At 67.5% G+C, this 48,311-nt stretch carries 48 protein-coding genes and 2 pseudogenes (1 of these 50 only partly in view); 30 read left to right on the forward strand and 20 right to left on the reverse strand.

All coding sequences use genetic code 11. The features are described 5' to 3' along the window. On the forward strand, positions 1 to 83 hold the final stretch of the coding sequence (locus QGG75_07640; protein MDP6067108.1) for a PLP-dependent aspartate aminotransferase family protein. The gene continues 1,060 nt to the left of window position 1, outside the view; 83 of the gene's 1,143 nt are visible here — the last part of the coding sequence; the start codon falls outside the window, past its left edge; the stop codon is at positions 81 to 83. A 19-nt stretch (positions 84 to 102) separates the two neighbouring features. Here QGG75_07640 and QGG75_07645 read toward each other — a convergent pair whose 3' ends face one another. From QGG75_07645 to petA, 5 genes are all read right to left on the reverse strand, one after another. Next, the gene (locus QGG75_07645; GenBank protein MDP6067109.1) at positions 103 to 630 is read right to left on the reverse strand and encodes an adenine phosphoribosyltransferase; all 528 of its coding nucleotides are present in this window, start codon (positions 628 to 630) and stop codon (positions 103 to 105) included. A 20-nt stretch (positions 631 to 650) separates the two neighbouring features. Beyond that, positions 651 to 1,538, reverse strand: a complete 888-nt coding sequence (locus QGG75_07650) for an S-methyl-5'-thioadenosine phosphorylase (protein MDP6067110.1) — start codon at positions 1,536 to 1,538, stop codon at positions 651 to 653. A 74-nt stretch (positions 1,539 to 1,612) separates the two neighbouring features. Further along, entirely contained in the window at positions 1,613 to 2,386 is a 774-nt protein-coding gene (locus QGG75_07655) for a cytochrome c1 (protein ID MDP6067111.1), read from the reverse strand. Further along, positions 2,383 to 3,636, reverse strand: coding sequence for a cytochrome b N-terminal domain-containing protein (locus tag QGG75_07660; GenBank protein MDP6067112.1), 1,254 nt, complete (start codon positions 3,634 to 3,636; stop codon positions 2,383 to 2,385). The genes QGG75_07655 and QGG75_07660 overlap by 4 nt, the downstream gene beginning before the upstream one ends. Before the next feature lie 9 nt (positions 3,637 to 3,645). Continuing rightward, positions 3,646 to 4,194 (reverse strand): ubiquinol-cytochrome c reductase iron-sulfur subunit, encoded by a 549-nt coding sequence (gene petA, locus QGG75_07665; GenBank protein ID MDP6067113.1) that lies wholly within the window; start codon positions 4,192 to 4,194, stop codon positions 3,646 to 3,648. 543 nt (positions 4,195 to 4,737) lie between these two features. Between petA and QGG75_07670 the strand changes: the two genes are divergently transcribed. Then, positions 4,738 to 5,181 (forward strand): hypothetical protein, encoded by a 444-nt coding sequence (locus tag QGG75_07670; protein MDP6067114.1) that lies wholly within the window; start codon positions 4,738 to 4,740, stop codon positions 5,179 to 5,181. A 39-nt stretch (positions 5,182 to 5,220) separates the two neighbouring features. Here QGG75_07670 and QGG75_07675 read toward each other — a convergent pair whose 3' ends face one another. The 4 genes from QGG75_07675 to QGG75_07690 all read right to left on the reverse strand — a co-directional run bounded on the left by QGG75_07675 (position 5,221) and on the right by QGG75_07690 (position 7,859). Then, the gene (locus QGG75_07675; protein MDP6067115.1) at positions 5,221 to 6,462 is read right to left on the reverse strand and encodes a CCA tRNA nucleotidyltransferase; all 1,242 of its coding nucleotides are present in this window, start codon (positions 6,460 to 6,462) and stop codon (positions 5,221 to 5,223) included. An 8-nt stretch (positions 6,463 to 6,470) separates the two neighbouring features. Continuing rightward, entirely contained in the window at positions 6,471 to 6,737 is a 267-nt protein-coding gene (locus QGG75_07680; GenBank protein MDP6067116.1) for a DUF6111 family protein, read from the reverse strand. Then, positions 6,734 to 7,240 (reverse strand): CoA pyrophosphatase, encoded by a 507-nt coding sequence (locus tag QGG75_07685; GenBank protein MDP6067117.1) that lies wholly within the window; start codon positions 7,238 to 7,240, stop codon positions 6,734 to 6,736. Before QGG75_07685 ends, QGG75_07680 begins: the two co-directional genes overlap by 4 nt. A 139-nt stretch (positions 7,241 to 7,379) precedes the next feature. Continuing rightward, positions 7,380 to 7,859 (reverse strand): DUF1285 domain-containing protein, encoded by a 480-nt coding sequence (locus QGG75_07690; GenBank protein ID MDP6067118.1) that lies wholly within the window; start codon positions 7,857 to 7,859, stop codon positions 7,380 to 7,382. Positions 7,860 to 8,076: 217 nt separating this feature from the next. On the opposite strand from QGG75_07690, the gene QGG75_07695 reads away from it, so the two are divergent. The 11 genes from QGG75_07695 (at position 8,077) to QGG75_07745 (ending at position 20,915) form a co-directional block, all read left to right on the forward strand. Then, the gene (locus QGG75_07695; protein MDP6067119.1) at positions 8,077 to 9,063 is read left to right on the forward strand and encodes a MoxR family ATPase; all 987 of its coding nucleotides are present in this window, start codon (positions 8,077 to 8,079) and stop codon (positions 9,061 to 9,063) included. A gap of 19 nt (positions 9,064 to 9,082) precedes the next feature. Further along, complete coding sequence (locus tag QGG75_07700; protein MDP6067120.1) at positions 9,083 to 9,949, forward strand: DUF58 domain-containing protein; 867 nt, start codon at positions 9,083 to 9,085, stop codon at positions 9,947 to 9,949. 6 nt (positions 9,950 to 9,955) lie between these two features. After that, positions 9,956 to 12,727, forward strand: coding sequence for a DUF4159 domain-containing protein (locus QGG75_07705; protein ID MDP6067121.1), 2,772 nt, complete (start codon positions 9,956 to 9,958; stop codon positions 12,725 to 12,727). Further along, the gene (locus QGG75_07710) at positions 12,724 to 14,832 is read left to right on the forward strand and encodes a hypothetical protein (GenBank protein ID MDP6067122.1); all 2,109 of its coding nucleotides are present in this window, start codon (positions 12,724 to 12,726) and stop codon (positions 14,830 to 14,832) included. Before QGG75_07705 ends, QGG75_07710 begins: the two co-directional genes overlap by 4 nt. A gap of 12 nt (positions 14,833 to 14,844) precedes the next feature. Beyond that, positions 14,845 to 15,750 (forward strand): fumarylacetoacetate hydrolase family protein, encoded by a 906-nt coding sequence (locus tag QGG75_07715; protein ID MDP6067123.1) that lies wholly within the window; start codon positions 14,845 to 14,847, stop codon positions 15,748 to 15,750. Positions 15,751 to 15,872: 122 nt separating this feature from the next. Further along, complete coding sequence (locus QGG75_07720; protein MDP6067124.1) at positions 15,873 to 16,382, forward strand: hypothetical protein; 510 nt, start codon at positions 15,873 to 15,875, stop codon at positions 16,380 to 16,382. A gap of 99 nt (positions 16,383 to 16,481) precedes the next feature. Next, positions 16,482 to 17,096 (forward strand): flavin reductase family protein, encoded by a 615-nt coding sequence (locus QGG75_07725; protein MDP6067125.1) that lies wholly within the window; start codon positions 16,482 to 16,484, stop codon positions 17,094 to 17,096. 10 nt (positions 17,097 to 17,106) lie between these two features. Beyond that, positions 17,107 to 18,300, forward strand: a complete 1,194-nt coding sequence (locus QGG75_07730; protein ID MDP6067126.1) for an MFS transporter — start codon at positions 17,107 to 17,109, stop codon at positions 18,298 to 18,300. A gap of 51 nt (positions 18,301 to 18,351) precedes the next feature. Then, a complete protein-coding gene (locus QGG75_07735) occupies positions 18,352 to 19,329 on the forward strand; it encodes a glutathione S-transferase family protein (protein ID MDP6067127.1) in 978 nt (325 codons plus the stop codon). 407 nt (positions 19,330 to 19,736) lie between these two features. Further along, positions 19,737 to 20,435, forward strand: coding sequence for a glutathione S-transferase N-terminal domain-containing protein (locus tag QGG75_07740; GenBank protein MDP6067128.1), 699 nt, complete (start codon positions 19,737 to 19,739; stop codon positions 20,433 to 20,435). Between the two features lie 12 nt (positions 20,436 to 20,447). Continuing rightward, positions 20,448 to 20,915: a VOC family protein gene (locus QGG75_07745; protein MDP6067129.1), complete on the forward strand. Its 468-nt coding sequence runs from the start codon at positions 20,448 to 20,450 to the stop codon at positions 20,913 to 20,915. A 12-nt stretch (positions 20,916 to 20,927) separates the two neighbouring features. Here the strand turns inward: QGG75_07745 and QGG75_07750 are convergent, their stop codons facing one another. Together QGG75_07750 and QGG75_07755 are read right to left on the reverse strand one after the other, a co-directional pair. Further along, positions 20,928 to 21,452, reverse strand: coding sequence for a response regulator (locus tag QGG75_07750; GenBank protein ID MDP6067130.1), 525 nt, complete (start codon positions 21,450 to 21,452; stop codon positions 20,928 to 20,930). 164 nt (positions 21,453 to 21,616) lie between these two features. Continuing rightward, positions 21,617 to 22,579 carry a cyclase family protein gene (locus QGG75_07755; protein MDP6067131.1) on the reverse strand — a complete coding sequence of 321 codons (963 nt, stop codon included), beginning with the start codon at positions 22,577 to 22,579 and terminating at the stop codon, positions 21,617 to 21,619. Between the two features lie 180 nt (positions 22,580 to 22,759). Between QGG75_07755 and QGG75_07760 the strand changes: the two genes are divergently transcribed. The 8 genes and pseudogenes from QGG75_07760 (at position 22,760) to msrP (ending at position 31,019) form a co-directional block, all read left to right on the forward strand. Beyond that, a complete protein-coding gene (locus QGG75_07760) occupies positions 22,760 to 23,542 on the forward strand; it encodes a glucose 1-dehydrogenase (protein MDP6067132.1) in 783 nt (260 codons plus the stop codon). A 20-nt stretch (positions 23,543 to 23,562) separates the two neighbouring features. Continuing rightward, complete coding sequence (locus QGG75_07765; protein MDP6067133.1) at positions 23,563 to 25,077, forward strand: AMP-binding protein; 1,515 nt, start codon at positions 23,563 to 23,565, stop codon at positions 25,075 to 25,077. A gap of 202 nt (positions 25,078 to 25,279) precedes the next feature. Then, complete coding sequence (locus tag QGG75_07770) at positions 25,280 to 25,537, forward strand: type II toxin-antitoxin system RelB/DinJ family antitoxin (protein MDP6067134.1); 258 nt, start codon at positions 25,280 to 25,282, stop codon at positions 25,535 to 25,537. Next, positions 25,524 to 25,805, forward strand: a pseudogene (locus QGG75_07775) (type II toxin-antitoxin system YafQ family toxin). Before QGG75_07770 ends, QGG75_07775 begins: the two are co-directional and overlap by 14 nt. 131 nt (positions 25,806 to 25,936) lie before the next feature. Then, positions 25,937 to 27,958 (forward strand): elongation factor G, encoded by a 2,022-nt coding sequence (locus tag QGG75_07780; protein MDP6067135.1) that lies wholly within the window; start codon positions 25,937 to 25,939, stop codon positions 27,956 to 27,958. Continuing rightward, complete coding sequence (locus QGG75_07785) at positions 27,959 to 28,756, forward strand: fumarylacetoacetate hydrolase family protein (protein ID MDP6067136.1); 798 nt, start codon at positions 27,959 to 27,961, stop codon at positions 28,754 to 28,756. It begins immediately after the preceding gene. Between the two features lie 42 nt (positions 28,757 to 28,798). After that, positions 28,799 to 30,022 carry an MFS transporter gene (locus QGG75_07790; GenBank protein ID MDP6067137.1) on the forward strand — a complete coding sequence of 408 codons (1,224 nt, stop codon included), beginning with the start codon at positions 28,799 to 28,801 and terminating at the stop codon, positions 30,020 to 30,022. A gap of 34 nt (positions 30,023 to 30,056) precedes the next feature. After that, positions 30,057 to 31,019 (forward strand): protein-methionine-sulfoxide reductase catalytic subunit MsrP, encoded by a 963-nt coding sequence (msrP, locus tag QGG75_07795; protein MDP6067138.1) that lies wholly within the window; start codon positions 30,057 to 30,059, stop codon positions 31,017 to 31,019. Positions 31,020 to 31,075: 56 nt separating this feature from the next. Here the strand turns inward: msrP and QGG75_07800 are convergent, their stop codons facing one another. Continuing rightward, on the reverse strand, positions 31,076 to 32,131 hold the full coding sequence (locus QGG75_07800; protein MDP6067139.1) for a tetratricopeptide repeat protein: 1,056 nt from the start codon (positions 32,129 to 32,131) through the stop codon (positions 31,076 to 31,078). Here QGG75_07800 and QGG75_07805 point away from each other — a divergent pair. Beyond that, complete coding sequence (locus QGG75_07805; GenBank protein MDP6067140.1) at positions 32,130 to 32,807, forward strand: HAD family hydrolase; 678 nt, start codon at positions 32,130 to 32,132, stop codon at positions 32,805 to 32,807. The two genes, QGG75_07800 and QGG75_07805, sit on opposite strands and share 2 nt — an antisense overlap. Here QGG75_07805 and QGG75_07810 read toward each other — a convergent pair. Continuing rightward, complete coding sequence (locus tag QGG75_07810) at positions 32,767 to 33,054, reverse strand: hypothetical protein (GenBank protein MDP6067141.1); 288 nt, start codon at positions 33,052 to 33,054, stop codon at positions 32,767 to 32,769. The two genes, QGG75_07805 and QGG75_07810, sit on opposite strands and share 41 nt — an antisense overlap. On the opposite strand from QGG75_07810, the gene QGG75_07815 reads away from it, so the two are divergent. The 5 genes from QGG75_07815 (at position 33,053) to QGG75_07835 (ending at position 38,719) form a co-directional block, all read left to right on the forward strand. Continuing rightward, complete coding sequence (locus QGG75_07815) at positions 33,053 to 34,579, forward strand: class I adenylate-forming enzyme family protein (protein MDP6067142.1); 1,527 nt, start codon at positions 33,053 to 33,055, stop codon at positions 34,577 to 34,579. The two genes, QGG75_07810 and QGG75_07815, sit on opposite strands and share 2 nt — an antisense overlap. 210 nt (positions 34,580 to 34,789) lie before the next feature. Further along, a complete protein-coding gene (locus QGG75_07820; protein MDP6067143.1) occupies positions 34,790 to 35,056 on the forward strand; it encodes a hypothetical protein in 267 nt (88 codons plus the stop codon). 131 nt (positions 35,057 to 35,187) lie between these two features. Continuing rightward, positions 35,188 to 35,547, forward strand: a complete 360-nt coding sequence (locus tag QGG75_07825; GenBank protein ID MDP6067144.1) for a hypothetical protein — start codon at positions 35,188 to 35,190, stop codon at positions 35,545 to 35,547. A 57-nt stretch (positions 35,548 to 35,604) separates the two neighbouring features. Beyond that, positions 35,605 to 36,693 (forward strand): S-methyl-5-thioribose-1-phosphate isomerase, encoded by a 1,089-nt coding sequence (gene mtnA, locus QGG75_07830; protein ID MDP6067145.1) that lies wholly within the window; start codon positions 35,605 to 35,607, stop codon positions 36,691 to 36,693. Positions 36,694 to 36,697: 4 nt separating this feature from the next. Continuing rightward, positions 36,698 to 38,719, forward strand: coding sequence for a bifunctional aldolase/short-chain dehydrogenase (locus QGG75_07835; GenBank protein MDP6067146.1), 2,022 nt, complete (start codon positions 36,698 to 36,700; stop codon positions 38,717 to 38,719). Between the two features lie 2 nt (positions 38,720 to 38,721). On the opposite strand, the gene QGG75_07840 is transcribed toward QGG75_07835, so the two are convergent. The 4 genes from QGG75_07840 to QGG75_07855 form a co-directional block, all read right to left on the reverse strand. Next, on the reverse strand, positions 38,722 to 39,498 hold the full coding sequence (locus QGG75_07840; GenBank protein ID MDP6067147.1) for an enoyl-CoA hydratase: 777 nt from the start codon (positions 39,496 to 39,498) through the stop codon (positions 38,722 to 38,724). Between the two features lie 263 nt (positions 39,499 to 39,761). Continuing rightward, entirely contained in the window at positions 39,762 to 41,186 is a 1,425-nt protein-coding gene (locus tag QGG75_07845) for an enolase C-terminal domain-like protein (GenBank protein ID MDP6067148.1), read from the reverse strand. Next, positions 41,174 to 42,013 carry a sugar phosphate isomerase/epimerase family protein gene (locus QGG75_07850; protein MDP6067149.1) on the reverse strand — a complete coding sequence of 280 codons (840 nt, stop codon included), beginning with the start codon at positions 42,011 to 42,013 and terminating at the stop codon, positions 41,174 to 41,176. The genes QGG75_07845 and QGG75_07850 overlap by 13 nt, the downstream gene beginning before the upstream one ends. A gap of 7 nt (positions 42,014 to 42,020) precedes the next feature. Then, entirely contained in the window at positions 42,021 to 42,431 is a 411-nt protein-coding gene (locus tag QGG75_07855; protein ID MDP6067150.1) for a VOC family protein, read from the reverse strand. 68 nt (positions 42,432 to 42,499) lie between these two features. Between QGG75_07855 and QGG75_07860 the strand changes: the two genes are divergently transcribed. Further along, complete coding sequence (locus QGG75_07860) at positions 42,500 to 43,345, forward strand: class I SAM-dependent methyltransferase (GenBank protein MDP6067151.1); 846 nt, start codon at positions 42,500 to 42,502, stop codon at positions 43,343 to 43,345. Here QGG75_07860 and QGG75_07865 read toward each other — a convergent pair. From QGG75_07865 to QGG75_07875, 3 genes are read right to left on the reverse strand one after another with little or no spacing between them, the layout of a single operon-like run. Continuing rightward, positions 43,266 to 44,990: a thiamine pyrophosphate-binding protein gene (locus tag QGG75_07865; protein MDP6067152.1), complete on the reverse strand. Its 1,725-nt coding sequence runs from the start codon at positions 44,988 to 44,990 to the stop codon at positions 43,266 to 43,268. The two genes, QGG75_07860 and QGG75_07865, sit on opposite strands and share 80 nt — an antisense overlap. 3 nt (positions 44,991 to 44,993) lie before the next feature. Continuing rightward, positions 44,994 to 45,968 carry an alpha-ketoacid dehydrogenase subunit beta gene (locus QGG75_07870; protein ID MDP6067153.1) on the reverse strand — a complete coding sequence of 325 codons (975 nt, stop codon included), beginning with the start codon at positions 45,966 to 45,968 and terminating at the stop codon, positions 44,994 to 44,996. After that, positions 45,968 to 46,909 (reverse strand): thiamine pyrophosphate-dependent dehydrogenase E1 component subunit alpha, encoded by a 942-nt coding sequence (locus QGG75_07875; protein ID MDP6067154.1) that lies wholly within the window; start codon positions 46,907 to 46,909, stop codon positions 45,968 to 45,970. Before QGG75_07875 ends, QGG75_07870 begins: the two co-directional genes overlap by 1 nt. A gap of 276 nt (positions 46,910 to 47,185) precedes the next feature. Between QGG75_07875 and QGG75_07880 the strand changes: the two genes are divergently transcribed. Further along, positions 47,186 to 47,965 (forward strand): IclR family transcriptional regulator, encoded by a 780-nt coding sequence (locus QGG75_07880; GenBank protein ID MDP6067155.1) that lies wholly within the window; start codon positions 47,186 to 47,188, stop codon positions 47,963 to 47,965. A gap of 260 nt (positions 47,966 to 48,225) precedes the next feature. Continuing rightward, positions 48,226 to 48,311 (forward strand): annotated as a pseudogene (locus QGG75_07885) (hypothetical protein).

Raw genomic sequence — 48,311 nt, forward strand, 5'->3', positions numbered from 1 at the left:
ACGGCCTGGTGCGCTTGAGCGTCGGCATCGAAGACGCCGACGACATCATCGCCGATCTCGATCAGGCCCTGGCGGTGGCTTAAGCCGCGGGGGCGGCGCCCCTTATTCGCCCTCGAATTCGCACAGCGTCATCACCTTGACGTCGAGCGCTTCGAGCCGTTGGCGGCCGCCGATGTCGGGCAGGTCGACGACGAAGCAACACCCCACCACCTCGCCGCCGGCCTGGCGGATCAGCTTGACGGCGGCCTCGGCGGTGCCGCCGGTGGCGATCAGGTCGTCGACCAGCAGCACCTGATCGCCGCGGCGCACCGCGTCCTGGTGCATCTCGACCTCGTCGGTGCCGTACTCCAGCTCGTACTCCTCGGAGAAGGTCTTGTGCGGCAGCTTGCCTTTCTTGCGCACCGGCACGAAGCCGACGCTCAATTGATGGGCCACGGCGCCGCCCAGGATGAAGCCCCGGGCCTCGATGCCGGCGACCACGTCGATGCGCTGGCCGGCATAGGGCTGGACCAGCTCGTCGACCACCTTGCGGAAGCCGAAGGGGTCCTGGAGCAGCGTCGTGATGTCGCGGAACATGATCCCGTCCTGGGGGTAGTTCGGGATGGTGCGGATACGGGATTTGATCGGCATGGTCGCCTCCGGGCCGGCCTTCAGGCGCCCAGCACGCGGCCGGCGACGGCGTCGAGCTTTGCCGCCAGGGCCGGATCGCGCGCCTCGGGCTGGGTGATGATGGCGAATTCGAGCGCCCTGTCGCAGCCCGCCGGGCAGGCCTCGGGGCGGCTTGCCAGGGCCGGTGCGACTTCCGCGACCAGGCTGCGGGCGTGCTCGGCGTTGGCCAGCAGCACGCGGATGATGTCGGCCACCTCGACGTTGTCGTGGTCGGGGTGCCAGCAGTCGTAGTCGGTGACCATGGCCACGGTGGCATAGCAGATCTCGGCTTCGCGGGCGAGTTTGGCCTCGGGCATGTTGGTCATGCCGATGACGTCGCAGTTCCATGAGCGGTAGAGGTTGGATTCGGCCAGGCTGGAGAACTGCGGCCCCTCCATGGCGAGGTAGGTGCCGCCGCGCACCATGTCTACGTCGCAGGCCTTGGCGGCGGCCTCCAGGGCATCGCCGAGCCGGCTGCAGACCGGGTGGGCCATCGAGACGTGGGCCACCAGGCCGGAGCCGAAAAAGCTTTTTTCGCGGGCGAAAGTGCGGTCGATGAACTGGTCCGCCAGCACGAAGCGGCCCGGCGGCAGATCCTCGCGAAACGAGCCGCAGGCCGACACCGAGACGATGTCGGTGACGCCGGCGCGCTTCAGGGCGTCGATGTTGGCGCGGTAATTGACCTCGCTGGGCGGGATTTTGTGGCCGCGGCCGTGACGCGGCAGGAAGACCAACTCGGCATCGCCCAGCCGGCCTTGCAAGAGGGCGTCAGAGGGCTGGCCGAAGGAGCTTTCGACGCTGACCCATTCGGCCCCAACGAGTCCCTCGATGTCGTAGACCCCGGAGCCTCCGATGACGCCGATTCGTGCTTTCGTGCCTTGATCGCCCATTCTGCCGCCCTATTGATTGCCGATTGCCAAACCCGGGCGGCAGATTAGCGGGGAAAACCCAGCCCGACTATGCCCTAATGCACGTCGGCCCAGACCCGGCGCTTGGTCAGGTAGAAGAGCCCGGTCAGGATGATGAGAAAGATCATCACCTTGAAGCCCAGCCGCTTGCGCGCCTCGAGGGTGGGCTCGGCCGCCCACATCAGGAAGTGGACCACGTCGTGGGACTGCTGCGCCACGGTCGCCTTGGTGCCGTCGGCGTATTCCACGCCCTCGTCGAAGATGGGCTCGGGCATGGCGATCTGGTGCCCCGGGAAATAGGGGTTGTAGGCCATGCCCTCGGCCAATTCCACGCCCTCCGGGGCTTCGCGGTAGCCCGAGAGCAGCGAATAGATGTAGTCGTGAAAGCCCGGTCGGGCCTTGACGATGAGCGAAAGGTCCGGCGGCAGGGCGCCGTTGTTGGCCGACCGGGCGGCGTTGGCGTTGGGGTAGGGATCGAGGAAATAGTCCGAAAGCCGGGCCGGCCGGTCGAACATCTCGCCCTCGTCGTTGGGCCCGTCCTGGACCTCGAACTCGGCGGCAAAGGCCTTGGCCTGGTCCTGGCTCAGCCCGATCTCGGTGAGATTCCGAAAGGCGATGTATTCCAGGCCGTGGCAGCCGGCGCAGACCTCCTGGTAGACCTGCAGCCCGCGCTGCAGCGCCGCCCGGTCGAAAGTGCCGAAGAAGCCTTCGAAGGTCCAGCCCGGCGATTTGGGTTTTTCGACCACGCCCGAGGCCTGGGCCGGGGCGGCGGAAAGCGCCAGGGCGGCCAGAGCCGCCAGCAGCGTGGCCTTCATGCCGAGCGCCTTCATGGCCCCGCCTCCGCTTTGGCGGCGTCCGGTTTTCGCGCCTTGTCGAGCACCGCCTGGGCGATCGAATCGGGCAACGGCTTGGGCGTTTCGAGCCAGCCCACCAGCGGCATGACGAGGAGGAAATGGGCGAAATAGTAGGCCGTGGCGATGCGTCCGATGAGCACGTAGTAGCCCTCGGCCGGGTTGGCGCCGATCCAGCCCAGCACGATGCAGTCGATCACCAGGATCCAGAAAAACTGCTTGTAGATGGGCCTGAAGGTGGACGAGCGCACGCGCGAGGTGTCGAGCCAGGGAATGACGAACAGCACCGCCACCGCGGCAAACATCAAGATCACGCCGCCCAGCTTGTCAGGCAAAGCGCGCAAAATGGCGTAGAAGGGCAGGAAATACCATTCCGGCACGATATGCGCCGGCGTGGCCATGGGATTGGCCGGAATGTAGTTGTCGGGATGGCCCATGTAGTTGGGCCGGTAGAAGACGAAATAGGCCAGCACCAGCAGGAAGACGCCCAGCCCCACCAGATCCTTGGTGGTGTAGTAGGGATGGAAGGGCAGGGTGTCCTGTGGGCCCTTGATCTCGATGCCGAGCGGATTGTTCGACTTGTGTACGTGCAGCGCCCAGATGTGCACGATGACCACGGCGGCGATGACGAAGGGCAGCAGGTAATGCAGGCTGTAGAAGCGTTTGAGCGTCGAGTTGTCGACGGCGAAGGCGCCCCACAGCCAGATCACGATGTCCTCGCCGACCAGCGGCACGGCGGAAAACAGGTTGGTGATGACGGTGGCGGCCCAGAAGCTCATCTGGCCCCAGGGCAGCACGTAGCCCATGAAGGCCGTAGTCATCATCAGCAGCAGCAGGATGACGCCCAGCCCCCAAAGCAGCTCACGGGGATACTTGTAGGAGCCGTAATAGAGGCCGCGGAAGATGTGCACGTACATGCAGAAGAAAAACAGCGCACTGGCGTTGGCGTGGATGTAGCGGATCAGCCAGCCATAGTTGACGTTGCGCATGATGTGCTCGACGCTGCCGAAGGCGAGGTCGGAGTGCGGCACGTAGTGCATGGCCAGCACGACGCCGCTGACGATCTGGATGACCAGGGCGATGCCGGCCAATGATCCGAAATTCCACCAGTAGCTCATGTTCTTCGGCGAGGGATAGTTGGTGCCGACCGAATCGTTGATGAAGGTGAAGATCGGCAGCCGGTACTCGATCCAGTTGACGACCGCTTGTGTGATACCGCGGGATGCCATGATCCGCCCCTAACCCAGCTTGACGGTGGTGTCGTCGAGGAACTCATATTTCGGCACCTCGAGGTTGGTCGGTGCCGGCCCCAGGCGGATGCGGCCCGAGGTGTCGTAGTGCGAGCCGTGGCAGGGACAGAACCAGCCCCCGAATTTGCCCTTGGGCTCGGTGTCCTTCTGGCCCAGCGGCACGCAGCCGAGATGGGTGCAGACGCCGACCATGACCAGCCACTGGGGTTTCTGCACGCGCTCGGCATCGCTTTCGGGATGCGGCAGCTCGGCGCCGTCGTCGGCCCGGGCCTGGGCGATTTCCTTCTCCGTGCGGTAGCGCACGAAAGCCGGCTTGCCGCGCCACTTGACGGTGATGGCCTGGCCCGGCTCGAGGGGCGAGAGATCGACCTCGATCGAGGCCAGCGCCAAGACGTCGGCGGTGGGATTCATCTGGTCGATGAAGGGCCAGGTGGCCAGGGCGGTGCCGACGGCGGTGAAGGCGCCGGTCGCTATATAGAGGAAATCACGCCGGGTGGTGCCCTCGGCGGGATCGGAATCGGGTGTTGTGGTCGACATCAACTAACCATCCAATGGCGGGCCATTCAGCCCCGGGGCTGGAGTTGGGCGCCCTTTTTTCATGAATCCGGCGCCATGTCCAGAGTCCCAGGCCGTGGCGGGTGGCGGCCTTTGAAGCCTGTCCCCACTCGGCGATTGTTCTAAAGTGCAGGTCCTGCCCGAGGAGATGCCATGGCCACGGCAAAAGGCGACAAACAACGCCTCCAGGCTCGGACCCGGTTCTAGAGCATGTCGAGGACGAATTCAGCGCTTGCCCCCTGCCGCCCGGCGCAAAATGGCCCTGAGGCCGCGCCGATATGTCCCTGTGGCGCCCCTCCCCGTCCCGGGCACGGCGGAACATATTTCCGGGCGTCTGGGCAAGGCTTGGCCGAAGGGTCGGTTCTTGCCCTCGGCAGAATTTTCAAGACGTTGATTTTAAATGATTTTTTGCTGGCACGGGGCTTGCTAAATAGGTAGCGGGCAGTGGGCTTATTCGAGCCGCAAACGGTCCACGGCCCAGGGAAGACCCATCAGAGGTCATCGCACCAAGATAGGGAAAGACCCATGACATCCACCCCAGCCAACGCCGAATGGGCGTATCAGGCGTCAGCGCGCAGGATCCCGACCGACTATGTCGCGACGGTCCAGCCGATGGCGTCAGCGGCTCCCGAACCTGAACCGGGCAACCGGTATCAGGGCATCGTCTCGCGCTACAATGTGGGCACGATGACCGGGACCGAAGCAGTGCGGTTCGCCAACGACCTCATTGCGACGGGCGTGGAAGAAACCGATGCCCTTGCCGTCACGCTGCCCATCACCAGCCGCAACCTGTTGCTGTCGGTGGGTAAGGCCAGCACGGCTCCCAAGACCGAGAACTGGAACGACGTGGTGCGCCATCATCAGGCCCAGCACGAACTGGCGCAACGACGCGCCAGCAAGAATTACGCGTATCAGCTCGAGCGGCTGATCACGCTGGCTCAGGACCTGCAGGAGGCTGAAGCAGCCTGAGCCACCTTGCCGCCTCCCCAGACGGATACCAAGGGCCGGCTAAACGCCGGCCTTTCCTTTTGCGGCTGCCAGCTGCACCAGCTTCTCCAGGCAGGCTTCCCGCCCGGCCTGAAAGTCACCGTCGAGCCACCAGTCCTCGGCGGCGGCCAACAGGCAACCGACCTGGGGGCCAGGGCTGATGCCAAGCGCCAGCACATCGTCACCGTCGACGGGCAGAACCGGCACCGTCCAGTCGTTGGCCAGGGCCAGATGCGCCGCCCAGCGCCCGTCTTCGGGACGTTCGGCCCAGCGCAGGTAGGCGGCATCGGCAAAACCCTCGGCCCCCAGACCATAGACGGCCCGGCGCGCACCTGCCGGGTCGAGGTCGGTCTCCAGCGTGGCCTCGGCCAGGGCCCGGAGCCGCTCGCCCTGGGCCCGCGAGAGCTTGAGGCGGCGGGCCAGGCTTTGCGCTCCAGCGCCGTCGACGGCCAACAGCGCGCCCAGGCGGCGCAGCGGGTCGGGATCGTCGCCATCCAGCCCTACCAGCCCGGCCAGGCGCCGCAGCCTGCGCGCCTCGGGCACTATCTCGGCCAGGATGTCGCAGTCCGCCATGACATTCAGCGCCGGCCCCGGATCCCGGGCCGCCAGCAGCTTCAAAAGCTCGGCCGCCACCCGTTCCGCCGACAGCCTCGACAAGCCAGCCCGGGCCTGACGGCAGGCGGCCAGGGCCGCGGCATCGATGGGCGGCCGGCCGAAATGGGCGTAGAAGCGGAAAAAGCGCAGGATGCGCAGATAATCCTCCTTGATGCGCTGTTCGGCCTGGCCGACAAAGCGCACCCGGCCGGCCTCGAGGTCGGCGCGGCCCTGGCAAGGGTCGTAGAGCGTGCCGTCGGCATCGAGGTATAGCGCGTTCATGGTGAAGTCGCGGCGCCCGGCGTCGGTCAGCCAGTCGCCCTCGAAGGCCACCTGGGCGTGGCGTCCGTCGCTTTCGACGTCGCGCCTGAGCGTCGTGATCTCGAAGTGGCGCCGGCCGCTGACGGCGGTGACGGTGCCGTGCTCGAGACCGCTGGGCAGGGCCTTGAGGCCGGCCGCCGTCAGCCGTTCCATGACGCGCTCGGGCGGCTCCGGGGTGGCCAGGTCGATATCGCCGTCAGCCGGCACCGGCCTTCCCAGCACGGTGTCGCGCACGGCGCCGCCGACGTAGCGCACCGGGGCGCCGCCGGCCGTCAGCGCCGCCATCACTGCCGTGCTCTCGGCCGCCAGCATCCAGGGCGCGGGCGCCAGGCGGTCGACCGGCTGCATGGGGCTCACTACTTCCTGCTGCCCGGGACGATGCGGCCATCCTCGAGCCGGGCCGGCGTGTAGTCGCCCTCGATACTGTCGACGGTGGTGAAGCGGACGATGAAAAGCGAGGCGATCAACAACACCACGCCGACGATGGTCAGCCACATCCAGGGTGCTTCGCGCCAGCCCTGTTGCTGGCCGTGGCGGCGCAGCCGGCCCAGCCCTATCCACAGCCCGTAGGCCAGGAAGGGCAGCAGGAAGGGAATGGCGTACTTGAGGATTTTCCAGATCATGGCGCCGCCACTTTGCCGTGGAGTTTGCCGTAGAGGTTGACCAGCATGCCCGCCGTGGCCCCCCAGATGAAGCGTTTTTGGTAGTTGATGACATAAAACTGCCGGCGCTGGCCCTGCCAGATCTGGCTGCGGCGTTCGTGGTTGGCCGGGTCGAAGACGAAAGCCAGCGGCACCTCGAAAACCTCCGCCACTTCGAAATCGTCGAGCTCGAGGGTATAGCCGGAATCGACGAAGCCCACCACCGGCGTGATGCGAAAGCCGGTGCCGGTTTCGTAGGTGTCAAGGAACCCCAGAATTTCCACCAGATCGGGCTGGATACCGATCTCCTCGTCGGTCTCGCGCAATGCCGCGGCCACGGCGTCGGCGTCGACGCTCTCGATGCTGCCGCCGGGGAAGCTGATTTGGCCGGCGTGGTCGTTGAGATGTTCGGTGCGCTGGGTCAGCAGGACCGAGGTGCCGTCCCGGCGCTCGACCAGCGGCACCAGCACGGCGGCCGGCTTCATGGCGCGGCCGTCGAGGCTTGAGCGATAATCGGGATTGAGATCGAAATCGCCGCGCAGATCGCCGCTGCCGCTGCCGCTGTCCGCGTCGTCGAGGGGATGGAGGCTGCTCTCCAGGCGCACACGTAGATCCCGCATAGGGCTAGTCATCGAGCCGGCCCAGGTCGAACCAGGTGCCGGCGCTCCGCACCGCCAGCACCGGTCCCTGGGCGCCCGGGCGCTCGATGCCATGGTCGACCAGTTGGTAATAGACCGCCCGCCCGATCAGGGCCTCGAGGCCGTCGCGCACCAGCACGTAGGGTGCCGGCCCGCCGCTCACGGCTTCGTGATCGACGCGGATGGGATGGCGGGCATCGGCCGTGACCTCGTCGTCCAGGTTGGTGCGGAAGGTCAGGCGCTGGCCCTGGCCCTGGCCCGTGACATTGAGTTCCACCGCCACGAAGGGCGCGTCGTCGACCTGGATGCGGCCCTTCTCATAGGGCGTCTCTAGGTAGTAGTGACCGTCGTTTTCACGCTTCAGCACGCTGGCGAACAGCTTGACCAGTGGTTTGCGGCGGATCGGCGAAGCGTGATAAAACCAAGTTCCATCGCGGCCGATGCGAATGTCGATGTCAGCCCACATTGGCTCCCCGGGGGGAGCGGCAGTAGGCCGACGTCCACCGCTTGCTGCGGGGCCCATTTGATCCCCGTGCAAAAAAGCCGCCCAGGCGGCGGCATCGCTGGGTGTTTTCGACATGGCCGTCATTTTCGTGGCGAATTCGGAGGTAACGGTGAGTATACCCGACCAGACCGAGACGGCCAGCGCCCCGGCCGCGGCCCCGGCGCCGGCCTCCTCGACGATGGCCACCGGCGCCGATCTGGCGGCCGAGATCGAACGCCTGGGCGAGCGCCTGAAAGCGGTGCGGGCAAGCATCGGCCGGGTCATCTTCGGCCAGGTCGAGGTCGTCGATGAGACCCTGATCACCCTGCTGGCCGGCGGCCATGCCTTGCTGATCGGCGTGCCCGGCCTGGCCAAAACGCGACTGGTGGAGACCCTGGGCACGGTGCTGGGGCTGAGCGAGAAGCGGGTGCAGTTCACGCCCGATTTGATGCCGGCCGACATCATCGGCTCCGAGGTGCTGGAGGAGAGCGAGAGCGGCCGGCGCTCGTTCCGTTTCATCTCCGGGCCGGTGTTCTGCCAGTTGCTGATGGCCGACGAGATCAATCGCGCCAGCCCGCGCACCCAATCGGCGCTGTTACAGGCCATGCAGGAGAAGCAGGTCTCGGTGGCCGGGCAGCGCCACGACCTGCCGCAGCCTTTCCACGTCCTGGCGACCCAGAACCCGCTCGAGCAGGAGGGCACCTACCCGCTGCCCGAGGCCCAGCTCGACCGCTTTCTCATGCAGGTCGACGTGGGCTATCCCGACCTGGCGGCCGAGCGCGAGATGTTGATCGTCACCACCGGCATGGCCGAACAGACGCCCGTCGAGGTGATGAGCGCGGAAGACCTGATGGCGGCCCAAAGCCTGGTGCGCCGGGTGCCGGTGGGGGCGGCGGTGGTCGAGGCCATCCTGACCCTGGTGCGGGCCGGCCGGCCCGATCAGAGCGAGCTCGACGAGGTGCGGCGCCACGTCGCCTGGGGCCCCGGCCCCAGGGCCAGCCAGGCGCTGATGCTGGCGGTCAGGGCGCGGGCCATTCTCGATGGCCGCCTGGCGCCCTCGCTCGATGACGTCGTGACGCTGGCGCCGCCGACCTTGAGGCACCGCATGGCCGTCAACTTCGCCGCCCGGGCCGAGGGCGTCAGCGTCTCCTCGGTCATCGAGCGGCTGATCGATCCTTTCCGTTAAGCGGGTGGGGGGCAGCGCCATGCCAACGGGCATGCGCCAGCAAGCCGAGCAGCTTGCCGCCACCTTGCCGCCGCTGCTGGTGGCGGCCGAACGCGTTGCCGCCACCGTGGCCCAGGGCGTCCATGGGCGCCGCCGCGTCGGCCAGGGCGAAAGCTTTTGGCAGTTCCGCCAGTACCAGCCCGGCGACGAGGTGCGGGCCATCGATTGGCGCGCCACGGCCAAGTCGGAACGCGTCTTCGTGCGCGAACACGAATGGGAGGCGGCCCAGAGCGTCTGGCTGTGGCCCGACGCCTCGCCCTCGATGCACTATGCCTCGGCCGGCGCCCCCGTCGCCAAGGTCGAGCGGGCGACGCTGCTCACGCTGGCGCTGGCGGCGCTGCTGCTGCGGAGCGGCGAGTTCGTCGGACTGTTGGGCGTCGACCGGGTGCCGACCTCGGGCCGGGCGGCGCTGGCCCGCCTGGCCGCCAGCCTGCACGCCCGGGCCGGCGCAGGCCCCAGCCTGCCGCCCGCCGAGCCCCTGCCGCGCTATGCCCGGGTGGTGCTGATCGGTGATTTCCTGTCACCGGTCGCGGACATCGAAGAGTGCGTGCGCCACTTTGCCGCCAACGCCGTCGACGGCCACCTGCTGCAGCTGCTGGACCCGGCCGAGGAGGATCTGCCGTTCACCGGCCGCACCCGCTTCGAGGGACTGGAGGGCGAGCCGAGCTACCTGGTCAGCCGGGCCGAGACGCTGCGCCAGGCCTACGGTGCCCGCCTGGCGGCGCACCACGAGGACCTGCTGACGCTGAGCCGGGGCGTCGGCTGGACGCTGGCCCGCCACCGCACCGATCGGGCGCCGGAAACGGCGCTGCTGGCGCTCTACCAGGCGCTGGCCGGCAAGGAATAGGTAGCCGTGCTCAGCCTCGGAACCCTGGCCTTCGCCACGCCCTGGATGCTGCTGGCCCTGACGGCGCTGCCGCTGCTTTGGTGGCTTTTGCGCCTGACGCCGCCGGCGCCGCGCCGCGTTGTCTTTCCCGCCATCCAACTGCTGCGCGGGCTGGTGGCGCCGCAGGAGACGCCGCATAGCACGCCCTGGTGGCTGTTGCTGCTGAGGTTGCTCATCGCCGTGCTGATCATCGCCGCCCTGGCCCAGCCCCTGCTCAACCCCGGCAGCCGCCTGGGCCCGCGGGGTGCCGTGCTGCTGGTGGTCGACGACGGCTGGGCGGCGGCGGCGGACTGGCCGCGCCGCCGTGCCAGCCTCGACAAGCTGTTGGCCGAGGCCGAGCGCAAGGGCCGCCCGGTGCTGTTGCTGACCACGGCGCCGCCGGCCGGCGGCGGCGCCTTACAGGTCTCCGAGGTGATGCCGGCGGGCGCCGCCCGCGAGCTGGTGGCGGCGCTCGAGCCCAAGCCCTGGCCGGTCGACCGTGCCGCCGCCCGCCGGGCCATCGCCGAGCTTGACCTGGGCGGCCCGGCCGACGTGGTTTGGCTCAGCGACGGCTTGCAGGCCATGCCCGGTGGCGACGCCGCCATTCTGCTGGCCGAGCGCCTGCAGCGCTTGGGACCGGTGCAACTGGTGGCACCACGGCCGGCAGCCCTGGCCAAGGTGCTGCTGCCGCCAGAGGCCGTCGGCACGCTGCTCTCGCTGCGAGCCTGGCGGGCGCCGACGGCGGCGGCCGAAACGGTCTGGCTGCGGGCGCTGGGCCAACGTGGCCAAGTGCTGGCGCGCCAGCGCCTCGAGTTCGCCGCCGCTTCCCAACATGCCGAACAGGTGCTGGAGTTGCCGGCCGAGATGCGCAACCGGCTGGCCCGGCTGGAGCTCGAGAACGCCGGCACGGCGGCCGGCGTGGTGCTGCTCGACGAGCGCTGGCGGCGCCGCCCGGTGGGTCTTGTTTCGGGCAGCGCGAGCGGCCCCGACCAGCCGCTCTTGTCGAGCCTCTATTACCTCGAGCGCGCGCTGGCGCCTTTCGCCGAGATCCGCCAGGGCAAGGTGGCCAAACTGCTGGCCCGGCGGCTGGCCTTGCTGGTGCTGGCCGATGTCGGCCAGGTCGTCGGCCCCGACCGGGCCCGCATCGAGGATTGGCTTGACCGGGGCGGCGTGCTGGTGCGTTTCGCCGGTCCGCGCCTGGCCGAGCAGGCCGACGATCTGGTGCCGGTACCGCTGCGCGTCGGTGGGCGCAACCTGGGCGGCGCGCTGACCTGGACCCAGCCGGTGCGGCTGGCGCCCTTCGCCGCCACCAGCCCCTTCGGCGGCCTGGTGCCGCCGGACGACGTGCTGGTATGGCGCCAGGTGTTGGCTCAGCCCTCGCTGCAACTGGGCTCGCGCACCTGGGCTCGCCTGGCCGACGGCACGCCGCTGATCACCGCCGAGCGCCGCGGCCGGGGCTGGATCGTGCTCTTTCACACCAGTGCCGACACCAGTTGGTCCAACCTCTCGCTCAGCGGCCTCTTTGTCGCCATGCTGCAGCGCATCGTGGCCCTGGCCGAGGGCGTGCCGGGTGCCGCCACGACGGCCTTGCCGGCGCTCAGCGTGCTCGATGGCTTCGGCCGGGCAGAGGCCCCGCCGGCCACCGCCCGTCCCATCGCCGTCAGCGAATTGCAGGAAGCCGGGCTCGACGGCGTGGCGGTCGGGCCGGTTCATCCGCCGGGTCTTTACGGCAGCGCCCAGGCCCGCCATGCCCTTAACCTGGGCCCCTCGGTGGGCCATCCGGCGGCCCTGGCCGGTCTGCCCCAGGGCATCACGGTGTCGGGCTTCGCGGCCAGTCGCGAGGTTGATCTCAAGCCCTGGCTGTTGGCCGCGGCGGTGCTGCTGACGCTGATCGAATTTCTCCTCAGCCTGGGGCTGAGGGGCCTGTTGCAGAGCCCGCTCGGCCGCCGCGCCACGATACTGGGCGCCATCACGCTGGTGCTCCTGGCCCAGCCCCAGGCGGCCCGCGCCCAGGCCACCGACGACGAGTTCGCCCTGGCCGCCACGCTCGAGACCCGGCTGGCCTACGTCATCACCGATTTCGCCGAGATCGACGAAATGAGCCGGGCCGGCCTGAGCGGGCTGACGCGTCTTCTCGATCGGCGCACGGCGGTCGAGGGCGGCGAGCCGCTGGGCGTCGACCTGGAGCTCGACGAGTTGGTCTTCTTCCCGCTGCTCTATTGGCCCGTGCTGCCCGAACAGCGCCAACTCAGCCCGGCCGCCCTGGCCAAGGTCGACGCCTTCATGAAGAACGGCGGCACCATCCTCTTCGATACCCGCGACGAGCAGATGCTGGTGTCCCAGCCCGGTTTTGGCCGCCTGGGGGCCGGCAGCCCGGCCCGGCAGCGCCTCAGGCAACTTCTCAACCGGCTCGACGTGCCGCCGCTGGTGCCGGTGCCGCAGCAGCATATCCTGACCAAGGCCTTCTACCTGCTGCAACAGTTCCCGGGACGCTGGAGCGGCGGCCCGGTGTGGGTCGAGCGCCATGCCGGCGGTGTCAACGACGGTGTTTCGGCGCTGGTCATCGGCAGCCACGATTGGGCCGCGGCCTGGGCCGTGGACGACCAGGGCCGGCCTCTGGCGGCGGTGGTGCCGGGCGGCGAACGCCAGCGCGAAACGGCCTTTCGCTTCGGCATCAACCTGGTGATGTACACGCTGACCGGCAACTACAAAAGCGACCAGGTGCACGTGCCGGCCATCCTGGAAAGGCTGGGGCAATGAACGGCGCCGTGGATGGCTCTGTAGCCTCTGTGGTCACCGGCTTCAGCGGCTTGATCTGGGCGCCGTTGCTGCCCTGGTCGTTGCTCGCCGGCCTCGGCGCCGGGGCGCTGATCATCGTCGGATATGCCGCGCTGCGGCGCGCCGGCGGCACGCTGTGGCGCCTGCTGGCCCTGTTTGTGGCCTTGTTGGCGCTGGTCAATCCCAAGCTGATCGAGGAACAGCGCCAGCCGTTGAGCGACGTCGTGGCCCTGGTGGTCGACCGCTCGGATAGCCAGGACATCGGCCAACGCCGGCAGGCGACGCACCAGGCCACCGCGGCCTTGCGTGCGAAACTAGAGGGCTTCAAAGGCCTCGAGATACGCGAGGTGGCCGCCGGCGGCCGCCACAGCCGGCTTTTCGCGGCCCGCGACGAGGCCCTTTCCGATGTTCCCCCCAACCGCCGGGCCGGCACCATCATGATCAGCGACGGCCAGGTCGACGACGTACCCCAGGCGGCCGCCGGCGAGGCCCCGGGTGGGCCGCTGCACGTGCTGTTGTCGGGCCGGCGCGATGAACGCGACCGGCGCCTGGTGGTGGTCGAGGTGCCGAGCTACGGCATGGTCGGCGATCCGCTGGCCATGACGCTGCGCATCGAGGATCGGGGTGGGCCGGCGGCGGCAGGGCGAGCTTCCGCTCGTGCCCTGGTGACGATCCGCCGCGACGGCGGAGCGGCGCTGAAGAGAAGCCTGGGGATCGGCCAGGACGTTCGCCTGCCCTTCGTGCTCGAGCACGCCGGGCGCTCCATCATCGAGATCGAGGTCGAGGCCGGCCCGGACGAGCTCAGCTTGCGCAACAACCGCGCGGCGCTGCTGCTTAACGGCGTGCGCGACCGCCTGCGGGTGCTGCTGGTCTCGGGCGAGCCGCACGCCGGCGAACGCACCTGGCGCAACCTCTTGAAGGCCGATCCTTCGGTCGATCTGGTGCATTTCACCATCCTGCGTCCGCCCGAGAAACAGGACGGTACGCCGGTCAACGAGCTCTCGCTGATCGCCTTTCCCATCCGCGAGCTGTTTGAGATCAAGCTGGCCGAGTTCGACCTCATCATCCTCGACCGCTACCGCCGCCGCGGCGTGCTGCCGCACGGCTATTTCCTCAACATCGCCAATTATGTCGAGGCCGGCGGGGCGCTGCTGGAGGCGGTCGGCCCCTCGTTCGCCGGCGCCATGTCGCTGTTTCGCACACCGCTGGCCAACGTCCTGCCGGGCCGGCCGACGGGCCAGATCCACCGCCAGGGCTTCAAGCCCCGGTTGGCCGCCAGCGGCTTGCGCCATCCCGTCATCGCCGACCTGACGCCCGGCGGCGACGGCGGCGACGGCGGCGAGCCGGATTGGGGCCGCTGGTTCCGCATGATCGACGCCGATGCCGAGAGCGGCGAGGTGCTGATGCGCGGCGTCGCCGAGCGGCCCTTGCTCATCCTCGACCGCGTCGGTGAGGGCCGGGTGGCACTGCTGCTCTCCGACCACGGCTGGCTCTGGGCCCGGGGCTTCGAGGGCGGCGGCCCCCAGGCCGAGTTGCTGCGCCGGCTGGCGCACTGGCTGATGAAGGAGCCCGAGCTGGAAGAAGAGGACCTGCGTGCGACGGCGGCAGGAAACAAGATCGACATCGTGCGGCGCAGCCTGAAGCCCGGCGCTGCTCCGGTGACGGTGACACCACCCGGCGGCGAGGCTTTCGAGGTGGATCTCGACGAGGGTCCCGGTGGTCGCGCCAGCGCCCGCATCGAGGTGACGCGTGACGGCATCTATGCCGTGACCGACGGTCGCCACAAGACGGTGGTGCCGGTGGGCGATCCCAATGCCCGTGAACTGATCGACGTGCGCGCCACGTCAGAGCTGTTGCGGCCGGCCACCCGGGCGCAGGGCAGCATCCGCTGGCTCGAGGACGGCCTGCCGCGCTTGCGCCGCGTGCGGCCCGGGCGCGACGTTGCCGGCAGCGACTGGATCGCCATCCACGACAACCAGGCCTACACCGTCGGCGGCGTCGAAGAGATGCCGCTGCTGCCGCCGCTGGCCGTGCTGATTCTGCTGCTGGGCGGCCTGATGGCGGCCTGGTATCGTGAGGGTCGGTAGCAGGAGATCGCCATGTCATTTTCCCTCGTCACCCTCGACCTCGATGGCGCCACCGGCTGTCTCGAATTGGACGGCCGTTGCTGGCCGCTGCGTGCCACCGCCGAGCGGCTGGGCTTCGAGCTGCCCAACGCCCTGATCGAGCTTTTCGCCGACTGGCCGGGTAGCCAGATCCGCTTGCAGAACCTAGCCGACCGGGCACCTCAAGACGCTCCCGAGCTGGCCCTGGAGACGGCCGGGGCGCAGCTGTTGGCGCCGCTCAGATACCCCGGCAAGGTGCTGTGCGCTGGGGCCAACTATTACGACCATCTGGCCGAGATGGGCAGCGAGGACACGCGCAAGGAAGCCCAGCGGCTCTTTTTCTTCTTCAAGCCGGCCCGGACCGCCGTGGTCGGACCCGGCGCCACGGTGAAAAAGCCCGGGCGGACCGAGATGTTCGATTGGGAGATCGAACTGGCGGCGGTGATCGGCAAGACAGTGAAAGACGTGGCCGAGGAAGATGCCATGGCGGCCGTGGCGGCCTATACCGTGGCCATCGATTTCTCCGCCCGCGACCTCAATTTCGCCCCCGAGACCTTCTACAAGCTGGATTGGGTGGCGGGTAAGGGCCAGGACACCTGCTGCCCCACCGGCCCGCGCCTGGTGCCGGCCGAGGCCATAAAGGATCCCCAGGACTTAGGGCTCAGGCTGGCCGTCAACGGCCAGACCAAGCAGGATTCGCGAACCTCGCAGATGATCTTCTCGATCGCCGAGCAGATCGCCGAGCTCTCGTCGATCATGACGCTGGAGCCCGGCGACCTCTTGCTCACCGGCACCCCGGCCGGCGTCGGATTCCCCCAGAAAACCTTCTTGGAGGTGGGCGACCGGGTGACCGCCGAGATCGAGGGCATCGGGGCATTGGAAGTCGAGATCACGGCGTAGCGGCGAAGACACCTCCCGGGCACCACGGTGCCGGTAAGGCGAGCCAGGGCGCCGGGCACCAGTTCACGGGCCAGTAGGCGGTCGGCCGCTTCGCCCGGCAACGCGATGTCGCCCGCCAGGCGGTGCGAGAATCCGAAACGCCGGTAGTAGCCCAAGTCACCGGTCAGCAGCACGGCGGCGTGGCCGGCGGCCTGGGCCGCCGCCAGGCCGCTGCGCACCAGGGCGCTGCCGAGACCGGCACCGGCGAATTCCGGGGCCACGGCCAGAGGGCCCAGGATCAGCACCTCGATCAGCTGGCCCGAGCGGTATTCGCGCACCGCGGCGGGCCAGAAGCGCAGACTGCCAGTGACCGTGTCACCGGCCAGCGCCACGCGGCCGAGCTCGGTCAGCGCTGCCCGGCCGGCGCGCAGCCGTTCGATGGGTTTCAAATCGGGCGAGGGAAAGGCCTGGGCCAGCAGGCGGGCGATGGCGGCGGCGTGCTCGGGCCGCTCGGGGGATATGCTGAACATGACGGGCTCCGACAAAAAAGGGTGCAAACGCACCCCTGTCGCGAAAGCCGGGTGCGCGCTAGGAGGCTGGACCGCCTCGTCGTCGCAGTGTGGTGCGCCGGATCGTCATGGCGGCGCATGTAGCATGGACGGGTCGCCGCCGCCAACCCCTTTTTGCCGCTCTGGACCGGCCGAACGAATCCCGCTAGCGTCCGGCAGCCCGCAAACCAACGCAGATAAGAAATGTTCTATGAACCCAAGGACGGCCACGGCCTGCCCCACAATCCCTTCAAGAGCCTGATCGTGCCGCGGCCCATCGGCTGGATTTCGACCATCAGCGCCGACGGCATCGCCAATCTGGCGCCTTTCAGCTTCTTCAACGGCGTTTCCGAGGCGCCGCCGGCGGTGATGTTCGCGGCCAACGGCAAGCTCGACCGGGGCCGCCTCAAGGACACCCTGACCAACGTCGAGGAGACCGGGGAATTCGTCGTCAACCTGGTCACCGAGGTGCTGACGGACGAGATGAACGCCACTTCGGCCCACGTCGATCCCGAGGTCGACGAGTTCGCCCTGGCCGGCCTGACGGCGACGCCTTCGCAACTCGTCAAGCCGCCCCGGGTGGCCCAGTCGCCGGCCCAGATGGAATGCCGCTACCTGCAGACCGTGGCGCTCGCCAGCTCCGATGCCGAGTGGCAGAACGCCGTGGTGCTGGGCGAGGTGATCGGCATCCACATCGCCGACGAGGCGCTGACGGCCGAGGGCAAGGTCGACGTCGCCCTGCTCAGACCGCTGGCGCGCCTGGGTTACATGGAATACACCGTCGTCGAGAAGGTCTTCAGCCTCGACCGGCCGGCCTGATCGAGGCGATATGACGGCTGAAGCGCCGCCCCAACGCGAGGGCGAGACACGTTTTTTACTGGCCAGCTTTTCGCTCGGCCACATGGCCAACGACTGGGCCCCGGGCGCGGTCTGGCTGATCGCCCCGGCCATCGCTTTCGACCTCGGCCTCTCGCCTTCCGAGCTTGGCTTGCTCATCACCATTTCGGCCATCGGCGCCTCGCTGGCCTACTTCCCGGCCGGCCTGCTGGCCGATCACGTGGCCCATCGTGGGCGCCTGCTGGCGCTCACCTTCTGGTGGGTGGCCATCGGCTTCTTCGCGGCCTCGTTCGCCACCTCGTTCTGGTCCATCGCCATCCTGCTGGCCCTGGCCGGGCTGGGCGACGCGGCCTGGCACCCCATCGCCACCGGCGTCTTGGCCAAGCGCTGGCCCGCCCGCCGCGGCGAGGCGCTGGGCGTGCATGCCATCGGCGGCAGCCTGGCGGTGGTGCTGGCACCGCTGGCGGTGGGGTATCTGTTGGCCGTGCTCGACTGGCGCGAGGCGCTGAGGATCTCGGTGCTGCCGGCCCTGATCATGGCCCTGGTCTTTACCGTCTTCATCGCCCGCCGGGTGCCGCCGTCCGACGACAGCGGCACCACGCGCGGCGACGTGGGCGCCTTCTTTGCCGTCTGGTTGCGACCGCTCGGCCTGGCCTTCCTGACCATGGTCGTCGCCTATCACATGTCCTTCACGGCGGTGATGAGCATGACGCCGCTCTATTTGCAGACCACGCACGGCTACAGCCCGGCCCAGGCCGGCACGCTGTTTGCCGTCGGCCTGCTGGCCGGCACCGTCGTGCTGCCCTGGCTGGGGCGGGTCTCGGACCGCATCGGCCGCAAGCGGGTGGTCGTGGTGATGACGTTTTTTGGCGGCCTGCTGGCCGCCGGTATCGCCTTCGCCGGCCCCGGCCCCGCCCTGCTGCTCACGGTGGTGGGCGCCATCGGCATGCTGGTCGGCGTGCGCGCCGTGATCCTCGCCCTGGCCGTCGATTTCGCGGCCAAGCGCGAAGGCACGACGCTGGGATTCGTTTTCGGCCTGATGGATGGGGTGGGAGCATTGGGGGCGGTTCTGGCCGGGCTGGTGGGCGAGGTCGATCTCAGCCGAGCCTTCCTGCTGGGCGGCGGCCTGGCGCTGGCCTCGGCGCTGCTGGCCTTGCTGTTGCCGCTACGCCGGGCGAGCGGTTGAACCTACGTCCGCAGGGCGCCAGAATGTTGCTGTCGGATCCAGGAGGAAAGAATGGGCCTATTGGTCGAAGGTCGTTGGCAGGCCGGCGGCAGGGACGCGCGCCAGACCGGGGGCCGATTCGTGCGCCAGGATGCGCAGTTCCGCGACTGGATCTCGGCCGATGGGTCGAGTGGCTTCGCGGCCCAGCCCGGGCGCTATCACCTTTATGTCTCTTTTGCCTGTCCCTGGGCCCACCGCACCCTGATCTTCCGCACCCTCAAAGGCCTGAAGGCCGCCATCGAGGTCTCGGTGGTGCATCCCTTCATGGGCGACGATGGCTGGAGTTTCGCGGCCGGCCAGGGCGTCGTGCCCGACCCCCTCAACGGCGCCGAGTTCATGCGCGACGTTTACCTGGCGGCGGCGCCTCGTTACAGCGGCCGTTGTTCGGTGCCGGTGCTCTGGGACAAAGAGCGGCAAACCATCGTCAGCAATGAATCTTCCGAGATCATCCGCATGTTCAACAGCGCCTTCGATGCCCTGATCCCGGCGGCTGAGGCGGCACTCGATTTCTATCCCGAGGAAATGCGGGGCGAAATCGATAGGATCAACACCGAGGTCTACGACAACCTCAACAACGGCGTCTACAAGTGCGGCTTCGCCACCACCCAGGAAGCCTATGAGGAGGCCCTTACGGCGCTATTCGGCACCCTGGAGAGGCTGGAAGAAGTCCTCGGCCGCCAGCGTTATTTGGCTGGCGGGCGAATAACGGAAGCCGACTGGCGGCTCTTTGCTACGCTCGTGCGCTTCGACGCCGTCTACGTCGGCCACTTCAAATGCAACCTCAAGCGTATCGAGGACTACCCCAACCTGAGCCACTATCTGCGTGAACTCTACCAGCTGCCCGGTGTGGCGCCGACCGTCAACCTCGACCACATCAAGCGCCACTATTACCAGAGCCACGCCACCGTCAATCCCACCGGCATCGTGCCGGCGGGGCCCGAGCTCGACTTCAGCCGCCCCCACGACCGCGGCCGTTTGGCGGCAGCCTGAGGCCCCACGAGGTTTCGTTACGTTCGGTGATGAAATGCGGGTTAAGCCGCGTCGCGTCCGGATTCGCTGTCCGCGGCTTCGTTGGCGGCTGTCGCCAACGCTGCCGGAGCCTCGCCTTGCTGTTCCGGCGTAGGCTGGTGCAGCTTCCCCGAATTAAGCGCCCAAAGAAAAAACACGACGCCAATGCCGCCAATCACCAGGATCAAAGACAGAATGATAAGCGCACTCGATGCCACGGTCCCAACCCCTCGTTGCTGCCGCCAATGTTACTTTTGGCGGCGGCGGATTTGTAGGTGAATCGTGTCCAAAATGAACAAGACCACGGAGCGCCGTCATTGCTCTGGCAAAATCGCGCGGCATCGTTCATGACTGGTTCAGCATCTCGAGTCTCTAGGAGTACCCCAAGAATGATCGACGCCCACTATTGGCCGACGCCGAACGGCTGGAAGCTGTCCATCGCCCTCGAGGAAATGGAGCTCGAATACCGCGTCGTGCCGGTGAACATCGGTGCCGGCGACCAGTTCGAGGCCGAATTCCTGGTCATCAGCCCCAACAACCGCATGCCGGCCATCGTCGACCACGACCCGCCCGGCGGCGGCGAGCCGGTCTCGGTGTTCGAAAGCGGCGCCATCCTGATCTATCTGGCCGAGAAGTGTGGCCGCTTCCTGCCCAGCGACCTGCGCGGCCGCACGCAAGTGCTGCAATGGCTGATGTGGCAGATGGGCGGTGTCGGCCCGATGTTCGGCCAGGCCGGGCATTTCCGCTTCTATGCCCCGGTGGCAGAGCCCTATGCCCAGGAACGCTACCGCAACGAAATGCTCAGGCTATACGGCGTGCTCGACCGGCGCCTGGAAGGGCGCGAGTTCGTCGCCGGCGATTATTCCATCGCCGACATGGCGATCTGGCCTTGGGTCATCACCTACAAGCGCCAGGAAGTGGATCTCGAGCAATTCGCCAACGTGCGGCGCTGGTACAAGGCCCTGCAAACCCGCCCGGCGCTACGCCGCGGCTACGACGTGGGCAAGGAATTCGGCAAGCCCGACGGCAATTGGGACGACGAGGCGCGCAAGCACCTGATGGCCCAGGCCAATCCCGGCAAGCAGTAAAGGGAGAGTGCGATGATCGAAGTCAACGGCATGGCCCACGTCATTCTCACCGTCAGCCAGTTCGAGGCGTCACGTGAGTTCTATTGCGAACTGCTGCCCTACCTGGGCATGCAGAAGGTCTTCGACGGCGACAACTTCGTCTATCACGTGGGCGGCCGCACGGCGCTGGGCATCCAGCGCTGTGCCGAAGAACACGAAGGCGAGCGCTTCGTCCAGAACCGCGTCGGTCTGCACCACGTCTGCCTGCGCGCACGTTCGCGCGATGATGTCGACAAGGCGGCGGAAAAGCTGCGCCAGATGGGTGCCTACATCGACCGCGGGCCGATGCAGCGCCAATGGGCGGAGGGGTACTACTTTTTCGTTTTCGAGGACCCGGACGGGATTCGTCTGGAGATCAACCACATCCCCGGCAAGGGGTTGTTGGAGGGCGACCGGCCGGCCAGCCCCAGCCAGGACCCGAACTGGGACCAGAACGCCTGAAGCGAGTCGGGATCAAGCGCTCGCTGCCGCACCCTCCGGGTCGTGGCGCCGCTCGTCGCCGGCGTAGGGGTCATAGAACTGCGCCGGCAGGCGGCGGCGACAGGGGCCGACATAGCTGCCGATTTCGATTTTCTCGGGCGGCTGGGCGATCAGGTTGCGGATCGTTGCCTCCAATTCGGCGGGAGATATGGGCTTGACCAGGATGTGGTCGGCGCCGGCCTTGATGGCTGCCGTGATGTGATTTCTGTGATGATCGTCGGTGGTCATGATGACCGGCAGGTGCGCTACCGGCGTGGTTTTGGGATCGCGCAGGTAGCGCAACACAACGAATCCCTTGCCGTCTTCGAGGGTGCGGTCGAGCAGCACGTAGTCGAGCGGCGCTTCATCTATCTCGGCCCGCGCCTCGACGGCATCGCCGGCCAGACGGACCTGGGAGATGCCGATGCGGCGCAACATGCTGGTCATCAGACGGCGGTAGCTCTGATCGTCATCGACGACGAGAAAGCGGAGCTCTTGCAGGTCAATTCGCTCGTCCATGTTCGGCGGCCTCGGCAAAGCGGTTTACCCAACCATTCACCTATCGTGAGAATCACTAAACCACGGAAATCGTTGATAATTCCTCAAGATTGTGCGGTCGACCCTGGTGGAAAGAAAAGGGCGCGCCGCGGCGCACCCCTTCCCCGGTAGCAAATTTCCCGGCGCTACCACATGGCGACGGGGTTGATGATCATCTGCACCGTGCCCTTGATGCGGGCCTGGCCCAGCACGAACATGAACTCGTGCACGCCTTCACGGGCCAGGCGGCCGGTGTTCATGGTCTCGAGGATGTAAATGCCGCCATTCTTGAGCATATGGACATGGCCGTAGAAGACCTTGTCGCCCTTTGGCGGGGGCACCACGTCGACGCCCCAGGTATCGGCACCGACGGCCATCGGGTTGAGCGAGGCCACGTAGGCCATGGCCTCGTTGTTGAGGCCGGGCTCGGACGAGACCCAGGCCTTAGGATCCGAGGCCAGCTTGCCGTCGGTCCAGCCGGTGTGGAACAGCACCACGTCGCCCTGGCGGATGCTGACGCCCTGGGCCTTGGCGGCGGCCTTGATGTCGGCCGAGCCGATGGCCTGGCCGCCCTTCATGGTGGCGACGCCGAAATGCTTGGCCATATCGATCATGACGCCGCGTCCCACCAGCGGCGGGATGTTATGGACGGCGAGCTTCTTCAGGCCGGTGATGTGGACGAAATCGGCGGCGGCGTTGCAGTTGTAATAGAGGTTGTCCTCGCCCAGGTGCCCCAGCCCGTCGATCTGCGGTCCGGTGCCGAACCAGAGCTGTGCCAGGTCGTCGTTGTAGACGATGGGCCAGCCGAAGTCCTGGGCCAGGCTGCGGCCGTTGTGCTGTCCCGGCGACACTATCTGCAACGAGGTCGAGCGTGGCGGAAAGGCCGGCATCTTGGGATCGACGACGATGCCCAGAGGATGGCTCTCGCCCTTCTTGACCAGCTTGACGGCGGCCAGAACCTGGGCCGGTGTGACGTAGTTGGCGGCGCCGATCTCGTCCTTGGCACCCCATTTCGAGGTCTTGCAGGCGGCGGCCTGGGCGGTGCCGGCGGCCATTGCCAGGGCCCCCGCGGCCACGGCGGTAAGGCATAAGGTACGCAAGTTTCGCATCTTTCTCTCCCTGCTATGATGTCTTTTTTTGTAAGCGTTCAACATTCACTACTACGGCGTGAATGATCCCCAATTCGTCACCCAGATCAAATCTTATCGCTGGGCCCCGAGGCGACAGCGGGCCGAGTCGGGGCTACACTCGGCGCCGAAAATTCCAGGCAGCGCAGGCGGGAGTGCGATATGACGGATGGTGGCAGACTGGCGGGAAAGGTGGCGCTGATCAGCGGCGCGGCTTCGGGCATCGGGGCCGAAACGGCGCGCCTGTTTGCCCGCGAAGGCGCCGCCGTGGCGCTCTCCGACGTCAACGACAACCTGGGCCGCCAGGTGGCCGACGAGATCACCGCCGAGGGCGGCCGGGCGCATTATTTGCACCTCGATACCTCCGACGAAGGCGAATGGCGGGACGCCGTGGCCGCCACGCTGGAGGAATTCTCCGCGCTCCACATACTGGCCAACGTGGCCGGGGTTTCCGGCCGCCGCCCGGGCGGCAAGGCCACGAATAAGATCGACGCCACCGAGCTCGACGACTGGAACGCCGTGATGGCCGTCAACGCCACCGGCGTCTTCCTCGGCACCAAGCACGTCATTGCCGCCATGCGCCAGGCCGGCGGCGGCTCGATCATCAATATCTCGTCGATCTACGGCATTGCCGGCTCGCCCCAGAGCGCGCCCTACCACGCCTCCAAGGGCGCCGTGCGCACACTCTCGAAGTCAGCCGCCATCCAGTTTGCCCCCGACAACATCCGGGTCAATTCGATCCACCCCGGCTTCGTCGACACGGCCATGACCGAGTTCATCCACGACGATCCCAAGATCGCCAAGTGGCGCCTCGACCAGACGCCGCTACGCCGCTTCGGCCAGCCCCGCGACATCGCCATGGGCTGTCTCTACCTGGCCTCCGACGAGGCCGAATGGGTGACCGGAACCGAGTTGATCATCGACGGCGGCTATCTGGCCCAGTAGGGCGCCGGGCACCGTCTGCCATGCCCGATTTTTCTACCATGGTCGAGATGTTCGACCATGTCGCCGGGCGCTGGCCCGAACGCACGGCCATGATCTCGGGCGAGGCGCGCCTGAGCTACCGCGCCTACCGCCATGGCGCCGGGGTGCTGGCGGAACGCTTGTGGAGCCTGGGGGTGGAACGCGGCGGCCGGGTCGCGGTCTTCAAGGGGAACTCGATCGAGCTCTCCATCGCGGCCCAGGCCATCTGGGCCGCCGGGGCCCAATTGGTCCTGCTCAACCCGCTCTATACGGCCCGGGAACTCGGTCCCCTTTTGCTTGACGCGGCACCGGCGGTGCTGCTCTGCGACGACGATCTGATGGCGCTGGCGGCGCCGCTGGCGGCCGAGGCCGGGATCGCGGTTCTGGCCTTCCAGGCAGACGGGTTGACTGACGAACGCGGCGACGAATCGGCCGACCGGCCCTTGCCCGGCCCGCCGCCGGGCCCCGGCGAACCCGCCTCGCTGGTCTATACCGGCGGCACCACCGGCCTGCCGAAAGCCGCCTTCCACAGCCACGCCACCACCATGGCCCACATCCGCATGCACGATGCCACCTGGCGGCTCGGCGAGTCCGGCCAGACGGTGCTCAACGTGGCTCCGCAAAGCCACGTCTGGGGCCTGGCCATGACCTTGCAGTCGCCCCTGCTGGGCGGCGCCACCATCGTCAACGTGCCGCGCTTTCAGCCCGCCGAGGTGCTTGAGGCCCTGGTGCGCCACCGTGTCACCGTCTTCACCGGCGGCCCTTCAACGGTCTACAATGCCCTGATGGGCCTGCCCGAGATCGCCACGGCCGATCTCGGTGCGCTGGAGCGCTGCTTCGGCGGCGGCGCGCCCTTCGCCGAGGAAACCGTTCGCGCCTGGCAGGGCCTCACCGGCAACCCCATCCTCGAGGGCTATGGCATGAGCGAGGCCGGGCCGATCTGCGGCAATCCCCTGGACCGGCCCCGCCCCGGCAGCGTCGGCCTGGCCATGCCCGGCATGGAGCTCGAAGTGGTGGATGTCGAAAGCGCCACCCAGGTGCTGGCGCCGGACGAGGCCGGCGAGATCCGGGTGCGCGGTCCCAACGTCTGCTCGCACTACTGGCAGCGCCCCGAGGAAAGCGCCCAGGCCATCCGCGGGGGCTGGCTCTATACCGGCGACATCGGCCTGGTTGATGCCGAGGGTTACGTCTGCATCGTCGAGCGCAAGAAGGACATGGCCATCACCGGCGGCTACAACGTCTACCCGCGCGAGATCGACGAGGTGCTGTTCGCCCATCCGGCCGTGCAAGAGGCCGCCGCCGTGGCCGTGCCCGATGCCCACTGGGGCGAGGTGCTGTGGGCCTACGCGGTGTTGTCGCCGGGCCAGACGGCGGACGCGGACGAGCTCATGGACTGGTGCCGCGAGCGCCTGGCCAAATACAAGATCCCGGCGCGGATCGAGCTGGCCGAGGGGCTTCCCAAGACGCCGGCCAACAAGATCGACAAGCGGGCCTTGCGCGAGTTGGCGCGAAAATAGAGGTTTGAGGCGAAGATTCTGGACACAACTTATTTTCCCGCGCTTCCTCAGACGGATCATGCCAATACGCAAACCGCCAGACGGAACCTGGGGGGCTGCCGGGGTGAGCTGGTTCAGCAGCCGGCGTGCGTTCTATTGCGCTCGGCCGGAAGAGTCCTTATTTTTGAGCTACGTTGTAGCCCAGACGTGGGAGATTGATATCGTGAGTACCGTCGTTCGTGCGCGCATCGACGAAAGGGTCAAGGACGAAGCGGCCGCCGTACTGGCGTCGATCGGCCTGACCGTATCCGATGCCTTCCGTCTCATGTTGGTGCGCGTCGCCGCCGAGAAGAAACTGCCCTTTGAGCCGCTGGTGCCGAACGAAGAGACCGTCGAGGTCATGCGCGCGGCCCGCAGGGGCGACATTGTCGAGGTCGGCAAACTGGACGATCTGCTGGCGGATCTGAATGCGGACGATTAGCCGCACCACAGCCTTCAAACGCGATTACAGACGGGAAAAAAGGGGCCGGCATCGCGACGTCCTCGACAACGAGTTGCTGTCGGCTCTGCGCCTGCTGGTCGCCGACTAGCCGCTGCCGCCGCGTTATCACGACCATTCCCTGGTCGGGGAATGGAAGGACCATCGTGATTGCCACATCAAGCCGGATCTGGTGCTGATTTACCGCAAACCCGACGACGGAACCCTCGATCTCGTGCGCCTGGGCTCGCATAATGAGCTTGGGCTGTGATCTTTGCCTGAATCCGCTTGCCAGAAGGCGCTACGCTTGAAAACATAGCGCTCAAAGCACAACACAAACAGCGCCGCCGCGCGGCCCCGGTGGGAGGGGCCCGAACGAGGCGGCATTTCGGGGCATTGATCATGAACTCAGGCAGAGAAACCGGGCCTCACAACGTGGCACTTGTGGGGCCGTACCTATCGGGCAAGACGACGCTCTTGGAAAACCTTCTGTTCGTCTCCGGCGGCGTCCACCGCAAGGGCAACATGCGCGACGGCAACACGGTCGGCGATTCCTCGGCCGAGGCGCGCGATCGCGGCATGAGCGTCGAGGTCAACGTCGCCACCACCAGCTTCATGGACGACCAGTTCACCTTCCTCGACTGCCCCGGCTCGATCGAGTTCAGCCAGGAGATGGCCTTCGCCCTCAAGGGCGCCGACTGCGCCGTGGTGGTTTGCGAGCCCGAGGCCGACAAGGCCCTGGCGCTGGCGCCCATTCTCAAGCAGCTCGACGACCTGGATCTGCCGCGCTTCATCTTCGTCAACAAGATGGACCGGGCGGTGACGCCGGTGGCCGATCTGGTGGCGGCACTCGACGATATCTCCTCCAAGCCCGTGGTGCTGCGCCACGTGCCCATCCGCCAGGACGAGGAGGTCACGGGCTACGTCGACCTGGCCAGCGAAAAAACCTACCACTGGGAGGAGGGCGCCGCTTCATCGGCCTCGGAGCCGCCGGCCGAGATGGCCGACGAGCTGGCCGACGCCCGTTTCGCCATGCTGGAGAAGCTCTCCGACTTCAACGACGAGCTGATGGAGAAGCTGCTGGAAGACGAGATGCCGCCGATGGCCGACGTCTACGGCCATCTCACCGAATGCACGCGCTCGGGCGACATCGTGCCGGTGCTGCTCGGTGCCGCCGAGCACGAACACGGCGTGCGCCGGCTGTTGAAGGCTTTGCGCCACGAAACCCCGGCGGCCGCCGTCACGGCCGAGCGCCTGGGCGTCAACGGCAGCGACACCGTGGCCCAGGTGCTCAAGACCTACCATACGGCGCATGGCGGCAAGCTCTCGGTGGCCCGGATCTGGTCGGGGGCGCTGAAGGACGGCATGACGATGAACGGCGAGCGTGTCTCGGGCATTTTTCACCTCAGCGGCCTGGCCACCGAAAAGGCCGCCGAGGCCAAGGCCGGCGAGATCGTGGCGCTGGGCCGCATGGAAAGCGTGGCCACCAACGACACCCTGATCGAGGGCAAGGAGAGTGGCGATCTGGCCCGGGCCGAGGTGCCGCAGGCGGTCTATGCGATGAAATTGAAGGCCGCCGACCGCAACGACGAGGTCAAGCTCTCCGGTGCCATGAACAAGCTTTTGGAGGAGGACCCCTCGCTCACCTTCGAGCACGAACACGATACCAACGAGTGGATCCTGGCGGGCCAGGGCGAGATGCACCTGCGCGTCGCGGTGCAGCGCCTGGAAAACAAGTACGGCCTCAAGGTCGAAGGCACCCGCCCCAAGGTGCCCTACAAGGAAGCCATCCGCAAATCGGTCGAACAGCACGCCCGCTTCAAGCGCCAGACCGGCGGCCACGGGCAGTTCGGCGACGTCCACGTCGAGATCAAGCCGCTGCCCCGCGGCACCGGCTTCCAGTTCGAGGACAAGATCGTCGGCGGCTCCATCCCGCGCCAGTTCATCCCCGCCGTCGAGGCCGGCATCGTCGAATACCTGAGCAAGGGGCCGCTGGGTTTTCCCGTGGTCGACCTGGCCGTCAGGCTTTACGATGGCCAGTTCCACGCCGTCGACTCATCGGAACTGGCCTTCAAGACGGCCGGCCGCATGGCCATGTCGGAGGGCCTGCCGAAGTGCGATCCGGTGTTGCTGGAGCCCATCTTGCAGGTCGATATCTATGTCCCCAACGAGGCCACGCCCAAGGCCAATGCCCTGGTCTCCAGCCGGCGCGGCCAGATCATGGGCTTCGATGCCCGCGAGGGCTGGTTGGGCTGGGACGTGGTGCAGGCGCAACTGCCGCAATCGGAAATCCACGACCTGATCATCGAGCTGCGCTCGATCTCGTCGGGCGTTGGCAGCTACGGCTGGAAGTACCATCACCTGCAGGAGCTCAGCGGGTCGTTGGCCGACAAGGTCATCGCGGCCTACGCCGAAGAGGAGTAGATGGATCCAGCCTTGGACCCCGCCATCGCCAAGGCCGCGGCGGCCCTGGCGGCGGCGCGCCGGCGCCGGCGGCGGCTGCCCGGCCTGGGCGAATACATCGAGCTCGACAGCCTGCTCGATGCCTATGCCATCCAGCACAGGCTGGTGCAGTCCTGGGGCGGGCGCGTGGCGGGCTGGAAGGTGGGCTGCACCAACGCGATAGCGCAAAAGCAGCTCGGCGTGGACGAGCCCTTCCGCGGCCAGGTGCTGGCTTCGGCCATGCACGAAAGCCCGGCGACGGTGCCCGGTGGCGATTTTTCCATGCGCGTCATCGAGCCCGAGTTCGCCTTCCGCCTGGCCCGCGACCTGCCGGCCCGCGAGGCGCCCTATGACCAGGACGGCGTGGCGGCGGCGGTGGGCGAGCTGATCCCGGTCATCGAGATCGTCGATACCGCCTACCAGGATTGGCTCAGCGTCGGCGCGCCTTCGCTGATCGCCGACAACGGCTGCTTCGCCGCCCTGGTGCTGGGCCGGGCGGTCGGCGACTGGCAGCGCTTGGACCTCGGCGGCCACAGCGTGCGCGGCTTTCTCAACGGCCGGCAGGTGGTCGAAGGCAGCGGCGCCAACGTCTTGGGCCATCCCCTGAATTCGCTGGCCTGGCTGGCCAACGACCTGGCCAGCGTCGGGCTTTCCCTGACGGCCGGCGAGATCGTCAGCACAGGCGTTTGCAGCGGCTTCTTCACGGCCGAGCCGGGCGACAGCGCCAGCGCCGACTTCGGCGAGCTGGGCGAGGTCACGGTGGCCTTTTCGGCCGATTGAGGTAGGCTCCGGCGGCCCCGTTCCTGCCCGGCGCCCTGAACCATGGCCGGATATCTCGACTTCGTTCTGTCGCACCGCCGGTTTCTCGCCTTCGGCTTCTTTTTGTCTTTCGCTTCGGCTTCCGGCCAGACCTTTGTCATCGCCCTTTTCGGCGGCGAAATCCGGGCCGAGTTCGGGCTCGGCCACGGCGCCTTCGGCACCGTCTATTCGTTGGCCACGCTGGCCAGCGGCGTGCTGCTGGTGTGGACCGGGCGACTCATAGACCGGCTCGATCTGAGGCTGATCACGGCGTTTTCCTTTCTCGGCTTCGCCGCGGCCTGCATGGGTTTGGCGCTGGTCCCGGGCGTGGTGCTGCTGGGCGTCGCCATTTTCGGCCTGCGCTTTTGCGGCCAGGGCCTGATCTCGCTGATCGCCACCACCAGCATGGCGCGCTACTTCGAAGCCGGCCGGGGCAAGGCCATGACCGTGGCGGCGCTGGGTTTCCAGGCCGCCCAGGCGGTCTACCCCGTCGGCCTGGTGGCCCTGACGGCGTTGCTGGGCTGGCGTCAGGTTTGGCTGGTGATGGCGGCGGGTTTGCTGGTGCTGGCTCTGCCGGCGGCGCTCTGGATGCTGCGCGGGCATGGCTTGCGCCATCGCCGCCTGTTGGCCCGCAGCAGCGATCCCGGCCCGGGCTCGCGCCAGTGGTCGCGCCGCGAGGCCCTTGGTGATCGCCGCTTCTGGCTGCTGGCCCCGGCGGTGATGGCGCCATCCTATGTTTACACGGGCCTCTTTTTCCACCAGGTCCACTTGGTCACCGTCAAGGGCTGGTCGTTGGCCTGGTTCGCCAGCGGGTTCCTGGTCTTTTCCGCCGCCTCGGTGCTCACGGCGCTGGTCTGCGGCAGCCTGATCGACCGCTTCGGGGCACGCCGTCTGGCCGGCTGGTACATTCTGCCCATGTCGCTCTCGCTGGTGCTGCTGCTGGCCTTCGACCATGCCGCCGTGGTGCCCCTCTTCATGGTTAGCGCCGGCGTCACATCGGGCGCCGCCATGACGGTGGTCGGCGCGCTGTGGGCGGAGCTCTACGGTGTGCGCAACCTGGGCGCCATCCGCTCGCTGGTCTGGGCCATGATGGTGGTGGCCTCGGCGCTGGCGCCCTTTTCCATGGGGTTGTTGATCGATGCCGGCACGGGCATCACCGCCATCATCGCCGGCTGCCTGGCCTTCACTCTCATCGGCGGCGCCTTGATGCCTGCCGCCTTGACTGAGGCGGCCGGCGCGCAACATTAGGTAAGTAGCGTCAAGCGCAGAGCGGGGGAGCGGCATGCTGATCAAACGGCAAAAAGGCTGGGAGCTGCCCGAGGCGGCAGCCAGCGACGAGCGCCATTTCCTCGACCGGCGCCGCTTGATGCAGGGGCTGGCGGCGGGATCGATCCTGGCGGCGGCGTCGCCGCTGGTCTCGGCGGCACGGGCCGCGGGCGATCCTTCGGGCCAGCTTTATCCCGCGGCCGGCAGTTCGAAATACCCGGCCGGCCGCGAGGTGACGGCCGAGAAGTTCGCCGCCACCTACAACAACTTCTACGAATTCGGCTCGCACAAGGAGATCGCCCGGGCGGCCCAGAACCTGAAGATCCGGCCCTGGCAAATCCGCATCGACGGCCTGGTGGAAAAGCCCTTCAGCATCGCCATCGACGAGCTGCTGGCCCGGGTGGCGCTGGAGGAACGCGTCTACCGCCAGCGCTGCGTCGAGGCCTGGTCGATGGTGGTGCCCTGGACCGGCTTTCCCCTGCGCGCTCTGTTGGACCTGGCGCGGCCGCTGGGCAGCGCCAAATACCTGGTCATGCAGACCTTCAAGGATGCGGGCCAGGCGCCCGGCCAGAAGCAGTTCTGGTATCCCTGGCCCTATACGGAGTGCCTTACCATGGCCGAGGCGGCCCACGATCTGGCCTTTCTGGTCAGCGGCGCCTATGGCAAGCCGGCGGCCAAGCAGTTCGGCGCGCCGCTGCGCCTGGCCGTGCCCTGGAAATACGGCTTCAAGTCGGTCAAGTCGATCAACCGCTTCAGTTTCGTCGAGCGCCGCCCCAAGACCTTCTGGGAGGAGATCCAGCCCCGCGAATACGGCTTCTGGGCCAACGTCAATCCCCAAGTCGACCACCCCCGCTGGAGCCAGGCCAGCGAACGCGTGCTGGGCGGCAGCCACCGCATCCCCACCGTCATCTACAACGGCTACGGCGAATGGGTGGCGGAGCTTTATGCCGGCCAAAAAGGCAAGAAACTCTTCATGTGAGCCGCAGGGCTCGGCCGCATTTTCGTTAGGCTGGAGCTGAGTAGATGGATTCCGCTCTAACGATCGACAGTTGGCTCTGAGGCTGGGCGCGGGGCCGGTTTGGGCTCGCTGGGCCGTAACCGGGCGAGTTCGTAGCGCGCCGCGGCATGGTCGCAGACGTCGCTGGCACGGATCTCCAGCAATCGTTCCAGAATTTGCGCCGCGGCCTTGGGCCGGTTGCGAAGCAGGAGGTATTGGGCGACGAAAAACAGCGCCTGGCAGCGCTCCGCCGGGGGCGCCCGCTGGTCGTCGGCACCGGCCCGGGTCAGCACCGCCGGGGCCGTGGTGTTGCCCAGGAACAAGGCATACAAGGGCCCCGGCCAGGCATCGGGGGGCCAGCGCCGGGCGGCGGCGGCCAGCATGCTCCGCCGCCCGCCGCGCCGGGCCGCGGTGTGGGCCCATAAGGGCCACAAGGGCTCCCCCGGGGTCAGGCGGGCGGCCCGGGCGAAATCCTCCGCCGCCCGGGCAAAACCGCCCAGTCCGAAGAAAACCAGTCCGCGCCCGCCATGGGCCGGGCCCAGCGCCCCCCGGGCCTTGATGACGGATTCGTAGTCGGCCCGGGCCCGGGCCAGGCGGCCGGCTCGATACTGCACGTAGGCGCGGTTCAAAAGCGCCGGCAGGAAACCCGGGCGCAACTCGAGGGCCCGGCTGTAGTCGCGCAAGGCATCGTCGTAGCGCCCGAGCTGACGGAACGCCATGCCGCGGTTGATGTGGGCTTCGACCAGGCGGGGGCGCAGCAGGATGGCTTGGGTGCAATCGGGCAGGGCCCGGCCCGGGCGGCCCAGCAGCACCAGCGCCAGGCAGCGGTTGGCATGGGCGGCGGCGCGGTTGGGCGCGGCCAGCTGGCGGCTGGAGATGGCCCGGCCGAGCAGCCGTAGCGCCTCCTCCAGGCGCCCCTGGCGGGTGGCCTTGATGCCGGCGCTTAGGTCTTCGAGGGGGCCGGACATAGCCGCCGCCGTCGACAGGAAAAGGGCTGTGGCGGCAAACGCTATCAGGCGCATGGTGGTTTCCCGGATCCCCTCGACCTCGGCCTTGACCTTGGCCTTGCGGCCCCCGAGTGTAGCGCCCGACATGCCTCCTGCCAAAACAGAGCTGGTGATCTTCGATTGCGACGGCGTGCTGGTCGACAGCGAGCCCATCGCCAACCGCACCCTGGCCGCCGCCCTGGTGGCCCAGGGCCTGGAAATTTCCGAGGCCGAGGTGACGCGGGTCACCACGGGGCTTTCGCTGACCTCGGTGCTCGACTGGCTGGCGGCGGATTTCGGTTTGAGGCTCGGCGACGGCTTCCTGGCGGCGCTGCAGGACGTCACCTTCGCCGCCTTCCGTAACGACTTGCAGGCCTTGCCCGGCGCCCCCGGGGCGGTGGCGGCGATCCAGCAAAGCGGCCTCTTGAGCTGCGTCGCGTCGTCGGGTGAAATCGCCAAGATGACCCTGACGCTGACGCTAACCGGTCTCTACGAAGCCTTCGCCGGGCGCCTTTTCAGCGCCACCTGGGTGGCGGCCGGCAAACCGGCACCCGATGTTTTTCTCTATGCCGCCCGCGAGATGGGCGTGGCGCCGGAGCGTTGCCTGGTGGTCGAGGACAGCCTGCCCGGCATCGCCGCCGCCCGGGCGGCCGGCATGACGGTGCTGGGTTACGGCGGGGACGACTTGGCCGCCGCCGGGGCGAAGACGTTTGCCGATATGAGCGAGTTGCCGGAATTGATCTCTAACGTGATTGGCCAACCGGAAGCTGGTCCAGGCCGCTGAAGCTGTCGCCTTCGAAGAGGCCGGTGGCGATTAAGGAGCCCGGCAAACGCCCAAGAGTAGCGAACTGCAAGTAGGCAAATCCGGAGATGAAATCGAAGTACCAGCTGGCGGTCTTTGGCGCTGTTTTCATGATGATCTCGGGCGCCCAGCGGATAAAATCGGCGCCAGCCTCTGGAGGGAATTGTGGCATGAGATTATTTACGGCCCCTGTGCCCGATGTCGAGCCCGGCCAAAGCGTCTCGGCCATGGTCGCGAAGCACGCCAGCGAGCGCCCCGACGGCCTGGCCCTGGTGTGCGACGATCTGCGCCTGAGCTGGCGCGACTTCGAGGACCGCGTCAACAGCGTGGCCAACGCGCTTAACGCCATGGGCATCGGGCCCGGCGACAAGGTCAGCCTGCTGGCCCGCAACTCGGCCCAATACGTCGAGGTCTTCATCGGCACCATCCGGGCCGGCGCCTGCATCGTGCCGCTCTCGACCATGGCGGCGGCGGACGCGCTGGAACGCATGGTGGTGGATTCGGGCTCGAAGGCGTTTTTTCTCTCCGACGACATGCGCGCCCTGGCGGCGCCTTTCGTCGACCGCCTCGACGGCCTGGTGGCAGGGGGGCGCGTGGCGCTCGATTTCGCGGCCCAGGGCTGGCAGGATTTTGCCGCCTGGCGCGACGGGGCGGCCAGTGACAACCCCGGCCACGTCATCGCCATCGACGATCATTTCAACCTGATCTATTCCTCGGGCACCACCGGCGAGCCCAAGGGCATCATGCACACCAACGGCGTGCGCACCCAGCTTTGCCAGGTCAGCCAGGCCTTCGGCTACGGCCCGGACGCCGTCACCATCCTGTCGACGCCCTTGTATTCCAACACCACCATCGTGGCGCTGTTGCCGACGCTGGCCTGGGGCGGCACCGTGGTGGTCATGCGCAAGTTCGACGCCGCCGAATATTTGGCCCTGGTCGAGCGCGAACGCTGCAGCCACACCATGCTGGTGCCGGTGCAATACAAGCGCATCATGGATCTGGCCAACTTCGCCGACTTCGACCTCTCCTCCATGCAGGTCAAGCTCTCGACCAGCGCGCCCTTGAGGGCCGCCATCAAGCGCGACATCGTGGCCCGCTTCCCGGGCCTGATGATCGAGATCTACGGCGCCACCGAACAGGGCGGTGCCACCATGCTCAACTGCAACGAATTTCCCGACAAGCTGGCCTCGGTGGGCCAGCCCGGCCTGGGTGCTGACATGCGCGTTGTCGGCGACGACGGAGCCGAGCTGCCCCAGGGCGGCATCGGCGAGATCGTCGGTCGTTCGCCCAACATGATGGAGGGCTACTTCGGCCGCGACGACCTGACCGAGAAGCTGCTGTGGCGCGGTCCCGAGGGCAACGTTTTCTTTCGTTCCGGCGACAGCGGCTATTTCGACGAGGACGGGTTCCTGTTCCTCTCCGACCGCCTCAAGGACATGATCATCTCCGGCGGCCTCAACATCTACGCCAACGACCTGGAGCTGGTGCTGCTGGACCACCCGGCCGTCGACGACGCCGCCGTCATCGCCGTCCCCAGCGAACAGTGGGGCGAGACGCCGCTCGGCATCGTGGTGCCGCGCGCGGGGATCGAGACATCGCCCGAGGAGATTTGTGACTGGGCGAACCAGCGCCTGGGCAAGGGCCAGCGGCTTTCCCAAGTGGTCTTCCAGGGTGAGCTGCCGCGCAGCTCCATCGGCAAGATCCTCAAGCGCGAGCTGCGTGAGCCCTATTGGCGGGAGGGTGGTGCGGAATAGCGGCAAAAAAATCGGCGAATATTTACGTCAAAACAGTCCCAACTAGTTCAAAATAAACGAAAAATATCGGCATTAAGATCGGCAAAGCGAACCTCGATTGAGCGCATCTGGGGATTCCCGCTCAAAACCTTTCATAGGGTCTGGTAGAGTGGTTTCCAGTGCCAGCCAGATCCGCGTATCCGCCGAGGAATCCAACGCGAGGTTGCCCTCATGGACGATGCTCTCAGACAACTCCTCATTCAGGAACTTGGCCCGCCCCTGATCCTGCTCACGGTGGCCGTCGTCGCCCACACCGTGGCGGCCGGTGCGGATCTGGTCGCCTATCTGGCCTGTGAAGCCCAGGCGGCGGCGGTATTCGTGTTGCTGTACGTCGATGCCGGCGCCGCCGCTACGGCCGAAGTCGCGCAGTGCCTCGACTATGCCGCGGCAGGCTCGATAGTCAGCGAAGCATACATTGCGGAAACGCCGACGCTTTAGAAGTAGGCGCCGGGACCAGGTGGCCCAGATCGGCGTCGGCCCGTACCGGGCAGGCAAACTCTAGCGAACGAGGGATTTCGATGAGCAGGGGAGGACGGTGGGTCCGTCAAGGACCGGGGCGGGGCGGCAAGGTGCCCGAACATGAGAAAGCGGCTATCACCAACGCTTGCGAGAAGTTCATCGCCGAGGTCTTGAAACCCCGGTTCCTGCCGGAGATCGTGCCCACCGGGTTCAACTACCCGATCGATATCCTGGGCAAATGGCACGGCAACAAGTATCGCTTCGTTCAGCGCTACCGCTCCGGTTTTCCCGAGAACCTGAACGACGAGTTCGACGCCCCGTTTACGCGCCTGGAATACCTGGCCCGGGACCGATTCGCGCTTTCCTACATGCGGCACACCGAAAAGTGGTTCTGTCTCTACTACTCGCTCACCTTGGCCCAGGCCCTGGACGCCATCGAAAACGAGATCCATTTCCAGCCGATTTCGTGACCGGGCCCCCGTGGCGCCCTTTTTCGCGGCGCGCAAATCCGACATACTGGCGCCGCCATGAACGTCGACGGTACCCCCTATCGCACCATCTGGCTGGCCGAGGACGGCTGGCGGGTGGCGATTATCGATCAGACGCGGCTGCCCCACGAATTCGTCACCCAGACGCTGGAGACGCTGGACCAGGCGGCCGAGGCGATTTCCGTGATGCGGGTGCGCGGCGCGCCGCTGATCGGAGCGACGGCCGCCTACGGCCTGGCGCTGGGGGTGCGGGCGGACGATTCCGACGACGCCCTGGAAGCGTCGTACCAAACGCTGTTTGCCACCCGGCCGACGGCGGTCAATCTGCGCTGGGCGCTGGACGAGGTAGCGGCGGCGGTGCGGAGGGCCAAGGCTGGTGGGCGCGTCGAAGCGGCCTACGCCAAGGCATTCGAGATCTGCGAGGACGACGTCGCCACCTGCCGCTCGATCGGCGAGCACGGCGCCGAACTGATCAAGGCGATCCACCAAATGACCGGCGAGCCGGTCAATATTTTGACGCATTGCAATGCCGGCTGGCTGGCCACGGTCGATTGGGGCACGGCGCTGGCGCCGGTATACGTCGCCTTCGATGCCGGCGTGCCGCTGCACGTCTGGGCCGACGAGACGCGGCCGCGCAACCAGGGCGCCAGCCTGACGGCTTGGGAGCTGGGCCAGCACGGGGTTGCGCATACCGTGATCGCCGACAATGCCGGTGGCCACCTGATGCAGCACGGCCGGGTCGATCTCTGCATCACCGGCACCGACCGCACGGCGGCCAGCGGCGACGTTTGCAACAAGATCGGCACCTACCTCAAGGCCCTGGCGGCGCGCGACAACGATGTGCCGTTCTACGTCGGGCTGCCCCATTCCACCATCGACTGGACCGTCACGGACGGTTTGCGTGAGATTCCCATCGAGGAACGGGATGGGACCGAAGTGACCCACATCAGCGGCCTGGGCGCCGACGGAAAAGTCGCCACCGTGGCGCTGACGCCGGCCGGCTCGGCGGCCGCCAATTTTGCCTTCGACGTTACCCCGGCGGCCTTGGTCACGGGGCTGATCACCGAGCGCGGGGTCTGCAAGGCCTCGGCCGAGGGCTTGCTCGGGCTTTACCCCGAGCGCCGTTAGCGCGATGCAAAATCGTTGGCACGATGACGCAACCGAAGCCCTGGCGGCCGAGCTTGGGGTCGAGACGGAGCTTGGCGCCTGCATTTACGCCAGCCGGCTGTTGGGCGGCGATGCGAACCTGGTGCTGCACGGCGGCGGCAACACGTCCGTCAAGCTGGCGGGCCGGAATGCCCTGGGAAACGACATCGAAGTTCTATACGTCAAGGCTAGCGGCCACGACATGGCCGAGATCGGAGCGGCCGGCTTCGCGCCGCTGGCGCTGGCGCCCTTGCAGGCGCTCGAGGCCGCAAGCGGCCTCGACGATGCCATGGTGGCCGCCCAGGTGGCGGCGGCGACGCTGCATGCCGAGGCCTCGAGGCCCTCGGTCGAGGTGCTGCTGCATGCCTTTCTGCCCGGGCGCCACATCCACCACACGCACGCCAACGCGCTCTTGGCACTTTCCAACCAGCCCGATGGCGAGGCTCGCTGCCGGGCGCTTTTTGGCGCCCGCGTGGTGGTGCAAGCCTACGCCAAGTCGGGGCCCAACTTGGCTCAGGCAGCCGCCCGGGAAGTGGCGGCGAACCCAGCCGCCGAGGGCCTGGTGCTGTCGCGCCACGGCCTGGTGACCTGGGGCGATACGGCGGCCCAGGCCTATGGCCGCATGATCGAATTCGTCGGCTTGGCCGAGGCCGAAATAGTTGCCGCGGGCACTGTGGAATTCGCCGCGGCCGATTTGCCGGCCAAAGTGGCGGCGCTGTCAGAGGTGGCGCCGATCGTTCGTGGTGCGGTCTCGGGTGATTCACAGCATTTCCTGCTAAGCGCCGTTGGCAGCCCGGAGATCAACCGTTTCGTCAACGCCGCCGAGCTCTCGCGCCTGGCCGGTCAGGGACCGGCCACGCCCGACCACGTCATCCACACCAAGCGCCTGCCGCTTGTGCTGCCGGCGCCCGAGGCCGGCCGGCTGGATGAATTCGCCGCGGCCGTGGAACGGGCCGTGAGCGGCTACGAAAGCGAATATGGCGCCTACCTCGAACGCCACGGCGGCAGCGCCCAGGATGTACCGGATCTCAAGCCACGGGTGGTTCTGCTGCCGGGGCTGGGTTTGCTCGGCCTGGGCGCCAGCAAAGCCAAAGCCGGCGTCGCCGCCGACCTTTTTGCCGCCACCACCCGTGTCATCACGGCGGCCGAGGCGCTGGGGTCATACCAGCCGGCCGACGAGGCCGCCATCTTTGCCATCGAGGCCTGGGCGCCCGAGAAGGCCAAGCTCAAACGGTTGGATGCCGGGACCGCCCGCCTGGCCGGCCAGGTGGTGGCGGTGACGGGGGGGGCCTCGGGTATCGGGGCGGCCACGGCCCGGGCCTTTGGCGCCGAGGGCGCCGCGGTGGCGGTGCTCGATCTGGACGTCGACGCGGCGGCGGCGCTGGCGGCCGAGCTCGGCGGTCTGGGTCTGGCTTGCGATGTCACCGACGAGGCTTCGGTGAAAGCTGCTTTCGCCGCCATCGCCGGCCATTTCGGCGGCCTCGATATCCTTGTTTCCAACGCCGGTGCGGCCTGGCAGGGCGAGATCGGCACGGTCGACGAGGCGCTGCTGAGGCACTCCTTCGAGCTCAACTTCTGGGGCCACCAGAAGGTGGCGCAGGCGGCGGTTGGCATCATGCGGGCCCAGGGGCTGGGCGGTGCGTTGCTATTCAATACCTCGAAGCAGGCGGTCAACCCGGGCCCCGACTTCGGCCCCTACGGCCTGCCCAAGGCGGCGACGCTCTTTCTGGTGCGCCAGTACGCCGTCGACCACGGCAAGGACGGCATCCGGGCCAATGCCGTCAACGCCGACCGCATTCGTTCGGGGCTGCTGAGCGACGAGATGATCGCCGCCCGCTCCCAGGCCCGGGGGCTGAGCCAGGACGACTACATGGCGGGGAACCTGTTGGGCCTCGAGGTTACGGCCGAGGACGTGGCCAAGGCCTTCGTTGATCTTGCGCTATCGCCCAAGACCACGGGCGCCGTCATCACCGTCGACGGCGGCAACATCGCGGCGGCGCTACGTTAATTTCAACCCTTACCGGCCTTCTGGGCGAAAAAATTCTGCATCAGCCGCGTCGGCTCGTCCGTGAGGTAGGCGTCCGCCAGGGCGTCGACGCCGGCCTCGATGCCGACCTCCAGGGACGACTTTTCCCAGGTCGCGATCAGCGCCTTTTGCGAGCGCACCGCGAGCGGACCATTAGCGCAGATGCTCTCGACCCAGCTTTCGACCGCGGCGTCCAGGTCCTCGTCCGCCACCAGCCATTCGAGGAAACCTATGCGCCGCGCCTCGCCGGCCCCGAAGGTCTCGCCGGTGAGCAAAATCTCGCGCGTCTTGCCCCAGCCGATCAGCCCCGGCAAGAGCGCCGCCTCGATCACCGAGGGCAGGCCCACCTTGACCTCTGGCATGCCGAAGACGGCACTCTCGCCGGCCACCCGCATGTCGCAGGCGGCCGCCACCTCGAGGCCGCCGCCGAGACAGTAGCCGTTGATGCGGCCGATCACCGGCACCGGCAGCGCCCGGATGGCGGCGCAGACCTCGTGCAGGCGGGTGATGAAACCGCGCGCCAGTTCGCGGTCGAAGTCCTTGAGCTCGCCCAAGTCGGCGCCGCCGATGAACGAGCGCCCGGCCCCGGTCAGCACCACGACGCGCAAGCTCTCGTCGCCGGCCAGCGGCTCCAGCGCCGCCATCAGGCGTTCGAGCTGGGCCGAGTTGAGGACGTTGAGGCGGCGTTCCTCGTTGATGACGAGGCGCGCCACGCGGCCCTCGGCGCGGTCCTCGAAGGCGCTGCTGACGCTGGCGGTCATGGTGTCATCTCCCTTAGAGCATGTTCCGGGTTGATTTGCGCATTCTGTTGCCCTGCGGGGCGGCAGTCCGCTAGGCGCGTCCGATCTCCCGATGTGGGACATCGGGAGTTCGGGCGCAACGACGCGGATGCCCGCCGCAGGGCAACCCGCAGGGGCGGGCCCTTTTGATCCGAGGCGGCGTCGGCGGCCTTGCGTGTAGTCCCACTACACGCTGCGGCCACCTCCTACCCTCGGACCAAAATGGCTCCGCCAGAATGCGTAAATCAACCCGGAACATGCTCTAGCGCCGACCAGATGGGTTCGGCGGCGCTGGCGAAGCCGGGGCAATCGAGCGAATCAAGCGCCATCTCGCCGCCCTCCAATCGCAGCCGCAACTGGCCCTGCGAAAATTCGTAAAGACCGGCGTGCGCAGCGCCGAAGGCCCGGGCCTCGTCCTGGGGCAGTCCGGCCCAGCCGTTGACGTAGTAGTGGCCGTTGCGCTCGACGTGGCCCACGCCGAGCAGGCTGGCCAGCGCCAGGTCCTGCTGCAGCGCCAGTCCGACTTGAACACTAAGATCCTCGGCCGACATGAAATAGCGCCGGCGGCCGGCCTCGGCGTTCCACACCTGGCAGCGCGCGAGGTTGATGAGCGACTTGTAGAAGCCCTTGCAGCTCTTGCTCGAGACTCCGGAATAGCCGAGCTCGCGGGCCTGGACGAAGGCCTCGAGGGTGCCGTCGGATTCGTCGATGATCACCGGCCGGCAGGCGTCGAGCGCCGAGACGTCGCGCTCGAAGGCCTGGGCGCGGCCGATGGGCTGTTCGATGAAGAGGATCGAGGAGACCAGCCGTTCCAGTCCGGGCGCCGCCGCCAGGGCCTGCCAGAGCGCCAGCGCGCCGTCGACGTCGGCGTATTGCTCGTTGCCGTCAAGTGTCACGTAATAGGATCCGTCGAGACGGTCGAGCACCGCCGCGATGGCGGCCAGGCGCTCGAGATCGGCCGCCATGTCGCCGCCTACCTTGAGCTTGAAGTAGCGCTGGCCGAAGGCCGCCACGGCCTCTTCCAGGGTTTCCGGCATACCGTCGTCGAGGCGCGCGGCCGGGTCTCGGTCGACCGCTTTGATGTCGTCGACCAGGCCCACCGTGTGGCGGGCGTGCAGGCGTCGGGCCGGCTCGAGGCCGGCCAGGAAAGCGCCGTAGTCGAAGCCCTCCAGTCCCTCTTGCGGCCCAGGCCCCAGGCCCGGCAGGTTTTGCCGCAGGGCCGTGAAGATCGAAACCCCGGCCCAGCGGCAGAGCGCATCCAAAATCGCCCGGTCAAGCAGCGCCGGGCCATAGCCGGCGACCAGCGGTTTTAGCCCGGCGGCGGCGCCCGTCTTCAGTTGTTCGGGGTAGACGGCGGCAAAAAGGCCAAAGGCGGTCTCGGCCCCGGCCGTGCGGTAGAGCCCGCCAGCAATATCCAGGGCCTGGCGCAACTGATCGAAATTCCGCTCGTTGCTCAGCGCCGGGTCCTTGTCGAACCATTTGGGCGCCAGCAGCTCGGCCGCCATGCCCCAGGTCTCGACGCCGTCCGGGGTCCTGATCCGGGCTCGCACGAAAACCTGCGGCGCCTCGGTCATGGTGACGATGCCGAAGCGGAAGGGCAGCCGCAGCACCACGTCACGCTCGTAGAATTCGAGGTCGGTGACCTCGATCTTGGGCGCTAGCGCTGCCACGCCAGGGCCTCCTCGATGCCGCGCAGGTAACCGATGGCGCGGGCCGCGGAGGCCGGGCCGTCGGGCACGTAGTCGAAAGGCTCGACGGCGATGCTGCCCTGGTAGTCGTGGCGCTTAAGCGCCGCCATCACCGGGGCGAAGAGCTGCGGCCCCTGGCCCGGGCCGCGCTTGTTCGAATCGTTGACCTGCACATGGCGCACCTGGCCCGTGGGCAGCCAGGTGTCGAAGACCTGGGGCAGGGGCTCGGCCTCGGCCAGGCCGGCGGCGCAGGTGTCGATCATGGTGCAAAAGGCCGGATTGCCGACCGCCTCGACCATGTCCACCGCCTGGGCCAAGGTATTGACGAAATTCGTCTCGCGTGGCGCCAGCGGCTCCAGGCAGTAGTCGACGCCGGCCGCCTCGGCCGCCGGGGCGATGGCGGCGAAAGTATCGCGGGCGCGTTGCCAAGCCTCGGCCGGGTCGTCGTCCGCGGCCACATCACGCTGGGCCGGCGAGCCATGCACCAGTGTACCGGCGCCCAGGTCCGCGGCCAGCCCGATGAGGCGTTCGATGACCTCCACCGTGCGCCGCCGCAGGGCCGGGTCGGGGGCGTTGATGGAAAGACCGGCCGGTGTCACCAGCAACCAGTGCAGGCTGACGATGGCGATACCGGCGTCGCTGGCGGCGCGGCGGAGTTGGGCGCGTTCGCCGGCCGAAATCAGTTGCGGCTCATGGCCCAGCGTAAAAGGCGCGAGCTCGATGCCGTCATAGCCCAGCTCGGCGGCAAAGGCGCACTGGGCGGCGAAATCAAGCTCGCGCACGACCTCGTTGCAAAGCGCGATTTTCATGATCACCTCAGGCCACGGTGGTGAGGAATTCCAACAGGTTGTCGTCGGGATCGCGGAAATAGACCGACTGGCCTTTGCTGCGGTCGGCGGCAAAGCGCGGCACCGGGCCCTCGATGACGGCGACGCCGTGGGATTCCAAATGCGCTATTGCCGCCTCGACGGTGTCGTCCCAGCGGAAACAAATGTCGACGGCGCCCGGCGTCGGCTTGTCGGCGACGATGTAGGCCGGGGCTTCGGCGCGCTGCATGTTGATCACGGCACCGCCGATGTAAAGCGGTAGCGAAGAGAGGTCAGTGCTGCGAAACCTGGCCTCGAGCGGTGCCTCGGCCGCCAGCACGGTGGTGTAGAAGGCGAACGAGGCCTCGAAATCGGCAACCGTCATGGCGATGTGGTCGATGCCGCGAATGGCGATGGTCATGCGGGGCTCCGTGCTTGTCGGCGTGGGAAGAATCTGTCACACCTGGGCGTTTGCCGGAAGGGGGGCATATGGACGAAAACGACCAGCAGAAGACAATCGAAACGGCGCGCCAGGCCTTCAACGCCAAGCTGCACGGCGCCGAATTCCAAGCCGAAATGGCGGACGACGCCCAGCTTCCCTGGCTCCTCGAGGGCCTCGCGCCACGGCCCGGCGGGCGTTACCTCGATCTTGCCACCGGCAACGGCTATGTCGGCCTGGCCCTGGCCGGCCGCGAGCCGGCATGTCAGGTCACTGCCGTCGATATCGCCGCCGCAGCCCTCGCCGCCAACGCCGAAAAAGCCGGCGCGGCCGGTCTTAACAATATTCACTTCGAGGCGGTAGACGGCATCGGGCTGCCCTTCGGCGATGGCATCGGCTTGCCCTTCGACGAGGGCCATTTCGACGCTGTGGTCTGTCGTTATGCGCTGCACCATTTCCCGTTGTTGGCTACCACGCTGGCCGATGTCCATCGGGTGCTGGTGGCGGACGGCCGACTGGTCGTCGCCGATGCCATCCGTGACGAAACCGATGAGGTCGATTTCGTCAACCGCTTCCAGGCCCTGCAACCCGACGGCCACGTGCGCATATATGGACGGGAGGCGTTGTTGCAGATTTGTGCCGCTCAGGGTTTCGCGCTCGGGGGCAGCCACCTGACCGAGATCGCCTTTTCCCGCCCGCTCGATGCCGCCCACCGGGCGCTGCTGGCCGAGACGGCGCCGGAAATACTGACGCTGTATGGCATCGAAATGGATCGCCAGACCGTCAGCGCCCGTCTTAAGGTCCTCAACGCTCGCTTCAGGCGATGCGATCGCCCTGCTCGACCGTCACCGCCCGGTTGTCGACGGCCGGCAACATGCGGGCCGGATCGCGGGTGACGACGACGTCAAGCACGGTCGGGCGCTGGCGCTCGGCCAAGGCGGCCTGCAGCGCGCCGGCCAATGCGGCCGGTTCTTCGACCCTGATCCCGTGACACCCCATGGCCCCGGCCACGGCGGCGTAGTCGGTCTCGGCCAGATCGCTGGACTGGTAGGCGCCTTCGCCGTACATGGTGTGTTGTAACGCCTTGACGTAGCCCGAGGCGGCGTTGTTGACGACGATGACGGTCAAGCCCAGCCCCAGCCGGCGGGCCGTCTCGAGCTCGCCCAGCACCATGTTGAAGCCGCCGTCGCCGGTCAGCCCGACGACCGGGCCCCCGCCCATCTCGCGGGCCGCCAGATCGGCCCCCATGGCGCCCGCCAGGCCATAACCGATGGAAGCAAAGCCGCGGTCGGGCACGAAGCCCCGGCCCGGCCGTTTGGTGTCGTACAAAAGGCCGCCCCAGTGGCCGGCAAAGCCGCCGTCGGCCACCAGCGTGGCGTCGGCCGGCAGGCCCTGGTTGAGCTCCTGCATCAGCCGCGCCATGTGGACAGGCGTCTCGTCGGAACCAACGCGGTCGGCCACGGAGAGCCACCAGGCCGCCATGCGTTCGGCCACCTCGGCGCCGTAGCCGGCCAGGCGTTGGCCCAGACCGGCGCTCGCCAGGGCTTCGTCGAGGTCGCGGATGCCTTCGCGGGCATCGGACCAGAGAGCCAGCGTCGGCGTCACGCTGCGGCCGATTTCCTCGGCCACGATGTCGAGGTGGATCAGCGGCACGCCGGCGGGCGGCAATTGATAGCGCTTGGTGGCGATTTCGCCGAACTTGCAGCCGATGGCCAGCAGGCAGTCGCTTTCTTCCATCAGGCCGTTGGCGATGCGGTCGTAGCGGCCGAAGAGGCCGGCGTTCAAGGGACTTGTGCAGGCGATCGCTCCCTTGCCGCTCATGGTATGGGCGACGGGGATGTTGTGGCGCTCGGCAAAGTCCTGGAGCGTCTCGGCGCCGCCGCTCAGGTGCACGCCGCCGCCGGCCAGGATCAGCGGCCGCCGGGCCGAGGCCAGCCGCTCGGCGGCCTCCAGGAGACCGGCGCGATCGGGCCTGGAGCGCAATGCCGGGACCAACACCTCGAGCGCCGCGAATTCGTCCTCGAAAGGGTACGTCGCATGGGCCACGTCCTCGGGCACGTCCAGTATTACCGGCCCGGGCCGCCCTGAAGTGGCGACCTGGAAGGCACGGCGCACCAATTCGGGAATGCGTTCGGTGTATTCGACGCGGATCAGTTCCTTGCAGGCCGGGCGCAGGATCTCGGTCTGGCGGCTTTCCTGGGTCATGTTCTTCCAGGAATGGAGACGGTGGCTGTCGCCCACCAGCACCACTAGCGGCACTCCGGCGTTGAGGGATTCGACCAGCCCGGTGACCAGATTGGTGGCGCCCGGCCCCAGCGTCGCATCGCACACACCCACCCGGCCAGAGACCCGGGCGTAAGCGTCGGCGGCAAACACGCCGCAGCGTTCGTCGTTGATCAGCGTATGAGAGAGGCCGAGCCTCCGCACGGCGTCATAGAACGGCAGCAACTGGAAGCCGCCCATGCCGAACATGGGGCCGGCACCCTGGGCCGCAAGCGCCCGGGCCAGGGCCTCGCCGCCCGTCATCTCGTTGCTGCTCACGGTTCAGCTCGCCATCAAAGCGCGGCCCGCGGCCGCGATCTTTTCCGGCGTCACCCGTACCTGGTCCTCCAGCGGCGGGGCGTACGAAATCGGCGCCCGGGGCGCCCCCAGCCGGCGCACCGGGGCCTTGAGGGCCTTGAACAGGCGCTCGCCGACGGTGGCCGCCACCTCGGCCCCGAAGCCGCCGACGGCCACCGATTCGTGGGCCACCAGCAGGCGCCCGGTCTTCTCGACCGAGGCCAGCACGGCGTCCTTGTCCCAGGGCCAGAGGGTGCGCAGGTCTATGACCTCGGCCGAGATACCTTCACCTTCGAGAGTGGCGGCGGCCGCGGCCGCGTCGTGCAGGCAGCTCGACCAGGAAACGATGCTGAGGTCCGAGCCCTGACGCTCGATGCGGGCCTGGCCGAAGGGGACCAGCACCTCGCCCTCGGGCACCTCGCCTTCCAGCGACCAGAGGTTCTTGTGCTCCATATAGACCACCGGGTCGTCGCAGCGGATGGCGGATTTGAGCAAGCCCTTGTTGTCGGCCGGCGTGGCCGGCGTGACGACGACCAGGCCGGGGATGTGGGTGTACCAGCTCTCCAGCGACTGCGAATGCTGGGCCGCGGACGAGCGCCACATGCCCATGGGCTCGCGCACCACTAGCGGCACCTTGGTCTGGCCGCCCAGCATGAAGCGCGCCTTGGCCGCCTGGTTGACCAGCTCGTCGATGGCGCAAAGCGCGAAGTCGGCGAAACGCAGCTCGGCCACCGGCCGGGTGCCGGCCATGGCGGCGCCGACGCACGAGCCCAGGATGGCCGATTCCGAGATCGGCGCATCCGAGATGCGCTCCGGCCCGAACTCCTCGACCATGCCGCGGTACTGGCCGAAAACGCCGCCGCGGCCGAGATCCTCGCCCACCGCCCAGACCAGCTCATCACGGCGCATTTCCTCGGCCAGGGCTTCGCGGCCGGCGTCGGCGTAGTTCATGATCGCCATCAGAAGGCCTCCTGGCGAGGGTCGCCCGCGTCTTGCACGTCGGCCATGGCCAGTGCCGCGTCGGGCCAGGGCGCCGCCCGCGCCGTGGCGTAGACCTCGGCCATCTCGGCGGCGGCCTCGGCGGCTTGGGCCTCGAGGTCGGTGGCGGCGACGCCGGCAGCTTCGAGCAAGGCCCGCAAACGGACTATGGGGTCGCGCTTCCAGGCCTCTTTGACTTCCTCGGCCGGGCGGTAGCTGGCCGGATCGGCAGCGGTGTGGCCACTCAGGCGATAGGTACGGCAGAGCAAAAAACGCGGACCGCCGCCGCCGCGCACGGCTGCCACCAGCTCGCGCACCGCCTCGTCGACCGCCACCATGTCGTTGCCGTCGACGGCGCTGGCCGGGAGGCCCAGGGCTTCGGCCCGGGCCACCGGGCCGGGGCCGGCCGTCATGTCGGCGGTGCGGGTGGTGGACGCAAAGCCGTTGTCTTCGCAGACGAACAGCACCGGCAGCGCAAATACCTTGGCCCAGTTGAGGCCCTCGAGGAACGGCCCGCGGTTGATGGCGCCGTCGCCGAAGATGGAGGCGGCGATGCGCGGCTCGCCCCGCAGCTTCAGGGCATGAGCGACACCGGCGGCGATGTTGATGTTGGCCGCCACCACGCCGTTGGCACCCAATACGCCGGCCGCCAAGTCGGCGATGTGCATGGAGCCGCCCTTGCCCTGGCAGGTGCCGCCGGCCCGGCCCAAAAGCTCGCTCATCATGGCTGTCGGGTCCGCGCCCTTGGCCAGAACGTGGCCATGGCCGCGGTGGTTGGTGAGCAGGATGTCGTCGACCTCGAGGTTCCGGCAAACGCCGACGGCCACCGCCTCCTGGCCGATCGAGGGGTGGATGGCGCCGTGCACTTCGCCGTCGCAGTGGGCCTCGAGCGCCGCCTCCTCGAAGGCGCGAATGCGGTGCATGAGGCGGTGGAGGTCGAGGTAGCGCTCGACGTCGAGATTGCTCGGAGCGTTAGCGGATGGGTTCAAACTTTCCTCCCGGGCTAGCGGCGGTCGTCAGTGTAGGAGGCCGGCTGGGGGCGTCAAGCGAATGCCGGGTGTTGCCTATGTTGCTTCCCTTGCCGGCGCGTGTTCACAGCGCTGTATACGGCTCCGACAATAAACCAGTTGACCGATCCGCGCTAGTTGTTCCACAATACAGGAGACACCGTTCCGAATAGCGGAATTTCATGAAGAGACATGAAAGCTAACCGAAATGTTGGATCGATTGCGCGCGCGGCACGTGTGCTTGAGGTACTGGCAAGTGCGCCCGCGGGTTGTGGACTTTCCGAACTGATCGAGCGAACGGCGTTCACCAAGACGACCACGCACCGGGTTCTCGCCTCGCTGCGAGAGGTGCGGTATGTCTCGCAGGATCCAGAGACCCGTGTTTACAGTTTTGGCATCGAATTAGCGGCGCTGGCTCATTACGCGAATCAAACGAACCTCGGCTCGCTGGCTGAACGCGGCATGAACAGGCTGGCAGATCTCACCGGGGATACGATTTTCCTATCGGTGCCCGAGGGCGCGGCATCGGTTTGCGTCGCCCGCAAGGTAGGCAGCTTCCCCATTCGCACTCTCACCCTCGATCGCGGCGACCGCCGACCGCTTGGGATCGGCGCGGGCTCGCTGGCGCTTTATTGCGCCATGCCGGCGGGGCGCCGCGCCGCCATCGGGCGGGTCAACGCGAACTGGTTGCTGGAATACCGATCGTCCCCCGCGGCTCTGGAGGCTTTAGAGGCCGAAACCGAAGACCGCGGCTATGCCTTGAACAGTGGCGGTGTGGTGCCGGGAATGAGTGCCGTAGGCTTGCCCATAATAACCGCATCCGGCCGTCTCGTCGCCGCGATCGCAATTGGCGCGATCAACGACCGGATGACGCAAGAGCGGATTGAAACTGTGCTTATCCCGGCATTACGCAATGAAGCCAACCGCCTTTCAGACCGCCTCAGCACGTTGGAAAGTAAGAATTTGGTATGAAACACAGCAACAATAGCACCATGCAGGGCCTGGCACTTCCGGCCGTGGATGGAGCGTATTCGGGCATTGTCCATCCCATCACCAGGGAGGGACATATTGCCTAAAACGATGCGGTACTTGCTGGTTATTGCCACCAAGCTGGAACAAATAATCCGTTTTTTTGGGCGCCTCTCTGCCAACTCGCCCTTTGCCAATGGCTGCGGCGAGGTTGGATTGGTTATCGTGCTGGGCGGCGTTGCCGTCGCCGCCGGCGATTTGCTGACCGCATCGGCATCGGCACCGACTTCACCCAGGGCCACGGCGGATCGTTTTTCGAATGGCTCACCCGGGACAAGGGCTATGCGCG

It is taken from the genome of Alphaproteobacteria bacterium, assembly GCA_030740435.1.
GTDB lineage: Bacteria > Pseudomonadota > Alphaproteobacteria > UBA2966 > UBA2966.

What these genes read in the sequence shown, in the direction of transcription:
- QGG75_07645 (MDP6067109.1), bottom strand. Translation starts at nt 630, where the DNA reads ATGCCGATCAAATCCCGTATCCGCACCATCCCGAACTACCCCCAGGAC.
- QGG75_07650 (MDP6067110.1), bottom strand. Translation starts at nt 1,538, where the DNA reads ATGGGCGATCAAGGCACGAAAGCACGAATCGGCGTCATCGGAGGCTCC.
- QGG75_07655 (MDP6067111.1), bottom strand. Translation starts at nt 2,386, where the DNA reads ATGAAGGCGCTCGGCATGAAGGCCACGCTGCTGGCGGCTCTGGCCGCC.
- QGG75_07660 (MDP6067112.1), bottom strand. Translation starts at nt 3,636, where the DNA reads ATGGCATCCCGCGGTATCACACAAGCGGTCGTCAACTGGATCGAGTAC.
- petA (MDP6067113.1), bottom strand. Translation starts at nt 4,194, where the DNA reads ATGTCGACCACAACACCCGATTCCGATCCCGCCGAGGGCACCACCCGG.
- QGG75_07670 (MDP6067114.1), top strand. Translation starts at nt 4,738, where the DNA reads ATGACATCCACCCCAGCCAACGCCGAATGGGCGTATCAGGCGTCAGCG.
- QGG75_07675 (MDP6067115.1), bottom strand. Translation starts at nt 6,462, where the DNA reads ATGCAGCCGGTCGACCGCCTGGCGCCCGCGCCCTGGATGCTGGCGGCC.
- QGG75_07680 (MDP6067116.1), bottom strand. Translation starts at nt 6,737, where the DNA reads ATGATCTGGAAAATCCTCAAGTACGCCATTCCCTTCCTGCTGCCCTTC.
- QGG75_07685 (MDP6067117.1), bottom strand. Translation starts at nt 7,240, where the DNA reads ATGAAGCCGGCCGCCGTGCTGGTGCCGCTGGTCGAGCGCCGGGACGGC.
- QGG75_07690 (MDP6067118.1), bottom strand. Translation starts at nt 7,859, where the DNA reads ATGTGGGCTGACATCGACATTCGCATCGGCCGCGATGGAACTTGGTTT.
- QGG75_07695 (MDP6067119.1), top strand. Translation starts at nt 8,077, where the DNA reads ATGGCCACCGGCGCCGATCTGGCGGCCGAGATCGAACGCCTGGGCGAG.
- QGG75_07700 (MDP6067120.1), top strand. Translation starts at nt 9,083, where the DNA reads ATGCCAACGGGCATGCGCCAGCAAGCCGAGCAGCTTGCCGCCACCTTG.
- QGG75_07710 (MDP6067122.1), top strand. Translation starts at nt 12,724, where the DNA reads ATGAACGGCGCCGTGGATGGCTCTGTAGCCTCTGTGGTCACCGGCTTC.
- QGG75_07715 (MDP6067123.1), top strand. Translation starts at nt 14,845, where the DNA reads ATGTCATTTTCCCTCGTCACCCTCGACCTCGATGGCGCCACCGGCTGT.
- QGG75_07725 (MDP6067125.1), top strand. Translation starts at nt 16,482, where the DNA reads ATGTTCTATGAACCCAAGGACGGCCACGGCCTGCCCCACAATCCCTTC.
- QGG75_07730 (MDP6067126.1), top strand. Translation starts at nt 17,107, where the DNA reads ATGACGGCTGAAGCGCCGCCCCAACGCGAGGGCGAGACACGTTTTTTA.
- QGG75_07735 (MDP6067127.1), top strand. Translation starts at nt 18,352, where the DNA reads ATGGGCCTATTGGTCGAAGGTCGTTGGCAGGCCGGCGGCAGGGACGCG.
- QGG75_07740 (MDP6067128.1), top strand. Translation starts at nt 19,737, where the DNA reads ATGATCGACGCCCACTATTGGCCGACGCCGAACGGCTGGAAGCTGTCC.
- QGG75_07745 (MDP6067129.1), top strand. Translation starts at nt 20,448, where the DNA reads ATGATCGAAGTCAACGGCATGGCCCACGTCATTCTCACCGTCAGCCAG.
- QGG75_07750 (MDP6067130.1), bottom strand. Translation starts at nt 21,452, where the DNA reads ATGGACGAGCGAATTGACCTGCAAGAGCTCCGCTTTCTCGTCGTCGAT.
- QGG75_07755 (MDP6067131.1), bottom strand. Translation starts at nt 22,579, where the DNA reads ATGCGAAACTTGCGTACCTTATGCCTTACCGCCGTGGCCGCGGGGGCC.
- QGG75_07760 (MDP6067132.1), top strand. Translation starts at nt 22,760, where the DNA reads ATGACGGATGGTGGCAGACTGGCGGGAAAGGTGGCGCTGATCAGCGGC.
- QGG75_07765 (MDP6067133.1), top strand. Translation starts at nt 23,563, where the DNA reads ATGCCCGATTTTTCTACCATGGTCGAGATGTTCGACCATGTCGCCGGG.
- QGG75_07780 (MDP6067135.1), top strand. Translation starts at nt 25,937, where the DNA reads ATGAACTCAGGCAGAGAAACCGGGCCTCACAACGTGGCACTTGTGGGG.
- QGG75_07785 (MDP6067136.1), top strand. Translation starts at nt 27,959, where the DNA reads ATGGATCCAGCCTTGGACCCCGCCATCGCCAAGGCCGCGGCGGCCCTG.
- QGG75_07790 (MDP6067137.1), top strand. Translation starts at nt 28,799, where the DNA reads ATGGCCGGATATCTCGACTTCGTTCTGTCGCACCGCCGGTTTCTCGCC.
- msrP (MDP6067138.1), top strand. Translation starts at nt 30,057, where the DNA reads ATGCTGATCAAACGGCAAAAAGGCTGGGAGCTGCCCGAGGCGGCAGCC.
- QGG75_07805 (MDP6067140.1), top strand. Translation starts at nt 32,130, where the DNA reads ATGCCTCCTGCCAAAACAGAGCTGGTGATCTTCGATTGCGACGGCGTG.
- QGG75_07800 (MDP6067139.1), bottom strand. Translation starts at nt 32,131, where the DNA reads ATGTCGGGCGCTACACTCGGGGGCCGCAAGGCCAAGGTCAAGGCCGAG.
- QGG75_07815 (MDP6067142.1), top strand. Translation starts at nt 33,053, where the DNA reads ATGGTCGCGAAGCACGCCAGCGAGCGCCCCGACGGCCTGGCCCTGGTG.
- QGG75_07810 (MDP6067141.1), bottom strand. Translation starts at nt 33,054, where the DNA reads ATGGCCGAGACGCTTTGGCCGGGCTCGACATCGGGCACAGGGGCCGTA.
- QGG75_07820 (MDP6067143.1), top strand. Translation starts at nt 34,790, where the DNA reads ATGGACGATGCTCTCAGACAACTCCTCATTCAGGAACTTGGCCCGCCC.
- mtnA (MDP6067145.1), top strand. Translation starts at nt 35,605, where the DNA reads ATGAACGTCGACGGTACCCCCTATCGCACCATCTGGCTGGCCGAGGAC.
- QGG75_07835 (MDP6067146.1), top strand. Translation starts at nt 36,698, where the DNA reads ATGCAAAATCGTTGGCACGATGACGCAACCGAAGCCCTGGCGGCCGAG.
- QGG75_07840 (MDP6067147.1), bottom strand. Translation starts at nt 39,498, where the DNA reads ATGACCGCCAGCGTCAGCAGCGCCTTCGAGGACCGCGCCGAGGGCCGC.
- QGG75_07850 (MDP6067149.1), bottom strand. Translation starts at nt 42,013, where the DNA reads ATGAAAATCGCGCTTTGCAACGAGGTCGTGCGCGAGCTTGATTTCGCC.
- QGG75_07855 (MDP6067150.1), bottom strand. Translation starts at nt 42,431, where the DNA reads ATGACCATCGCCATTCGCGGCATCGACCACATCGCCATGACGGTTGCC.
- QGG75_07860 (MDP6067151.1), top strand. Translation starts at nt 42,500, where the DNA reads ATGGACGAAAACGACCAGCAGAAGACAATCGAAACGGCGCGCCAGGCC.
- QGG75_07870 (MDP6067153.1), bottom strand. Translation starts at nt 45,968, where the DNA reads ATGGCGATCATGAACTACGCCGACGCCGGCCGCGAAGCCCTGGCCGAG.
- QGG75_07875 (MDP6067154.1), bottom strand. Translation starts at nt 46,909, where the DNA reads ATGCACCGCATTCGCGCCTTCGAGGAGGCGGCGCTCGAGGCCCACTGC.
- QGG75_07880 (MDP6067155.1), top strand. Translation starts at nt 47,186, where the DNA reads ATGAAAGCTAACCGAAATGTTGGATCGATTGCGCGCGCGGCACGTGTG.